The organism is Streptomyces sp. NPDC088794 (assembly GCF_044750545.1).
In the GTDB taxonomy this organism is placed as follows: Bacteria; Actinomycetota; Actinomycetes; order Streptomycetales; family Streptomycetaceae; genus Streptomyces.
The window spans coordinates 228,434-284,933 of sequence record NZ_JBIVKB010000009.1 but is presented as its reverse complement, the minus strand read 5'-3'; the positions used below and the strand labels follow the sequence as shown (position 1 = coordinate 284,933).

General features: G+C 70.0%; 52 protein-coding genes and 1 riboswitch (2 of these 53 cut by a window edge). Of the genes, 32 read left to right on the top strand and 20 right to left on the bottom strand.

Features of this window, described 5'->3' with window-relative positions; translation table 11 throughout:
- From ACIP6U_RS25765 to ACIP6U_RS25755, 3 genes are all read left to right on the top strand, one after another.
- Positions 1–1,248 carry the 3' portion of an ATP-binding cassette domain-containing protein gene (locus tag ACIP6U_RS25765; RefSeq protein ID WP_401722127.1) on the top strand. Its footprint begins 729 nt before the window's first position, so 1,248 of the gene's 1,977 nt are visible here — the last part of the coding sequence; its start codon lies beyond the left edge, outside the window; it ends in the stop codon at positions 1,246–1,248.
- 161 nt (positions 1,249–1,409) lie between these two features.
- Entirely contained in the window at positions 1,410–2,300 is an 891-nt protein-coding gene (locus ACIP6U_RS25760; RefSeq protein WP_401722124.1) for a FadR/GntR family transcriptional regulator, read from the top strand.
- Positions 2,301–2,721: 421 nt separating this feature from the next.
- The gene (locus ACIP6U_RS25755) at positions 2,722–4,266 is read left to right on the top strand and encodes an RNA polymerase sigma factor (protein WP_401722121.1); all 1,545 of its coding nucleotides are present in this window, start codon (positions 2,722–2,724) and stop codon (positions 4,264–4,266) included.
- 99 nt (positions 4,267–4,365) lie between these two features.
- On the opposite strand, the gene ACIP6U_RS25750 is transcribed toward ACIP6U_RS25755, so the two are convergent.
- The 5 genes from ACIP6U_RS25750 to ACIP6U_RS25730 form a co-directional block, all read right to left on the bottom strand.
- Positions 4,366–5,022, bottom strand: a complete 657-nt coding sequence (locus tag ACIP6U_RS25750) for a hypothetical protein (protein WP_401722118.1) — start codon at positions 5,020–5,022, stop codon at positions 4,366–4,368.
- Complete coding sequence (locus ACIP6U_RS25745) at positions 5,019–5,696, bottom strand: hypothetical protein (RefSeq protein WP_401722115.1); 678 nt, start codon at positions 5,694–5,696, stop codon at positions 5,019–5,021. The genes ACIP6U_RS25750 and ACIP6U_RS25745 overlap by 4 nt, the downstream gene beginning before the upstream one ends.
- Positions 5,689–6,003 carry a hypothetical protein gene (locus ACIP6U_RS25740; RefSeq protein ID WP_401722113.1) on the bottom strand — a complete coding sequence of 105 codons (315 nt, stop codon included), beginning with the start codon at positions 6,001–6,003 and terminating at the stop codon, positions 5,689–5,691. Before ACIP6U_RS25740 ends, ACIP6U_RS25745 begins: the two co-directional genes overlap by 8 nt.
- Before the next feature lie 239 nt (positions 6,004–6,242).
- Positions 6,243–7,523: a putative T7SS-secreted protein gene (locus ACIP6U_RS25735; protein ID WP_401722110.1), complete on the bottom strand. Its 1,281-nt coding sequence runs from the start codon at positions 7,521–7,523 to the stop codon at positions 6,243–6,245.
- A gap of 45 nt (positions 7,524–7,568) precedes the next feature.
- A complete protein-coding gene (locus ACIP6U_RS25730; protein WP_401722108.1) occupies positions 7,569–7,868 on the bottom strand; it encodes a hypothetical protein in 300 nt (99 codons plus the stop codon).
- 442 nt (positions 7,869–8,310) lie between these two features.
- Between ACIP6U_RS25730 and ACIP6U_RS25725 the strand changes: the two genes are divergently transcribed.
- A complete protein-coding gene (locus tag ACIP6U_RS25725) occupies positions 8,311–9,186 on the top strand; it encodes a S1 family peptidase (protein ID WP_401722105.1) in 876 nt (291 codons plus the stop codon).
- Between the two features lie 104 nt (positions 9,187–9,290).
- Here the strand turns inward: ACIP6U_RS25725 and ACIP6U_RS25720 are convergent, their stop codons facing one another.
- Positions 9,291–9,521, bottom strand: a complete 231-nt coding sequence (locus ACIP6U_RS25720) for a hypothetical protein (RefSeq protein WP_123997256.1) — start codon at positions 9,519–9,521, stop codon at positions 9,291–9,293.
- A 440-nt stretch (positions 9,522–9,961) separates the two neighbouring features.
- On the opposite strand from ACIP6U_RS25720, the gene ACIP6U_RS25715 reads away from it, so the two are divergent.
- The 6 genes from ACIP6U_RS25715 to ACIP6U_RS25690 all read left to right on the top strand — a co-directional run bounded on the left by ACIP6U_RS25715 (position 9,962) and on the right by ACIP6U_RS25690 (position 17,115).
- A complete protein-coding gene (locus ACIP6U_RS25715; protein WP_401722102.1) occupies positions 9,962–12,082 on the top strand; it encodes a type IIA DNA topoisomerase subunit B in 2,121 nt (706 codons plus the stop codon).
- A gap of 453 nt (positions 12,083–12,535) precedes the next feature.
- Positions 12,536–13,060, top strand: a complete 525-nt coding sequence (locus ACIP6U_RS25710) for a DUF1453 domain-containing protein (RefSeq protein WP_401722099.1) — start codon at positions 12,536–12,538, stop codon at positions 13,058–13,060.
- Positions 13,057–14,208, top strand: a complete 1,152-nt coding sequence (locus ACIP6U_RS25705; RefSeq protein ID WP_401722097.1) for a sensor histidine kinase — start codon at positions 13,057–13,059, stop codon at positions 14,206–14,208. Before ACIP6U_RS25710 ends, ACIP6U_RS25705 begins: the two co-directional genes overlap by 4 nt.
- Positions 14,205–14,891, top strand: coding sequence for a response regulator (locus tag ACIP6U_RS25700; protein WP_401722094.1), 687 nt, complete (start codon positions 14,205–14,207; stop codon positions 14,889–14,891). Before ACIP6U_RS25705 ends, ACIP6U_RS25700 begins: the two co-directional genes overlap by 4 nt.
- A gap of 68 nt (positions 14,892–14,959) precedes the next feature.
- The gene (locus ACIP6U_RS25695) at positions 14,960–15,526 is read left to right on the top strand and encodes a DUF485 domain-containing protein (RefSeq protein ID WP_401722091.1); all 567 of its coding nucleotides are present in this window, start codon (positions 14,960–14,962) and stop codon (positions 15,524–15,526) included.
- Positions 15,523–17,115, top strand: a complete 1,593-nt coding sequence (locus tag ACIP6U_RS25690) for a cation acetate symporter (protein WP_401722088.1) — start codon at positions 15,523–15,525, stop codon at positions 17,113–17,115. Before ACIP6U_RS25695 ends, ACIP6U_RS25690 begins: the two co-directional genes overlap by 4 nt.
- 162 nt (positions 17,116–17,277) lie before the next feature.
- On the opposite strand, the gene ACIP6U_RS25685 is transcribed toward ACIP6U_RS25690, so the two are convergent.
- Positions 17,278–17,970 (bottom strand): response regulator, encoded by a 693-nt coding sequence (locus ACIP6U_RS25685; RefSeq protein ID WP_401722086.1) that lies wholly within the window; start codon positions 17,968–17,970, stop codon positions 17,278–17,280.
- Between the two features lie 161 nt (positions 17,971–18,131).
- On the opposite strand from ACIP6U_RS25685, the gene ACIP6U_RS25680 reads away from it, so the two are divergent.
- From ACIP6U_RS25680 to ACIP6U_RS25670, 3 genes are all read left to right on the top strand, one after another.
- On the top strand, positions 18,132–18,947 hold the full coding sequence (locus ACIP6U_RS25680) for an ABC transporter ATP-binding protein (RefSeq protein WP_401722083.1): 816 nt from the start codon (positions 18,132–18,134) through the stop codon (positions 18,945–18,947).
- Entirely contained in the window at positions 18,937–19,803 is an 867-nt protein-coding gene (locus ACIP6U_RS25675; RefSeq protein ID WP_401722082.1) for an ABC transporter permease, read from the top strand. Before ACIP6U_RS25680 ends, ACIP6U_RS25675 begins: the two co-directional genes overlap by 11 nt.
- 117 nt (positions 19,804–19,920) lie before the next feature.
- Entirely contained in the window at positions 19,921–20,982 is a 1,062-nt protein-coding gene (locus tag ACIP6U_RS25670) for an ABC transporter substrate-binding protein (protein WP_401722079.1), read from the top strand.
- 54 nt (positions 20,983–21,036) lie between these two features.
- On the opposite strand, the gene ACIP6U_RS25665 is transcribed toward ACIP6U_RS25670, so the two are convergent.
- From ACIP6U_RS25665 to ACIP6U_RS25650, 4 genes are all read right to left on the bottom strand, one after another.
- Positions 21,037–21,717, bottom strand: a complete 681-nt coding sequence (locus tag ACIP6U_RS25665) for a response regulator (protein WP_401722076.1) — start codon at positions 21,715–21,717, stop codon at positions 21,037–21,039.
- Entirely contained in the window at positions 21,714–23,378 is a 1,665-nt protein-coding gene (locus ACIP6U_RS25660) for an ATP-binding protein (protein ID WP_401722073.1), read from the bottom strand. Before ACIP6U_RS25660 ends, ACIP6U_RS25665 begins: the two co-directional genes overlap by 4 nt.
- 98 nt (positions 23,379–23,476) lie before the next feature.
- The gene (locus ACIP6U_RS25655; protein ID WP_401722070.1) at positions 23,477–24,424 is read right to left on the bottom strand and encodes a sucrase ferredoxin; all 948 of its coding nucleotides are present in this window, start codon (positions 24,422–24,424) and stop codon (positions 23,477–23,479) included.
- Between the two features lie 53 nt (positions 24,425–24,477).
- Entirely contained in the window at positions 24,478–25,734 is a 1,257-nt protein-coding gene (locus ACIP6U_RS25650) for a citrate synthase (protein ID WP_401722067.1), read from the bottom strand.
- A gap of 109 nt (positions 25,735–25,843) precedes the next feature.
- On the opposite strand from ACIP6U_RS25650, the gene ACIP6U_RS25645 reads away from it, so the two are divergent.
- Together ACIP6U_RS25645 and ACIP6U_RS25640 are read left to right on the top strand one after the other, a co-directional pair.
- Positions 25,844–27,037: a citrate synthase/methylcitrate synthase gene (locus ACIP6U_RS25645; RefSeq protein ID WP_401722064.1), complete on the top strand. Its 1,194-nt coding sequence runs from the start codon at positions 25,844–25,846 to the stop codon at positions 27,035–27,037.
- A 299-nt stretch (positions 27,038–27,336) separates the two neighbouring features.
- Entirely contained in the window at positions 27,337–27,573 is a 237-nt protein-coding gene (locus tag ACIP6U_RS25640; RefSeq protein ID WP_401722062.1) for a hypothetical protein, read from the top strand.
- 85 nt (positions 27,574–27,658) lie between these two features.
- Here ACIP6U_RS25640 and ACIP6U_RS25635 read toward each other — a convergent pair whose 3' ends face one another.
- Positions 27,659–28,165: a DUF6082 family protein gene (locus tag ACIP6U_RS25635; RefSeq protein ID WP_401722059.1), complete on the bottom strand. Its 507-nt coding sequence runs from the start codon at positions 28,163–28,165 to the stop codon at positions 27,659–27,661.
- A gap of 323 nt (positions 28,166–28,488) precedes the next feature.
- On the opposite strand from ACIP6U_RS25635, the gene ACIP6U_RS25630 reads away from it, so the two are divergent.
- A complete protein-coding gene (locus tag ACIP6U_RS25630; RefSeq protein WP_401722056.1) occupies positions 28,489–29,604 on the top strand; it encodes a CobW family GTP-binding protein in 1,116 nt (371 codons plus the stop codon).
- On the opposite strand, the gene ACIP6U_RS25625 is transcribed toward ACIP6U_RS25630, so the two are convergent.
- Positions 29,601–32,057 (bottom strand): DNA topoisomerase (ATP-hydrolyzing) subunit A, encoded by a 2,457-nt coding sequence (locus ACIP6U_RS25625; protein ID WP_401722053.1) that lies wholly within the window; start codon positions 32,055–32,057, stop codon positions 29,601–29,603. The genes ACIP6U_RS25630 and ACIP6U_RS25625 overlap by 4 nt on opposite strands.
- A 311-nt stretch (positions 32,058–32,368) precedes the next feature.
- Here ACIP6U_RS25625 and ACIP6U_RS25620 point away from each other — a divergent pair, with 311 nt between their 5' ends.
- From ACIP6U_RS25620 to ACIP6U_RS25605, 4 genes are all read left to right on the top strand, one after another.
- Positions 32,369–33,772, top strand: coding sequence for a M16 family metallopeptidase (locus ACIP6U_RS25620; RefSeq protein WP_401722358.1), 1,404 nt, complete (start codon positions 32,369–32,371; stop codon positions 33,770–33,772).
- The gene (locus tag ACIP6U_RS25615; RefSeq protein ID WP_401722050.1) at positions 33,769–35,157 is read left to right on the top strand and encodes a M16 family metallopeptidase; all 1,389 of its coding nucleotides are present in this window, start codon (positions 33,769–33,771) and stop codon (positions 35,155–35,157) included. Before ACIP6U_RS25620 ends, ACIP6U_RS25615 begins: the two co-directional genes overlap by 4 nt.
- Before the next feature lie 213 nt (positions 35,158–35,370).
- A riboswitch (cyclic di-AMP (ydaO/yuaA leader) is annotated at positions 35,371–35,531 on the top strand.
- A 13-nt stretch (positions 35,532–35,544) separates the two neighbouring features.
- Entirely contained in the window at positions 35,545–36,321 is a 777-nt protein-coding gene (locus ACIP6U_RS25610; RefSeq protein ID WP_401722047.1) for a M23 family metallopeptidase, read from the top strand.
- A gap of 188 nt (positions 36,322–36,509) precedes the next feature.
- A complete protein-coding gene (locus ACIP6U_RS25605) occupies positions 36,510–37,202 on the top strand; it encodes a GntR family transcriptional regulator (protein ID WP_401722044.1) in 693 nt (230 codons plus the stop codon).
- Positions 37,203–37,362: 160 nt separating this feature from the next.
- Here ACIP6U_RS25605 and ACIP6U_RS25600 read toward each other — a convergent pair whose 3' ends face one another.
- Positions 37,363–37,644 (bottom strand): HPr family phosphocarrier protein, encoded by a 282-nt coding sequence (locus ACIP6U_RS25600; RefSeq protein ID WP_401722041.1) that lies wholly within the window; start codon positions 37,642–37,644, stop codon positions 37,363–37,365.
- A 182-nt stretch (positions 37,645–37,826) separates the two neighbouring features.
- Here ACIP6U_RS25600 and ACIP6U_RS25595 point away from each other — a divergent pair, with 182 nt between their 5' ends.
- The 4 genes from ACIP6U_RS25595 to ACIP6U_RS25580 all read left to right on the top strand — a co-directional run bounded on the left by ACIP6U_RS25595 (position 37,827) and on the right by ACIP6U_RS25580 (position 43,209).
- Positions 37,827–40,664, top strand: a complete 2,838-nt coding sequence (locus ACIP6U_RS25595) for a GNAT family N-acetyltransferase (protein WP_401722038.1) — start codon at positions 37,827–37,829, stop codon at positions 40,662–40,664.
- 64 nt (positions 40,665–40,728) lie between these two features.
- Positions 40,729–41,316 carry a DUF5998 family protein gene (locus ACIP6U_RS25590; RefSeq protein WP_401722035.1) on the top strand — a complete coding sequence of 196 codons (588 nt, stop codon included), beginning with the start codon at positions 40,729–40,731 and terminating at the stop codon, positions 41,314–41,316.
- Positions 41,316–42,509: an alkaline phosphatase family protein gene (locus ACIP6U_RS25585; RefSeq protein ID WP_401722032.1), complete on the top strand. Its 1,194-nt coding sequence runs from the start codon at positions 41,316–41,318 to the stop codon at positions 42,507–42,509. Before ACIP6U_RS25590 ends, ACIP6U_RS25585 begins: the two co-directional genes overlap by 1 nt.
- 52 nt (positions 42,510–42,561) lie before the next feature.
- On the top strand, positions 42,562–43,209 hold the full coding sequence (locus ACIP6U_RS25580) for a thymidine kinase (RefSeq protein ID WP_401722030.1): 648 nt from the start codon (positions 42,562–42,564) through the stop codon (positions 43,207–43,209).
- Here the strand turns inward: ACIP6U_RS25580 and ACIP6U_RS25575 are convergent.
- Positions 43,206–43,598 carry a DUF4352 domain-containing protein gene (locus ACIP6U_RS25575; RefSeq protein WP_401722027.1) on the bottom strand — a complete coding sequence of 131 codons (393 nt, stop codon included), beginning with the start codon at positions 43,596–43,598 and terminating at the stop codon, positions 43,206–43,208. The two genes, ACIP6U_RS25580 and ACIP6U_RS25575, sit on opposite strands and share 4 nt — an antisense overlap.
- 166 nt (positions 43,599–43,764) lie before the next feature.
- Entirely contained in the window at positions 43,765–44,568 is an 804-nt protein-coding gene (locus ACIP6U_RS25570; protein WP_401722024.1) for a VOC family protein, read from the bottom strand.
- A 295-nt stretch (positions 44,569–44,863) separates the two neighbouring features.
- Here ACIP6U_RS25570 and ACIP6U_RS25565 point away from each other — a divergent pair, with 295 nt between their 5' ends.
- Entirely contained in the window at positions 44,864–45,715 is an 852-nt protein-coding gene (locus tag ACIP6U_RS25565; protein WP_401722021.1) for a sulfurtransferase, read from the top strand.
- A gap of 115 nt (positions 45,716–45,830) precedes the next feature.
- Here the strand turns inward: ACIP6U_RS25565 and sepH are convergent, their stop codons facing one another.
- Positions 45,831–46,868, bottom strand: a complete 1,038-nt coding sequence (sepH, locus tag ACIP6U_RS25560; protein WP_401722018.1) for a septation protein SepH — start codon at positions 46,866–46,868, stop codon at positions 45,831–45,833.
- A 508-nt stretch (positions 46,869–47,376) separates the two neighbouring features.
- Between sepH and ACIP6U_RS25555 the strand changes: the two genes are divergently transcribed.
- A complete protein-coding gene (locus tag ACIP6U_RS25555; protein WP_401722015.1) occupies positions 47,377–48,144 on the top strand; it encodes a hypothetical protein in 768 nt (255 codons plus the stop codon).
- Here the strand turns inward: ACIP6U_RS25555 and ACIP6U_RS25550 are convergent.
- Both ACIP6U_RS25550 and ACIP6U_RS25545 read right to left on the bottom strand, forming a co-directional pair.
- Positions 48,068–49,387, bottom strand: a complete 1,320-nt coding sequence (locus ACIP6U_RS25550; RefSeq protein WP_401722012.1) for a D-arabinono-1,4-lactone oxidase — start codon at positions 49,385–49,387, stop codon at positions 48,068–48,070. The genes ACIP6U_RS25555 and ACIP6U_RS25550 overlap by 77 nt on opposite strands.
- Complete coding sequence (locus ACIP6U_RS25545) at positions 49,347–50,594, bottom strand: MFS transporter (RefSeq protein ID WP_401722010.1); 1,248 nt, start codon at positions 50,592–50,594, stop codon at positions 49,347–49,349. The genes ACIP6U_RS25550 and ACIP6U_RS25545 overlap by 41 nt, the downstream gene beginning before the upstream one ends.
- Positions 50,595–50,837: 243 nt before the next feature.
- Here ACIP6U_RS25545 and ACIP6U_RS25540 point away from each other — a divergent pair, with 243 nt between their 5' ends.
- Positions 50,838–51,965, top strand: coding sequence for a ferrochelatase (locus ACIP6U_RS25540; RefSeq protein ID WP_401722007.1), 1,128 nt, complete (start codon positions 50,838–50,840; stop codon positions 51,963–51,965).
- An 8-nt stretch (positions 51,966–51,973) separates the two neighbouring features.
- Positions 51,974–52,789, top strand: a complete 816-nt coding sequence (locus tag ACIP6U_RS25535; RefSeq protein ID WP_401722005.1) for an inositol monophosphatase family protein — start codon at positions 51,974–51,976, stop codon at positions 52,787–52,789.
- A gap of 139 nt (positions 52,790–52,928) precedes the next feature.
- Here ACIP6U_RS25535 and ACIP6U_RS25530 read toward each other — a convergent pair whose 3' ends face one another.
- Complete coding sequence (locus tag ACIP6U_RS25530; RefSeq protein WP_185146023.1) at positions 52,929–53,093, bottom strand: hypothetical protein; 165 nt, start codon at positions 53,091–53,093, stop codon at positions 52,929–52,931.
- A 450-nt stretch (positions 53,094–53,543) separates the two neighbouring features.
- On the opposite strand from ACIP6U_RS25530, the gene ACIP6U_RS25525 reads away from it, so the two are divergent.
- From ACIP6U_RS25525 to ACIP6U_RS25510, 4 genes are all read left to right on the top strand, one after another.
- Positions 53,544–54,197: a response regulator transcription factor gene (locus tag ACIP6U_RS25525; protein WP_003993508.1), complete on the top strand. Its 654-nt coding sequence runs from the start codon at positions 53,544–53,546 to the stop codon at positions 54,195–54,197.
- A gap of 6 nt (positions 54,198–54,203) precedes the next feature.
- Positions 54,204–55,445: a sensor histidine kinase gene (locus ACIP6U_RS25520; RefSeq protein WP_401722002.1), complete on the top strand. Its 1,242-nt coding sequence runs from the start codon at positions 54,204–54,206 to the stop codon at positions 55,443–55,445.
- Positions 55,446–55,839: 394 nt separating this feature from the next.
- Positions 55,840–56,136, top strand: a complete 297-nt coding sequence (locus ACIP6U_RS25515; protein WP_005481602.1) for a DUF4193 domain-containing protein — start codon at positions 55,840–55,842, stop codon at positions 56,134–56,136.
- A gap of 13 nt (positions 56,137–56,149) precedes the next feature.
- Positions 56,150–56,500, top strand: partial view of a hypothetical protein gene (locus ACIP6U_RS25510; protein ID WP_401722000.1) — the 5' end (the start) only. The gene runs 576 nt beyond the window's last position; the window shows 351 of its 927 coding nt (coding positions 1–351); it begins with the start codon at positions 56,150–56,152; the stop codon falls past the right edge of the window.

The following is a 56,500-nucleotide window of genomic DNA, read 5'->3' as shown; positions in this document are numbered from 1 at the left end:
ACCGCGCAACGCTCCGTGGAGGTCGTCCGCGAGGCCGGCAACCGGCTCTCCGTCTACGGCAGTACGTGCGCCGACGTCGGCGAGACAGCGTTCCGCCACAGCATCCTCGTACACCAACTCGCCGACGAGATCGGGGACATGGGCCCGGGAGCGGCGACCAGCGAGTCAGCCGAAGTTGACGCACTCCGCGAACCCGCCGCACCCGGCGCCGAACGGCTGCGCTCCGGCTCGGACGATCCCCGGGATGCGCAGGTCGCACAGGACACCTCTACGGTCAACCATCCGCAAGCTCATCACCCCGACGAGCCGCCCGCATTTCCTCTCGCCGAGACCCCGCTTCTGAATCCCTCGACACCCACACCCGCGCCGAATCCGACGTCAACAACACCCCTCACTCCAACCCCGACCCCCCGCCCCACCCGAGCCCGCACCCTCGACGCCCTGGCCCCCCTCCCGCCCCCCATCTCCGTCCGCCCCGCCCCCAGCCCCCTCCGCCCCCTGCGCTACGAGATCCGTCGTGCCGCCGGAATCGGCACCGGGTTTCTCACGGCAGCCGCCGTGCTCGTCGTGTCCGCTCTCACCGCCGTGCTCCTGGCGCGGATCGGCCACACCCCGCAGTCGCGCCTGCTGGCCGCGTGGCCGAGGGAGTTGCCGCTGCCGCCCGCCGCGCTCGGTGCGGGACTGCTCGGCGCGCTGGCCTTCGGCGACGAGTTCCGTCACCCCGCCCTGGCGGCGGACCGCGGCACCGTGCCCCGACGGCTGGGGCTGCTCGCCGCGAAACTCCTCGTCGCCGCGGCCACCGCGCTGATGCTGGCCTTCCTCACGGTCGGCTGCGACGCCGAAGTGCTCTATCTCGTCTACGGACGGGAGCTCGCACAAGTTCCCGCCGACTGGCTGCCGTTGAGCGCGAGTTGGATCGGGCTCGTGGTGGGCTGTTCGTGGGCCGGAGTGCTGGCCGCCGGGGTCTTCCGGTCCACCACGGCGGGGCTCGCGGCGGTGGTCGCGGTGCCGGTTCTCGTCGTACCGCTCGTACACAAGGCCTTGGCGGGACCGTCTGTACGGATGGCGGCCGGACTTCCGCTGCGGCTGCGCGAGGTGCTCCTGTTGCAGTGGCCCTTCGGTGGAGAGCGCTATCTGTCCGCCATGGCGCGCGTGGTCGGTCAACCCGTGGGCGGCGCACTCACGTTGTCGCTGACCGCGCTGCTCTGCGCGTATCTGCTCACGACCCTGCGCAGCAGGGTTCGATGACGACCGTCCGCGCTCTTCCGACGCACCTTGCGCACAACTCCCCGGGGAAAGCCCATTTCTTTCCGATAAGGCGTCAATTGCGACGGGGTGAGCGATCACCCTTTCGTGTGCTTTTCACCAAAGACCTCAAGGGAGTTGGGGAGAGAGCCGACAAAGGATCCGTGAGTACCCTTGCGCACACCATGATGACCGCCGCCCGCTCCGCAGACTCCGGCCTCGCCGGCCCGGGCGAACTCGACCGCTACCCCTATGCCGAGGCCCCTGTCGCCGACCGGGTCAACACCTCCGTCTGGGACGGCGCGGACCACCAGGAGCTGGGCCGCGTGGGCCGGCGTGCCGCGGGCAGCCGCGGACGCGGGCTGCACGGCCAACTCGTCCAGCAGCTGGGGCAGATGATCGTCTCCGGCGACCTGGGCGCCGACCGCCCACTGGTGCCCGAGGAGATCGGCCAGCGCTTCGAGGTCTCCCGTACCGTCGTCCGCGAGTCGCTTCGCGTCCTCGAGGCCAAGGGCCTGGTCAGCGCCCGGCCGAACGTCGGCACGCGCGTGCGTCCCGTCAGCGACTGGAACCTCCTCGACCCGGACATCATCGAGTGGCGGGCCTTCGGGCCGCAGCGCGACGACCAGCGCCGCGAGCTGAGCGAGCTGCGCTGGACGATCGAGCCGCTGGCCGCCCGCCTCGCCGCCGGGCACGGGCGTGAGGACGTCCAGCAGCGGCTCACCGACATGGTCGAGATCATGGGGCACGCGATGGCGCAGGGCGACGCGCTGACGTTCTCCCGCGCGGACGCCGAATTCCACTCCCTGCTCATCCAGGTCTCCGGGAACCGCATGCTGGAGCACCTCTCCGGGATCGTGTCGGCAGCCCTTCAGGTCTCCGGCAACCCCGTCACGGGGTGTGACCGGCCGACCGAGGCGTCGCTGGCGTACCACGGCCGGATCGCCGACGCGCTCGCCACGGGCGACGGCGGGGGCGCCGAGGCGGCCATGCGTCAGCTGCTGACCGTCCACCCCGAGGTGGAGCGCGTGGTGCCGGCGCCGCGCGAGCACTGACCGCGGTCCGAGGGCGGCGCGGCCGGGGGATGCCTCCCCCTCCTGGGCATCGCTCGGCCGTCGAACCGTCTTCCGTCGGACCCCGCGCGATCCCTGGATCCCGCGGGGTCCGACGGTGCGACACGGTCGTCCGAGTGTCGCGGAAGCCCCGATCGGGGGCATACGTGACCTCCTCTGCCCGTGTCTGACCGTTTTTGAGTGCTTACGGGGTGTGACTCGGGCCACGCAGATTGGGCGTAACGCTCGCGGGAACAGCACGATGACCTAAGAGGTGACTGCCGAGGAGGGAATACGGACGCCGTTCCAGGCGCTGTGTATCTCCCCGGCCCGCGCCGTCGGCCCAATCCCCAAGCCGGTGGTCGGCTCCTGTCCGTCATGGACGGGGCCGGAAGCCGTTTTCCAACGTTCCGAGAGGTTGTTCGTGTCGGCCAGCACATCCCGTACGCTCCCGCCGGAGATCGCCGAGTCCGTCTCTGTCATGGCTCTCATTGAGCGGGGAAAGGCTGAGGGGCAGATCGCCGGCGACGATGTGCGTCGGGCCTTCGAAGCTGACCAGATTCCGGCCACTCAGTGGAAGAACGTACTGCGCAGCCTCAACCAGATCCTCGAGGAAGAGGGTGTGGCGCTGATGGTCAGTGCCGCGGAGCCCAAGCGCACACGAAAGAGCGTCGCAGCGAAGAGTCCGGCCAAGCGCACCGCCACCAAGACGGTCGCGGCGAAGACGGCGACCGCCAAGAAGGCCACCGCCACCGCCACGCCGGCGGCGCCCGTCGCGGACCCGTCCGTCGAGGACGACTCCGCCCCCAAGGCCGCTGCCAAGAAGACGACCGCCAAGAAGACGACGGCGGCCGCGAAGAAGACCGTCGCCAAGAAGGCAGCACCCGCGGCGGCGAAGAAGACCGGTGCCAAGAAGGACGACGCCGAGGCCACCGAAGAGGAAGCACTCGAGGAGACGCCGAAGACCGGCGACGAGCCCGAGGGCGCCGAGAGCGCGGGCTTCGTGCTCTCCGACGAGGACGAGGACGACGCGCCGGCGCAGCAGGTCGCCGCCGCTGGTGCCACCGCCGACCCGGTCAAGGACTACCTCAAGCAGATCGGCAAGGTCCCGCTGCTCAACGCCGAGCAGGAGGTCGAGCTCGCCAAGCGCATCGAGGCCGGTCTGTTCGCCGAGGACAAGCTGGCCAACGCCGACAAGCTCGCCCCCAAGCTCAAGCGCGAGCTGGAGATCATCGCCGAGGACGGCCGCCGCGCCAAGAACCACCTCCTGGAGGCCAACCTCCGCCTGGTGGTCTCCCTGGCCAAGCGCTACACCGGCCGCGGCATGCTCTTCCTGGACCTCATCCAGGAGGGCAACCTCGGTCTGATCCGCGCGGTCGAGAAGTTCGACTACACCAAGGGCTACAAGTTCTCCACGTACGCCACCTGGTGGATCCGTCAGGCGATCACCCGCGCGATGGCCGACCAGGCCCGCACCATCCGTATCCCGGTGCACATGGTCGAGGTCATCAACAAGCTCGCGCGCGTGCAGCGCCAGATGCTCCAGGACCTGGGCCGCGAGCCCACCCCGGAGGAGCTGGCCAAGGAACTCGACATGACCCCCGAGAAGGTCATCGAGGTCCAGAAGTACGGCCGCGAGCCCATCTCCCTCCACACCCCTCTGGGTGAGGACGGCGACAGCGAGTTCGGCGACCTCATCGAGGACTCCGAGGCCGTCGTCCCGGCCGACGCGGTCAGCTTCACGCTCCTCCAGGAGCAGCTGCACTCCGTCCTGGACACCCTCTCGGAGCGCGAGGCGGGCGTCGTCTCCATGCGCTTCGGTCTCACCGACGGCCAGCCGAAGACCCTCGACGAGATCGGCAAGGTCTACGGCGTCACGCGCGAGCGCATCCGCCAGATCGAGTCCAAGACGATGTCGAAACTGCGCCACCCGTCGCGCTCGCAGGTGCTGCGCGACTACCTCGACTAGGCGAATCCTCTGGTCGATTCTTCGAGAGTGCCCCCACCCGGTGGTTTCCGGGCCGGGGGCGCTTTCGCGTGTGAGCACGCAGCTGCTGGTCCAGATATCTCATTGGTCTGGCAGTACGGATTCGTCCTCCGCTTCGATATCCCACACCGCCACGCTCACCTGGTGTGCCAGCTCTTCGATGTCCTGGGCTGCCCGGATGACCCGCGCGGTGTCGTCGGTGGCCGTCCACAGCACCACGTCGGCGCCGACCTCCTCGTCACGCCAGGCGTAGCGAAGGGCGGCGACCACCTCGGGGGCGTTGTCCTGCCGCAGATAGCGGAATGCCCGCAGCCCCTCGCCGCACAGTTCAGTACGGAAGGTCTCGACGACCGGCGGTTCTACGGCGTCCGGATCCTCCGCTCCGACGAGGGAGCGCAACGTCTCCGCGCGGTCACCCTGGGCGGGCTTGACCATGGTGAACACCTGGAGCGGCATGCTCGTCGGTTCCCACATGCGCAGCAGTACGCGCGTGTCGAAGGGTTCCGGAGCGAAGGCTTCCGCGAAGCGTCGCAGCGTACCCGAGAGGAACGAGATACCCGCCTCCCCTGGATTCCGCTCGTACGACCGCCAGAACAACTCGGCGCACCGGCTCGCCCAGACACCGATGTCCTGCCACTCCTCGGTGTCCCAGCGGGGCGGGAGCTCCAGCCAGCGGCTCGGGTTGTAGTTGATGTCGAGACTGAATTCGTGCTCGAGCTCGACCTGTGGATCTGTCATGTCCAGCTCCATCGAAAGGTCGTCATCAACGCGTCGAACCACTCGACCAACGCTTGAGACAGTTCGTCCTGGGGATTCCCGGCGCCGATCGTGGAGAACGCAACCACGAGCCACTGGCCGGGATCGGCGGGTACTGCCACGAGGTACTCCACCCTGCGGCTCGCGAGTTCGGCACCGCGCGCCGGATCTGCCGAAACAACGCGCTCTCGGCGGACCGCGAGGGCTCCGTCGACCTCACCGCTGCTGAGATCGACATCCGAGGTATCCGTCGGGCTTTCTCCGGCGAGCAACTGCACGGCGATCTCGGCCGGGACAGATGTAGAGGTCGCGCCGCCGCCGGCAGGGGAGCGCACTGGAAGGCGTGCTAGGGAAACCGTGAACGACGCCCCGAGATTCACCTCAACCGCCAGCTTCATGGGCAGGTACAGCTCCAGTGCATCGGCCTTGCGCGCCTCGGCAACCGCCGCCAGCAGTCTGCGTTCCAATTCCAGTCGGAGCGGCGCCAACTTGTCACGCGGCACGCCGGCCGGCGGGCGTGCGAAAGCGGAGGTGACGACGGAACGTACGGAGGCCTCTGGGTGTCTCTGTCGAAGCGGGATCTGCACCCAGTCCTCCGGGAGGACGTGATAGCCAGACAGAGGGGGAGAGGCGGGTTCGATGGTGCTGTCACCCATGACCGCCGGCCCGCCGGTTGGTGTACCAAATGCCTGCGTGTACCGCAGCTCCGAGCCCGACGCCGGGCCACAGCTGCCAGTAGGCGCCCAGCGCGGCGCCGAGGAAGGCCATGAGGAAGTAGAGGCCGCTGAGGACTCGCAGGTCGAATTCCAGCGTGTCGCTCTGCTTCCTGATTTCCGGTTTCCAGAACCGGATCAGCACCAGCAGGGGACTGAGCGCGGCGGCGTCCAGGGCCCAGGTGGGCACGGGAAGATCAACCCCCGCTGTTTTCCGTCCCTGCAACGCGACGATGAACCAGAGGGTCATGACGAGGGCGATCGCGAGTAGCACATAGCGCACACGGGCCGCCAGTCTGCGGAACTTCGCCGCTTCCGGATCGGCTGCGGGGGCTGGGGAGTCGGCTGTACCGAATCGGAAACCGCCCTCCGCGCCGGCGGGGGAACCCTCCCGGATGTCGGCGGTCCGACCCCGTAGCTGAGCCCGACGTACCTGCCGGGTGCGTGTGCTCCTGGAGGGACCTGTCTTTCGCTTCTCCGGTTCGGGCCTCACCATTGCGATCCGATCCCCGCTCCAGGCGCCGTCAAGTGTCCCTTGGCATTCACGTAGGTGCTGGACCACGCGTCCCCGGCCCGCCCGCCGAGGTCGAGGGCCGTACTCGATATCCAGTAGGACTGCGCGATCCCCTTCTGGCGCGCCGCCTCCGAGGCCATGTCGCTCAGCCGCGGGCTGTCAGGGTATCGGGCGCTCATGCGCTCGATGTCCTTGACCTGCTGGGCCATGCGCTTGTCGCCCAGAGCTTTGTACGTGTCCGTCTGGGTGGCAACTGGCAGGGCCTCATTCTGGGTCCGGGCACCGGCTGCCCGCCCTTGTTGGTTGTCCGCGAGTCTGCGCAGCCGACCCAGGCGCCCACTGCCCCGCCCGGTGACGGCGCGATTCATTCTGGCCGCTCGCTTCGCCTGCTCTTCCGCGAGGCCCTTCGCGAGAACTCGCCCTTCCGTCTGCAGCGACTTGATCGCCTTGGCCGCCTTGATGCCGTTCTTGGCCATCTTGAACGCCGCGATGTCGGTGATCACATCGAACCAAGAGCCGTTGCCTGTCATCGCCATCAGGAGGTGTATGCCGAAGACGATTCCAGTCAGGATCCCGGCCACCACGCCGAGGGCCGGGAAGAAGATCGCGGCGATCGCCAGCAGGGTGCAGGCATTGCTCAACCAGTCCGCCAGCGTCCCCAACCAGTCGGCATCACTCACCAATGCCTTGAGGTCGTTCCACCAGCTGTCCTCCATGTCGTCGTCGATCGACGAACGGATCTTGCCCGCGTAGTGGTCCGCGCGCTCGCGGTAGAAGGACACCGCCGAGTTCAGCTTCCGGTGGGCCCCTTCCAGGTCTTCCTTGGCTCGTGTGACGACCGGATTGTCGGATGCCGTGTCCTTGTTGGACTTGGCGGAGCTCTCCTTTGTGTTGTCGTTCGGTTTTTGGGCGTCGATGACGCGTTGAGCGTCTTTGGCGTCATCCAGAGCCCGGTCGGCCTTCTTCTGGGCGGTGTCCATGTCATCCGCCCACCTGTTGAGGTGCCCTTTCACCTTGCGGTAGCGGTCCTCGGCCAGGTCAAGCCTGCGCCCGAGGCCACGCGCCTTGTCGCCCAGCTCGTCGGCGTACTTGCCCTTGAGGCCGTCGCAGTCGGCGATCGCCTGCATGGCGGCGGCCTGCGTACGCAATTTCTCGGCCACCTTCTTCATGTGTGTGACCTCGCGTCGGATGCCTTCCGGATCGCCCGGAACGGGATCGACTTCTGCGAGCGGCGCCCAGTCAGCCGGCCGCGCCATGGATGCTCCCCCTGAGAAATGCCATCGGTCTGTGTGTCCGAGGAGTTACTTCTTCTTGCCCTTGGTGGCGTTGGTCAGGTTGTCGTCGAGTTCCTTGAAGGCGTCGCTGGTCGTCTTGACCATTTTCCCGACTTCCTCGATCTCCTTGACCAGCCGCTCGCGGTTCTTGTCCCAGTTGTCCACGAAGTCGCTCATGGCGCTCTGGATGCCACCGTCGCCGAGCAGGGACATGACGTCCTTCTTCCAGTCCTCCAGCCCTTTGAACTCGCGGCGGATCTGTGCGAGTTGCTTGGCGCTCGTGGACAACAGGTCGTGGTTGACCTGTAGATCCGATCCCTTCGGCATCTTGTTCCCCGTGTTCGTCGCTCGGCGGTTGACTGCCGGGATCTCCTGGACCGCGACAGCGGTCGGCGCAGTGCCTAAGGGCAGGGTGGGGCGGCGGTTCACGGAGGGCTCCCGGTGGGGCGAGGGTTCTCGCGAGTGTGCCAACGCTATCGATCGGACCTCCCGTGACACCAGACGGCTTTACGTCAACCGGGACCGTCTAGCCGGGCAAATCGGGAGAGAAGTTGCCGCGGGCAGAGGTGTCGCAACGTCGCTCTTCCGTAGTGCAACGATGTCTGTGAAGTGCCTGACGGTAGTAGGGCCGGGTCATCGGGGAGGCGGCTGTTCGCCTACTTGCGACACGAGGGCGGGCCGGGCCTTCGCGCGCCGTCGCGCGGGTGCGGCGCACGGTGGGCTGGATCACTCTGGGTGTCTCGTGACCATCCCAGAGTGAGGAACGTGCATGCGCCGTCCTTTTGTCCGGGCCCTCGCCCGGCCGTTGGTCCTTGCGGCCGCGGCGACCGCAATACCACTGCTGTCGGCGGCTCCGGTGGCCGCCGACGACATCGTCGTAGGAGGGTTCCCGGTCGACATCTCCGAGAGTCCGTGGACGGTGGCACTGTCCAGCCGTGACCGGTTCGGGGGTACCCGCGCGGGGCAGTTCTGCGGCGGAGTGGCGGTCGGTCCCACGACTGTGCTGACCGCGGCCCACTGTCTCGGCGACGACGTGCTCGGGGCGCCGCCGAACAGAGCGCGTGACCTCAAGGTCATCACCGGTCGTACGGATCTGCTGTCGAACCAGGGGCGGGAGATCGCGGTGCGCGACACCTGGGTGAATCCGGACTACGACAGCGGCAGCAACGCGGGGGACTTCGCCGTGCTCACCCTCGCCGAGTCCCTTCCCCGGAGTTCGGTGGTCGGGATGGCGGCGGACGGCGATTCCGCCTACGCGCCGGGTACGAGTGCCGTCGTCTACGGATGGGGCGATCTCACGGGTGGCGGCGACTACGCGCGCAGTCTGCGGGCCGCACGCGTGCACGTGCTGCCGGACGCCCAGTGCGAGCGGGCCTATCCAGGCAGTTCGGACGGGGCCTACGCGGCCGACACCATGCTGTGCGCCGGTGAGACGGCGGGCGGCCGTGACGCCTGTCAGGGGGACAGCGGAGGGCCGCTCGTCGCCCAGGGGAAGCTCATCGGACTGGTGTCCTGGGGGAGCGGCTGCGGCCATGCGGGCAGTCCTGGCGTCTACACGCGTGTGTCTGCCGCCGTAAGGGCCTTGGAAGGGGTGGGAGGGGCCGCCGGGTCAACGGGCCCCGGGCGGGCCGCTGACGGCGGCTGAGGGCTTTCTCGCCAAAGAGCGCGGGCGGCGTGGCCCCTGTTAAAGGGGCCACGCCGCCCGTCGACCGGCTTGCGCCGGAGCTGGCTCGTCGTTGACGCGAGTTGTCAGCGCTCTTCTTCGTTGGAGGTTGCCGGCACAGCCGTCAGCCGCTCCGTCTCGTCCTGTATCTCAGCGGCGATCTTCTTGAGTTCCGGCTCGAACTTGCGTCCGTGGTGGGCGCAGAAGAGCAGTTCACCGCCGCTGAGCAGGACCACGCGTACGTACGCCTGGGCGCCGCAGCGGTCGCAGCGGTCAGCGGCCGTCAGCGGGCTCGCGGGGGTCAGAACAGTAGTCACGTCGCCTCTTCTCTAGCTCGACGAGCTGTCGTACCAGGGTCAACATCCAACCAGCCCCAAAACGTTCCCGCTCGGGGCTTTCCCTCGAAAAAATCTTTCGAGGCCGGCTGTCTGCTGCCGGTTGGCGGCGAATGTGCCGTATTGCGTGTCTCTGTGTCTTACGGGTTCGCGCGGTCTGTCAATGTCTGTCCTCCCGGCTGGGTTGCCGGTTGTTCTTGAGGACGTGCCCGGAGCCTAAATGGTTCATGCCCCGAAGGGAACGTGATATGTACTTCACTCCATCGAGGGATCGAACACTCATGCGACTCTGGACTAGTGTGAACTCAGACGAGGGTGGCGTTACAACGGCTCTACCAGGCCTGGGTACCCTCTTGGCGGCGACCGAAGCCGCGCCCTTACCCCAAAGGGCCCCACTTGAAATTCAGCGAGGAGCGAACCGCGTGACCGCCGAGACGTCCGTGCCGTCCACAGCGCTGCTGGCAGCAGACCGGGACGGTTCCAACTACACCGCGCGGCACCTGCTCGTCCTCGAAGGACTCGAGGCCGTGCGCAAGCGCCCGGGCATGTACATCGGCTCCACCGACAGCCGTGGTCTGCTGCACTGTCTGTGGGAGATCATCGACAACGCGGTGGACGAGGCCCTCGGGGGCTACGGCGACCACATCGACGTGATCCTCCACGACGACGGCTCCGTCGAGGTGCGGGACAACGGTCGGGGCATCCCGGTCGACGTCGAGCCCAAGACCGGTCTGTCCGGCGTCGAGGTCGTCATGACCAAGCTGCACGCCGGCGGCAAGTTCGGCGGTGGCTCGTACGCCGCCTCCGGCGGTCTGCACGGCGTCGGCGCATCCGTGGTGAACGCGCTGTCCGCCAGGCTGGACGTGGAGGTGGACCGCAGCGGCCACACCCACGCCATCAGCTTCCGTCGCGGTGTGCCCGGCGCCTTCGCCGGCAACGGCCCCGACGCCAAGTTCGAGGCCGCCAGCGGACTGCGCAAGACCAAGAAGGTGCCCAAGAATCGGACCGGCACGCGCGTGCGCTACTGGGCCGACCGCCAGATCTTCCTGAAGGACGCCAAGGTCTCCCTGGACACGCTGCACCAGCGCGCCCGCCAGACCGCCTTCCTGGTGCCCGGCCTGACCATCGTCGTCCGCGACGAACTCGGTCTCGGCGAGGGCGGCAGCAAGGGCGAGGAGTCCTTCCGCTTCGACGGCGGCATCAGCGAGTTCTGCGAGTACCTGGCCACCGACAAGCCCGTCAACGACGTGCTGCGCCTCACCGGCCAGGGCACCTTCAAGGAAACCGTCCCGGTCCTCGACGACCACGGCCAGATGACGCCCACCGAGGTCACGCGTGAGCTCGGCGTGGACATCGCGCTGCGCTGGGGGACGGGCTACGACACCACGCTCCGGTCGTTCGTCAACATCATCGCCACGCCCAAGGGCGGCACCCACGTCGCGGGCTTCGAGCAGGCGATCACGAAGACGATGAACGAGGTGCTGCGCGCCAAGAAGCTGCTGCGTGTGGCCGAGGACGACATCGTCAAGGACGACGCCCTCGAAGGTCTCACCGCCGTCGTGACCGTCCGACTCGCCGAGCCGCAGTTCGAGGGGCAGACCAAGGAGGTGCTCGGCACCTCGGCGGCCCGCCGGATCGTGACCACCGTCGTCTCCAAGGAGCTCAGGGACTTCCTGACCACCACCAAGCGTGACGCGGCCGCACAGGCCCGGGTCGTCATGGAGAAGGCGGTCGCCGCTGCACGCACGCGTATCGCGGCCCGCCAGCACAAGGACGCGCAGCGTCGCAAGACGGCTCTGGAGTCCTCGTCCCTGCCCGCCAAGCTTGCGGACTGCCGCAGCGACGACGTGGACCGCAGCGAGCTGTTCATCGTCGAGGGAGACTCCGCGCTCGGCACCGCGAAGCTCGCCCGGAACTCCGAGTTCCAGGCGCTGCTGCCGATCCGCGGCAAGATCCTCAACGTCCAGAAGTCGTCCGTGACCGACATGCTCAAGAACGCCGAGTGCGGCGCGATCATCCAGGTCATAGGAGCCGGCTCGGGCCGTACCTTCGACATCGACGCGGCCCGCTACGGCAAGATCATCATGATGACCGACGCCGATGTCGACGGCTCCCACATCCGCACCCTGCTGCTGACGCTGTTCCACCGCTACATGCGGCCCATGGTCGAGGCGGGCCGGGTCTTCGCCGCGGTGCCGCCGCTGCACCGTATCGAGCTCGTCCAGCCGAAGAAGGGCCAGGATAAGTACGTCTACACCTACTCGGACCGCGAGCTGCGCGACAAGCTCCTGGAGTTCCAGAGCAAGGGCGTCCGGCACAAGGACTCCATCCAGCGCTACAAGGGTCTCGGCGAGATGGATGCCGACCAGCTGGCCGAGACGACGATGGACCCCCGCCACCGCACCCTGCGCCGGATCAACCTCTCCGACCTGGACTCCGCCGAGACGGTCTTCGACCTGCTGATGGGCAACGACGTGGCCCCGCGCAAGGAGTTCATCTCCAGCTCGGCGGCGACGCTGGACCGGTCACGCATCGACGCGTAGCCGCTGCGCTGGGCTTTGGCGGGGAGAGGGTCGGCGTCGGGCCGGGACTGGTCGGCATCGGGTCGGCAGAGGTGGGGTGACTCGGCGTCACCTCACCCTCACTCTCACCCTCGCTGGAAGCCGGCGGCTGCGGTCGGGGTGAGGGCGGTCTGGCGCGGCCGAGGCGTTGTCGCTGACCAGTAGCAGCGCTGCGGTTTGCGCAGGGCTCCGGCGCCCGGCTGGTCCGGGATTGCGGCGATGCCAGCGGGGCGCACCTGCGACTGTCCCCTTGCGGCCTTGCGGCCTTGCGGCCTTGCGGCAGCTTGGGCTCCACCCGTGGGTGGAGCCGGCCGGGGTCGAGGATCCACCTGCGATCCACCCCGGCTCCGATCTGCCGGCCCGTGGATTTCCGTAGCTTCGAAGACGTCGGCGGCGCTCGCTGCCGGAATCGTCTTCTCGCTCACGGAGGCACTGATGTCCGGGCTGGTCAACACGCTGGTGATCGTGGCCGTCGTCTGTCTCGTGATCGTGCGGCAGTTCCGCGCACAGCAGGTCGGCGCAGGGAGGCGCTGGTGGCTGGTGCCGGTGGTGCTGGCCATCGTGGCGCTGCGCGAACCCGGCATAGTCGACGCCCACCACCGCACGGAATCGCTCGCCCTGCTCTCCGTCGAGCTGCTCGTGGGCCTCGCCACCGGAGCCGGCTGGGCCTGGACCACCCGCATATGGGCGGAGCCGGACGGTGCCGTGTGGAGCAAGAGCACCAAGGCGAGCGTGACCGTCTGGGTCATCGGTATCGCCCTGCGCGTCGGCCTCTTCGCGCTGGGCGCCGCCCTCGGAGTGCACCAGAACAGCTCTGCTCTGCTCCTCGCCCTCTCGGCGACCCTTCTGGTCCGCTCCGGGATCCTGATCTGGCGGGCCCAGTCGTTCGCCCCGACGACGAGTGTGGCCACGGCGTACGGTGACCGCATGGTCCGGCCCGCGCGGAAGGAGCGCGTGTGACACGGAACTCCTGGTCGAGCTGGCCCTCGCCGGAGGCTCTCGGGCGCAACGGGCTCTCCCGGCCCAGGCGACTGCTCGCCTGGGTCGTGCGGGGGCTCGTCCTCGGCATCCTGCTGTGGGGCGCGTTCACCAGCAGCCATGAGCACGGCTGGGCCGTGGCCGCGGGCGTCGGAGTGGTGGTCGTCGCGGCCGGGCTGGCCTGGCTCCTGTACCGGACGACTCTCCAGCACAGGATGGTGCCGTCTCTGGTGGCGCTCTCGCTGTTGCAGGGTGTCGGAGTCGTCGCCCAGGCTTCCGGCTTCCGGACGCTCGGTCTCGTCCTGTGGTGCGGCTGCGCGGTCGCCGGCCTGGAGCGGCTGCCCCTGAGGGTGGGAGTGCCGGCCGCGGGACTGGCGCTGACCCTCTACGGGGTCATCAACAACGACAACCATCTGACGACGGTCGTCACGTGCGTCGGTCTCGGTCTCGCCGGCTACACCCTGCGGCTGGACGCCGAGGCCCGGGGCAACGCCCAGCGGCTGCTCGCTCAGGAGCGGGCCGCCCGGGCTGCGGAGGCCGAGTCGGCGGCACTGGGGGAGCGGGCTCGGATCGCACGGGAGATCCACGACGTACTGGCGCACAGCCTCTCGGCGCAGCTGGTGCACCTGGAGGCGGCGCGGTTGCTGATCGAGCGGGGAGCCGACCGGGAGCAGATCCTCGACCGGGTCGTGGCCGCCAGGGGCATGGCCCGTGACGGTCTCGAAGAGACACGGCAGGCGTTGTCCGCGCTGCGTGGCGAGATGACGCCGCTGGAGGACTTCCTGGGGCAGCTCGTGGGGGTGACGGCCGGGGCCGAGGTCACCATTACGGGTGAGCGCAGGCCACTGCCGGCCGAGGCGTCGCAGGCGGTCCGCAGAGTCGCGCAGGAGGCCCTGACGAACGTCCGCAAGCACGCGCCGGGGGCCAAAGTGCGGGTCCGGCTCGACTACGGGGCGCACCAAGTGACGCTGGACGTGAAGGACTTCGGCGGTTCGCCGGGTGAACTCGCGGGCGCGGGCAGCGGATACGGTCTGCTGGGCATGCGCGAGCGTGCCGAGCTGCTGGGCGGCTCGCTGCGGGCGGAGCCGGACGAGGAGGGGTTCGTGGTGACGCTGAAGGTGCCCGTATGACGGAAGGGGCGGAGAAGCGGGTCGCGCGGGTGGTGGTCGCGGACGATCAGACCGTCGTCCGTGAGGGCATCGTGATGCTGCTGGGCCTGCTGCCAGGGATCGAGGTCGTCGGAGCCGCGGGGGACGGGGACGAGGCGGTGAAGCTCGTCGCCGAACTCGCCCCGGACGTGGTGCTGATGGACCTGCGCATGCCGCGCTGCGACGGGGTGGAGGCGACCCGGCGCATCCGTGCGGAGCACCCCGGGACGCAGGTCGTGGTGCTCACGACGTTCGCGGACGACGAGTCCCTGTTCCCGGCGCTGCGTGCGGGAGCGCGCGGCTATCTCACCAAGGACGCCGGAGGCGACGAGATCGTCCGGGCGGTGCACAACGTGCTGTCCGGGGACGCGGGGCTGTCGCCGAGCATCCAACGGCGGCTGCTGGAGCGGCTCTCCGAGCCCGAGCCGCAGCCGGTCGAGGGGCCCGGCGAGCCGCCGGACGGGCTCACCGCGCGGGAGACCGAGGTGCTGGTGCTGATCGCGGATGGTCTCAGCAACCAGGAGATCGCCCGCCGGCTGCACGTGTCCACGGCGACCGTGAAGACCCACATCAACAACCTGTTCGCCAAGACGGGCCTCAAGGACCGAGCCCAGGCGGTGCGTTACGCGTACGGCAAAGGGCTTGTGCGGCCACCAGCGGGTTAGTCACCTGATGGGGTGAAGCCGGTGGCGAAGAAGAGTCAGGGATCTTCCCGTTCTGTCCATGCTTGGGCATGCAGTCAAGCAACGGTCGTCCCCGCGGAGGCGGGGGTGGTCCCGAGAGTTCGGCCGGGCACCACGAGGGCAGTGCCCCGGCACCAGCACCCGAAGCGGTGAGGTACGACGACCCGTGGTACGACGCGCTGGCCTCCGGCTGGGGCGAGTCGGCCGGTGTCGGCGCACCGGAGCCGGTGCCCGCTCCCGCGGTCGTGGCGCAGCGCAGGACGGGCACGGAGGAACGGATCGCCGCGGCCGACGTCTACCTCGAGGTACAGCGCAGCGCGGCCTTCCAGGAGGTGCGCAGCCGGTACCGGAGGTTCGTCGTGCCGGGCTTCGCCGCCTTCTTCGCCTGGTACGTGGGGTACGTGGTGACCGCGACGACCGCGCCGGGGCTGATGGCGCGGCCGGTGGCGGGAGCGGTGAACGTGGCGATGATCGCGGGGCTCGGACAGTTCCTGACCACCTTCCTGCTCGCCTGGGCCTACGCCCGCCACGCGCGGCTGCGCAGAGACCGTGCCGCGCTCGAACTGCGCTGGGACACCCAGGAACTGACCCGCGGCGTCCGGGGTGGTAGGTCGTGACGGGCAATCACCAGACACTGGCGTTGCTCCTGTTCAGCGCGTTCGTCGCCGTCACCCTGGCGATCACGACGTGGGTGAGCCGCAACAGGCGTGGTTCCGCGGAGGAGTTCTACGCGGGCGGGCGGCTGTTCTCGCCCATGGAAAATGGTTTTGCCATCGCGGGCGACTACATGTCGGCCGCTTCCTTCCTGGGCGTCACGGGGCTCATCGCGCTGTTCGGCTACGACGGGCTCCTGTACGTGGTCGGCTTCCTCGTGGCCTGGCTGGTGGTGCTGTTCCTCGTCGCCGAACTGGTGCGCAACTGCGGGCGTTTCACGCTGGCGGACGTCATCGCGGCGCGGATGAGCGAGCGGCCGGTCCGGATCGCGTCGGGAACTTCCTCGGTCACCGTGTCCGTTCTGTACCTGGTGGCGCAGATGGTGGGCGCGGGCAGCCTGGTCTCGCTGCTGCTCGGCGGGACGAGCGCGGCGGCGCGCGCGTGGACCGTGATCGGCGTCGGCGCGCTCATGGTGATCTATGTGTCGTTGGGAGGGATGCGGGCCACCACCTGGATCCAGATCGTCAAGGCGGTACTGCTGCTCAGCGGTACGGTCGCGCTGACCGTGCTGGTGCTGCTGCGGTTCCACGGCGACTTCGACCGACTGCTGCTGACGGCGGCCGAGCGCAGCGGGCACGGAAACGCGTTCCTGGTACCGGGGCTGAAGTACGGCGGGGACTGGACGGCCCGCTTCGATTTCATCAGCCTCGGCCTCGCGCTGGTGCTGGGCACGGCCGGTCTGCCGCACATCCTGTCCCGCTTCTACACCGTGCCGACGGCCAAGGCGGCGCGCCGGTCGGTGCTCTGGGCGATCGGACTGATCGGCGGCTTCTACCTGATGACGATCGTCCTCGGCTTCGGCGCGGCGGCGATCGTGGGACCTGATGCGGTACGTGGATCGAACGCGGCCGGCAACACGGCGGTCCCCCTGCTGGCGCTCGATCTGGGCGGCGGCGCCAACTCGACAGGCGGAACGGTTCTCTTCGCGATCGTGGCCGCCATCGCCTTCGCCACGATCCTCGCGGTGGTCGCCGGCATCACGCTCGCCTCCTCCGCGTCCGTGGCCCACGATCTGTACGCGTCCCTGCGGCGCAAGCACGCCAAGCCGTGCAGCGAGGTGGCCGTGGCGCGGGTCGCTGCCGCGGGTATCGGCGTCGTGGCGATCGCCCTCGGCCTGCTCGCCCGCGACCTCAACGTCGCCTTCCTGGTGGGCCTCGCCTTCGCCGTCGCCGCCTCCGCGAATCTCCCGGTGCTGCTCTACTCCCTGTTCTGGCGCGGCTTCACCACACGCGGCGCCGTGTGGGCCGTATACGGCGGTCTCGTCCCGTCACTCCTGCTCGTGCTGCTGTCGCCGGTGGTGTCCGGCAGTCCCGAATCCCTGTTCCCCGGCGTCGACTTCCAGTACTTCCCCCTGCAGAACCCCGGCCTGGTCTCGATCCCGCTCGGCTTCCTCGCCGGCTGGCTGGGCACGGTCACCTCGGCCGAGGTCCCGGACGAGGCCAAGCACGCGGAGACGGAGGTGCGGTCGCTGACGGGTGCGGGGGCCGTTTGAGCAGGTCGGGTGAAGGGCGCTTCGGTTCGGCGCCGCCGGCTTCTCTGCCGGAAGCGATCGCGGCAGGCCGGCCACTTGTCCGCGGCTCCGTCGTGGCTTGTCGCGCAGTTCCCCGCGCCCCTTCAGGACGCTGCCGAACCCTCGGCCGATTCGGACCGTGGGCTATGGCGCCACCCACGCGTACAGGTGCTCCGGGCGGCCCGTGTCGCCGTATTTGAGGGTGAGGCGGAGGCGGCCGGCCTGTTCGAGGTGGCGGAGGTAGCGCTGGGCCGTGGAGCGGCTCAGGCCGGTCTCGGCGGCGACCTCGTGGGCCGAGAGGGGGCGGACGGCGTGGTGGAGGACGCGGCAGATCAGGTCGGTCGTCGGCTCCGAGTGGCCGCTGGGCAGGCCGGGCGACGACGGCACCGGTGAGGTGCGCAGGGCGCCGAAGATGCGGTCGACCTGCTCCTGACCGGCCACGCCCCGGCCGCCGACGCGGTCGACGGTGCGGCGCAGGGCGGCGTACGAGTCGAGGCGGGTGCGCAGGGCGGCGAAGGTGAACGGCTTGACCAGATAGTGCAGGGCGCCCAGGCGCATAGCGGCCTGCACGGTCGTCACGTCACCGGCCGCGGTGATCATGATGACGTCGGTGCCGTGCCCCTGTTCCCGCATGCGGTGGACGAGTTCGAGGCCCGTCTGGTCGGGGAGATAGTGGTCGAGAAGGACCAGGTCGATGGTCCCTCGCTGCACGCTGGCCAGGGCCTGGGCGGCACTGTGTGCGCGGGCGGCTACCCGGAAACCGGGAACCTTTCCCACGTACTTGGCGTTGATCTCGGCAACGCGGAAGTCGTCGTCCACGACCAGGACGTCAATCATCGGGCCTCTTTCTGTCAAGGCCAGGCGGGCGTTAAGCCCATGTTTCGGCTCCGCTGTTGTAGCGCGAGCAAAACGAGCACAACAGGCCACAGGAAGCAAAAGAACGGCATGTGCCCACAAGGCTGATGTTGTGGTCCGCGCCACACCTACCGTCCCGGGCCATGAGCCCAGACACCAGCCCCGCCATCGAGCTGCGGGGCGCGAGCAAGACGTTCCGGACCCCGTCAGGGGGACTGCACACGGCCGTCAACGGCCTCGATCTCACGGTCGGGCGTGGCGAGTTCGTGGCGGTTGTCGGCCCCACGGGCTGCGGCAAGTCGACCACGTTGACCCTGGTCAGCGGGTTGGAGGAGCCCACCGAAGGCGAGGTGCTCGTCGCCGGGGAGCCGGTGCGCGGCGTCGGTGACAAGGTCGGCTTCGTCTTCCAGCAGGACGCCACCTTCCCCTGGCGCACGGTCCTCTCCAACGTCATGGCAGGACCGCGTTTTCGCGGAGTGCCCAAGGCGGAGGCGAAGGAGAGGGCCCGCGAATGGCTGGCCCGGGTCGGGCTCAGCGCGTTCGAGGACCGCTATCCCCACCAGCTCTCCGGCGGTATGCGCAAGCGCGTCGCGCTCGCCGCGACCTTCGTCAACGACCCCGAGATCCTGCTGATGGACGAGCCGTTCTCGGCGCTCGACGTGCAGACCAGGGCCCTGATGTCGGACGAACTGCTGGAGCTGTGGGAGGGCACCCGCGCCTCCGTCGTCTTCGTCACCCACGACCTGGAGGAGTCCATCGCGCTGGCCGACAAGGTCGTCGTGATGACCGCCGGACCCGCCACCGTCAAGCAGGTCTACGACATCGACCTGCCACGCCCCCGCAAGGTCGAGTCGGTGCGTCTGGAGTCGCGGTTCATCGAGATCTACCGCGAGATCTGGGAGTCCCTCGGCGAAGAGGTCCGCATCACCCGCGAGAGGGGTGCCGCTCATGTCGCCTGACATTCTCAGCACGCCGGTGGTCGACACGGTGAAGACGTCGCCCGACCGCGCGCACTCACGCGCGCGTGCCGCCCGTAGACGCAAGATCGTCGTCGCGGTTTTCCGGGCGCTGCTCCTGGTCGCCGTCCTCGGCCTGTGGGAACTGCTCGCCCGGACCAAGGCCATCGATCCGTTCAACTTCTCGATGCCCTCGAAGATCTGGGACCAGATCTACACCTGGCTGATGCACGGCACCGCACTCGGATCCCTGGGCGAACAGATCTGGTACACGCTCTACGAGGCACTGCTCGGCTGGGTCATCGGTGTGGCCGCCGGTGTCGTGTGCGGTATCGCTCTGGGGCGGATCACCTTCCTCGCCGATGTCCTTGGTCCATACATCAAGGTGCTCAACTCGATCCCCAGGATCGTCCTCGCGCCCATCTTCGTGATCTGGTTCGGCCTCGGGCCCGCCTCCAAGGTCGCCTCTGCCGTCGTCCTGGTGTTCTTCCCGGTGTTCTTCAACGCCTTCCAGGGCGCCCGCGAGGTCGACCGCAACCTGGTCGCCAACGCCCGCATCCTCGGCGCGAGCGACCGCAGGGTGACGCTCCAGGTCGTCATCCCGTCCGCCACCTCGTGGATCTTCACCAGCCTCCATGTGAGCTTCGGCTTCGCCCTCATCGGCGCCATCGTCGGCGAGTACATCGGCGCCACCAAGGGCATCGGCCTGCTCGTCGCACAGTCGCAGGGCACCTTCAACGCGGCCGGTGTGTACGCCGCGATGGTCATCCTCGCCGTCGTCGCCCTCGTCGCCGAAGGGCTGCTCACCTTCGCCGAGCGCCGCATCTTCCGCTGGAAGCCGACCGGCTCGGACAGCTGACCCGCGCCCGCCCCGCTGTTCCCGGCACGCCCTGCCGCCCCAGCGGCCCGCCCCGCAGCACGCCTCTCCCCGTGGCTGCCTCCCTCGCACCGCCCCCTCACAAGGACGTGAACCCTCATGCGCACACCCGCCAGATACGCCGCCCTGGCCGCTGCCGGCCTGCTCGCCCTCTCCTCCCTCACCGCCTGCGCCGACGACGCCTCCAGTACCGCCTCCACCGGCTCCGGGAGCAAGGGAGACGGCAAGGGCACGAAGGTCAAGATCATGGTCGGCGGCCTCGACAAGGTCATCTACCTGCCCGCGATGCTCACCCAGCGGCTCGGCTACTTCGACGCCGAGGGCCTCGACGTAGAGCTGCTGAGCGAGCCGGCCGGCGTGCAGGCCGAGACCGCGCTCGTCTCCGGCCAGGTGCAGGGGGCCGTCGGCTTCTACGACCACACCCTCGACCTGCAGACCAAGGGCAAAGCCGTCGAGTCCGTCGTGCAGTTCTCGCACGCGCCCGGCGAGGTCGAGATCGTCTCCAACAAGGCGGCGGACGACATCACTTCGCCCAAGGACTTCAAGGGAAAGAAGCTCGGCGTCACCGGTCTCGGCTCCTCGACCGACTTCCTCAGCAAGTACCTCGCCGTCAAGAACGGCGTGAAGGTCAGCGACTTCACCCCGGTCGCCGTCGGTGCGGGGCCGACCTTCATCGCGGCGCTCCAACAGGGCTCCATCGACGCCGGCATGACGACCGACCCGACCGTCGCCACGATCCTGGACAAGAAGGTCGGCAAGGTCCTCATCGACATGCGGACGCCCGAGGGGTCCCAGGAGGCGCTCGGCGGGCCGTACCCGTCGTCAAGTCTGTACATGCAGACGGACTGGGTGAACGGCCACAAGGACACGGTCCAGAAGATGGTCAACGCATTCGTCAAGACGCTCAAGTGGATGTCCACACACAGCGCCTCCCAGATCGCCGACAAGATGCCCGCCGACTACTCGCAGGGCAACAGCGTCCTGTACGCGAAGGCCATCCAGAGCACGCTGCCCATGTTCACCGACGACGGCGTGATGCCCGACAACGGCCCGGAGACCGTCGAGAAGGTCCTCAAGGCGTTCAACCCGAACATCAAGAACGCCAAGGTGGATCTCGCGAAGACATTCACTACGGAGTTCGTGGAGAAAGCAGCGGGCTGACATCCGTATCTATGGGGGGCACGGTCCCTTCCCCCGCCCCCACCCGACCGTGCCCTAGGCGCGGGCCGCCCACACGTAACGGTGTTCCGGGCGGCCCGCGTCGCCGTACTTGAGCGTGAGCCTGGCCCGTCCCGTGCGCTCCAGGAGCTTCAGATAGCGCTGGGCGGTCTGCCGGCTCACCCCGGTCCGGTCGGCGATCTCCTGGGCGGACAGCGGCCCTTCGGCGTTCATCAGGGATCGGCGCACCAGCTCCGCCGTGTTCGGGGAGTGCCCTTTGGGCAGCCCCGGCTCCGAAGGGGCCGACAGCGCACCGAAGATGCGGTCCACCTCGGCCTGTTCCGCCTCGCCACCGCCGTCGAGCGTGCGGCGCAGTTCCGCGTACGCCTCCAGCTTGGCCCGCAGGCCCGCGAAGGCGAACGGCTTGACCAGGTACTGCAGCGCGCCGTGCCGCATCGCCGCCTGCACGGTCGTCACGTCCCGGGCCGCCGTCACCATGATCACGTCGGTCTGGTGGCCGCGCCGGCGCATCTCCTGGACGACCGCCAGACCCGTCTCGTCGGGCAGGTAGTGGTCCATGAGGACCAGGTCCAGCCGAGGCAGCGCCTCCATCTGGCGCAGGGCCTCGGCCGCGCTGTGCGCCTCGCCGGCGACGCGGAAGCCCGGCACCTTCTCGACGTAGGCCGCGTTGACCTGCGCGACCCTGGTGTCGTCGTCCACGACCAGGACATCGATCATCGCGACTCCTCCTCGGCGGACGTGTCCGCGGTTGCCGTCAGGGCCGGTTCCGGCTCGGCGAGCGCCTCCGGCAGGACGACGGTGAACTCCGCGCCGCCGCCGTCCGCCGCGCCCACCGTCGCGCTACCGCCCTGCCGTTCGGCGAGCCTGCGCACCATGGAGAGTCCGATCCCGCGCCTGCGGTGCGCGGGCGGCTCCTTCGTGGACCACCCGTCGGTGAAGATCAACTCGTGGTTCTCGGCCGGGATCCCGGGCCCCGTGTCGCGCACCCGGAGCACGGCGGTACGTCCCTCCGCGCGCAATTCGACCTCCACGCGTGCGTGCGGAGTGGCCGCGACGGCGTCGAGCGCGTTGTCCACCAGGTTGCCGACGATCGTGACCAGACCCCTGGGGTCGATCAGCCGGTCGGGCAGCCGGGTCCGGTCGGAGACCCAGAGGGCGACGCCCCGCTCGGCCGCGACGGTCGCCTTGCCGACCAACAGGGCGGCCAGCAGCGGGTCGTGGATCTTCTCGGTGACCTGCTCGGCGGTGGTCCGGTGGTCGCCGACCACCTCACCGACGAACTCCACGGCGTCGTCGAACATCTCCAGTTCGAGCAGCCCAAGGAGCGTGTGCATGCGGTTGGCGTGTTCGTGGTCCTGCGCGCGCAGGGCGTCGATCAGACCGAGCGTCGAGTCGAGCTCCCGGCCGAGCTGCTCCAACTCGGTGCGGTCGCGCAGGGTGGCGACGGCGCCGCCGTCGTCGGTGGGCATCCGGTTGGCGACCAGGACGCGCTGACCGCGCACGGTGAGCAGGTCGGTGCCGGTCACCCGGCCGGCCAGGATGTCGGCCGTACGCCCGGCGCCGAGAGCCTCGTCGGGGGGTTGGCCGATGGCTTGATCGTCGATGCCCAGGAGGCGGTGTGCCTCGTCGTTCAGGAGTCGTATGCGGCCGGTGCGGTCCAGGGCGACGACGCCCTCCCGGATGCCGTGGAGCATCGCCTCGCGCTCCGCCAGCAGCCCCGAGATGTCGGAGAAGGCCAGGTCGCGGGTCTGCCGCTGGACCCGTCGGGAGACGAGCCAGGCGGCCAGCGCGCCGACGGCCAGGGCACCCCCGGCGTAGGCGAGCAGTCCCGGTATGGCGCTGAGCAGCCGGGCGCGCACGCTGTCGTAGGCGATGCCGACCGAGACGGCTCCGATGATCCGGCCGTCGGCGGCGCGCAGGGGCACCTTGCCGCGCGCCGAGCGGCCCAGGGTGCCGCTGTCGATCTCCATGACCTGCTGACCGGCCAGCGCCTGACTGGGGTCGGTCGAGACGGTCCTGCCGATCTGCTTGGTGTCCGTGTGCGACCAGCGCACCCAGCGCCAGTCCAGCACCACGATGTACTCGGCGTTGGTGGCCTTGCGGATCCGCTCCGCCTCCGTCTGGACCGGTCCGTCGACGGTGGGGGCGGTGTTCTGCACGTCCTCCGCGATCTGCGGCTGCTCCGCGGTCGTCTGCGCGATGGCCAGCGCGCGGTGCATCGCCTCGTTGTCGAGCTGGTCGCTCAGCGGCGCGAGAAACAGCCCGGTCGCCAGCACCGCGACCCCCGCGGCGATCGCCACCTGCATCAGCAGCACCTGCGAGAACACCCGCTTCGGCAGACCGAGGCGCAGGCGTCGTGCGGGGGGCGTGGGGCTCATACCCACGACGGTACGTGGACGCGTGCGGACTGCCGTAGGGGGATGTGGTGTGGATCTCTTGATCAATACGTGCGGCGACGGACTCGTCCGGACCGGCGTCAGCCCGCGAGCGCCGTCGCTGCCGCCGTCGTCTCGCGCACCGCCACCACGTCCATCCGCGCGGGCGAGCCGAGAACCGACGTGCCGCAGGTCTCCGGCCGCGGCGGCAGGGACGCGCCCTGGGCCACCACCACCCGCCAGCGCCGCCCGTCCGTGTGCGCGACGGTCACCTCCCAGCGCGGCGCCGCGCCCTCCGTCCGCACGATGCTCAACACGTCCGCCGCGTCCTCGCGCGCGGCCCGGCGCACGGCCAGTTCCGCCGCCTGACCGGGTCGTTCCCAGGCGGAGCACCCGCGGCACCCCTCCGTGACGATCCGTCCCTCCTGGGCGCTGTGCAGGATCTCCTTGACGGCATGGGCCTCCGCGCGGCCGTACGCGTACCCGTACGGCAGCACGAGCAGGGTCGGCGAGAAGCGATGACCACCCAGATGGGTGACCTCCCACACGCCTTCCACCCCAGAGGCGGCGAGCTCGGCGGCCAGCGGACGGCCGAGCAGGGCGCAGCAGCGGTCGCGCTTGCCGTTGGTGCAGACGAGCGCGAGCGGATCACCCGTGTGCGGCCGGCCGTCGAGCATGGAGTCGAAGGTGCGGTGCTCGCCCCGGCCGAGGGCGGCGAAGTCGAGGTCCAGCAGCTCCCGCGGATCGCGGGTCGTGGCGGAGTGCAGCCAGGTGCCGCCGGGCACCGTGTGGGCCGCGTACACCTGCCGCTCCGAAGGCGTGCCGCAGTCCGCGTGCCGTCCCGGCCGGCGGATGAGCGCGACGCGTACGCCCGTGCCGTGGGCGGCCGCCTCCAGCGCACGGCCCACCGCCGGATCCAGGTGGCTCGATGTGAGCGCCTTGGCGCCCCATGGGCCGGGCTGTTCCAGCAGCAGCCAGGTGCTCGCGGTCGCGGCGGTGCCCGAAATGGGCTCGTCGAGATCCCGGGAGACTGTTGAGCACGTACTCACAGAGGTGAGCCTAACCTGACTTGAGCCAGGGCGACTTCCGGCCTGCCCGTGGGTTACTCCGGCAGGGGCTGGGGCGGTTTCGGACCGACGTAGTGGCCGCTGGGGCGCATCCGCAGCGGGCGTTCGCCGTACTCCTCCAGGGCGTGCGCGATCCAGCCCGCCGTACGGGCCACGGCGAAGATCGTCTCGCCTGCCGTGGCGGGCATTCCTGCGGACGCGGTGAGCACGGCGAGGGCCAGGTCGACGTTGGCGTGCAGCGGGGTGTGGCGGGCGGTGACGGTCACGATGTCGCGGGCTGCGGCGAGGGCGGGCGCGGCCTTGGGGATGTCTTCCAGGAGGCCGAACAGGACACGCGCGCGTGGATCCTCGCCGGGGTAGAGCCGGTGCCCGAGTCCCGGGATACGGCGGCCGGCCCGCAGTTCGTCGGCGATCACGGGGGCGGCGTCACCCTGGTCGAGGACGTCGAGGAGCAGCCGGTGGGCGAGCCCGCTGGCAGCTCCGTGCAGGGGGCCTTCGAGTACGCCGAGCCCGGCGGAGACGGCCGCGTAGGCGTGCGCGCGGGCCGACGCGGCGACCCGCACGGCGAGGGTCGAGGCGGCGAGGTCGTGGTCGACCAGCAGGGCGAGCGCGGTGTCCAGCGCCCGCAGGGAGGCCTCGTCGGGGTCCCGCCCGCTCAGCCGCGCCCAGAGGCGGTCGGCCAGCGGGCCCGTGTCACGGTGGCCGCGCCGGGCTGGCGGGAGGGCCGTGACGAGCGTCGGGATGAGGGTGCGCGCAGTGCCCAGCACGGCGTCCTCGGAGAGGTCGAAACGCAGCGGGTCCGCGGTCGCGGCGGCGATCGCCGCGACCCTCAACCGGTCGGTGGGGCCCGCGTGTTCGGGCAGCGCGTCGACGGCACGGCGGGCCACGGCGACGGCGGCGTCGGGTGCCGTGAACTCGACTCCGGGGTGCAGTCGGCCCGTCCACAGCCACTCCGCGACCTCTTCGTAGGAGTGGCGCGTGGCCATCAGCGTGGCGTCGACGCCACGGAAGTAGTACCGGTCCGCCTCGATCAGTGTGATGCGGGTCCGCACGGCCAGCTCGCCCCCGGAGCCCGAACTCCCGGCGCTCTCCCGCCTGTTGCGCCGGGCGAGCGCCTCCACCTCCTTGGCGTCGAAGGTGCTGCCCCGGCCGCCGGGCACACGTCGGCTGCTGAGCTGACCGCGGCTCACGTACGCGTACACGGTCTCGGATTTCACGCCCAGCACTTCGGCGGCTTCCTTGGTGGTCAGCCGCCGTTCGGCGGGACCGAAGGCGGGCTCTTGATCGCGCATGGGGTCACCGTATCGGCACAAGGACACATGGATTGAACACATTGACTGAATCAATATTGACAGGAATTCAGTCAAGCATGGACAGTCGAATCAAGTCCAGGGAGGAATCATGTCCGTCAACAGGTCAGCAGCCACCCCCGTCGTCCCCATCAAGCCCGTCGCGCCCATCAACGTGCCGAGGGGACTCGCCGGCGTCGTCGTCGCCGACACCGAGATCGGGGACGTCCGAGGACTCGAAGGCTTCTACCACTACCGCCAGTACTCGGCCGTCGACCTCGCGAAGACCCGCGGCTTCGAGGACGTCTGGCACCTCTTCGTCCACGGTGAACTCCCGGACGCGGCACGGCAGGCCGCCTTCGCCGCCGAGACCGCGGCCCTGCGCCGGCTCCCCGACGAGGTGCGCGCGGCGCTGCCCGCCATCGCGGCGGCGAGCGGCCGGTCCGGCCCGCTGGCCGGTATGCGCACCGCGCTGTCCCTGCTCGGCGCGGCGAAGGGCTTCCGACCGGTGTACGACATCGACGCCGACGAGCGCCGCCGGGACGCCGTCGTCGCTGCGGCGGCCGTACCGACGCTGCTCACGGCGCTGCACCGGCTGGGTCGGGGGCTCGACCCGGTGGAGCCGCGTGACGATCTTCCATATGCGGCCAACTACCTCTACATGCTGACGGGTTCGGAGCCGGATCCGGAGCGGGCCAGGGCGATCGAGCAATACTTGATCTCAACCATTGATCACGGATTCAATGCGTCAACCTTCACGGCACGGGTCATCGCGTCGACGGGCGCGGACGTGGCCGCGTGTCTCGTCGGGGCTGTCGGGGCGCTCTCCGGGCCGTTGCACGGCGGTGCGCCCAGCCGTGCGCTGGACACCCTGGACGCGATCGGCACCCCCAACCGGATCGACGGGTGGATCCGCGAACGCGTCCTCGCCGGCGACCGCATCATGGGCTTCGGGCACCCCGTCTACCGCACCGAGGATCCCCGTTCGCGCATGCTCCGTGAGCTGGCCGAGAGCTTCGGCGGGCCACGGGTCGAGTTCGCCGTACAGGTCGAACGGCAGGTCGAGGCGATCCTTGCGGAGCTGAAGCCGGGCCGGGAGCTCCACACCAATGTCGAGTTCTACGCCGGCGTGGTCATGGAACTCTGCGGCCTGCCCCGCGAGATGTTCACCCCGACGTTCGCGGCGGCCCGGGTGGTCGGCTGGAGCGCGAACGTCCTGGAACAGGCGGCGGACTCGAAGATCATCCGGCCGGTGGCGCGGTATGTGGGGCCGGGGGCGCCGGTGGCGGTGCCGGCGATGGTCTGATCGGTACCGTGTTGTTCCCGGCGGCAGACGTCCTGCCGCGGAAGGGCCGTCCCGCGAGAAGAGGCCGTCCTGGGCCGAAGCTCTCTCGGTCAAGCCGGTCGTCGAAATTTCACTCACTCGCAGAGGGATATAGGTCCCAACACATGCACCGGAGTGGATATCTTGGCCTGGCCCGCTCCGGGTGCTCCGGCGACCACCCTCGCGCGCCGAGAGCGCACTCCGACGCACTACCGACGAACCACCGCGGATGTTTTCGGAGGGCCGTCCATACCCTCTGAACCACAAGGCGGTACACCTCCGTGAAGATCGTGCGACGTGTCGGGGTCTCCCCTCGGGAGCGTGGCAGTACCACAGGGCAGACATGCCCCGACATCTTCGAACTCAGCAACGGCGACTTCGCCGTGATAGGGCGAGAAGCGACCGAGGAACTCGATCACGAGCTCCCGACGGATGCCGCACGAGCGGACTACGAGCGCATCGTGGTCATCACACGCGAGACGCTCGTCCGGGCCAAACGTGACATCCCTGACGCCTGACACGTCCTCAGCCGCACAGCTGTAGTCGCAATGCCGTAGTCGTACTGCCCTCCGGGGCCCGGTCGCACGAAGCCGGGCCCCGTGCTCATGCCGACTCGTCGGGCGGATCGCCCACGACCCACCACTCGTCGGTGTCGGCGTCGTCGAGTTCCTGGATCAGATCGTCCGTCATGCGCCCCAGGGCGAACTCCTCCGACTCCGCGGGCAGGCTCTTGCGGTGATGGCGGGTCGCCTCCCAGTACTCCCGGAACACCTTGTTCTGGCACATCACCCGCAGATGTCCGTACAACTCCGACTGGGACAGGGCGCCGATTCGGTAGAAGTGCAGGTTGTTCACGTAGAGCGCGTTGGCGAAGAGGAACTGTCGCTGCTTCTCGGGCGAGATCTGCGACTCGTACGTGTTGAGCACTTCGGCCAGGGCCGGATCGTCCATGGCCTTGCAGAGCAGGTCGAAGGAGAGCCGGTGCTGCTCTGTCAGGGCGTCCCTCTTGCGGCGTCGTGAGCCTGGTGTGTTGACGGAATCGAGGGCGGCTGTGAAGGTCTCCTTCACAGCCGAAACGATCCTTCGTGCACCCGTACTCTGTGTGGCCATGTCAACCCCCGGTTCAGGCGGCCGTTCCGCCGGTCGTCGGGTTGCGGGTCGACGGATGGGGACCGGCGAGCGGTGGGCGGCGCTTGCCGTCTCCCAGAGTGCCGAGCGGCTCTGATCGGCGGGGGAGGCGGAGAGGAGGCGCACGGAGGGAAGCGAGGGTCGCACGAACCGGCGCCTTCCCCAACGTCTGCCCCGCAAGTGCTGCTAACAATCGTTCACTTCGTAGTGATTGTTCCGGCTCGTATCCTGGGTCCGCAGTCAATTTTCGTACGCGCGCCGGGACCACGATCCGGCGTGCGCACAGGCGTGAGAGAGGTACGACGGTGAGCCGCAGCCCGCAGCAGATCCCGGTCCTCGTCCTGGCCGGCTTCCTCGGTTCGGGCAAGACCACCCTGCTCAACCACCTCCTCCACCGCAGCGGCGGCAGCCGGATCGGCGCGATCGTCAACGACTTCGGGGCCATCGAGATCGACGCCATGGCCGTGGCCGGCGCGCTCGGCGACTCCACCGTCTCCCTCGGAAACGGCTGCCTGTGCTGCGCCGTGGACGTCAGCGAACTCGATCAGTACCTCGACCGGCTCGCCCGCCCCTCCGCCGGCATCGACGTCATCGTCATCGAGGCCAGCGGACTCGCCGAGCCCCAGGAACTCGTCCGCATGGTCCTCGCCAGCGAGCTTCCGGGAATCGTGTACGGGGGCCTCGTCGAGGTCGTCGACGCGGCCGAGTTCGACGACACGCGCGCGAAGCACCCCGAGATCGACCGGCATCTCGCCCTCGCCGACCTCGTGGTGGTCAACAAGCTCGACCGCGCGCCCGACGGCGACGGCGTCCTCGGGCTCGTCCGGTCCCTCGTGGACCACGCCGCCGTCGTCCCCGCCTCCTACGGCCGCGTCGACCCCGAGCTCCTCTTCGACTGCCGGCCGAACGAGGAACGCATCGGGCAACTCTCCTTCGACGACCTGCACGCGCGCGGGGAGCACGGCGGGCACGATGCGGACGACCACGCCGGTCATCTCCACACCGCGTACGACAGCCTCTCCGTCAGCTCCGAAGTCCCCATGGACCCGCGCCGGTTGATGGCGTTCCTCGACAGCCGGCCCGAGGGGCTGTACCGCATCAAGGGGTACGTCGACTTCGGCGCCCACGACGCCCTCAACCGGTACGCCGTGCACGCCGTCGGGCCGTTCCTGCGCTTCTACCCCGAGCCCTGGCCCGCGGGCGACGCACCACGCCTCAGCCAGCTCGTCCTGATCGGCTCCGGCATCGACGAGGCCGCCCTGCGCAAGGAGGTGGAGGCCTGTACGAGCGACGCCCCGCACACCGCCGACGAGCACGGTATGTGGGGCGTTCTGCGCTACGTACAGGAACCGGAGGACGTACAGGATCTGGGAGAGGACCTCGTAGAGCCCTCCAGGACCCGTCCTGACCGGACCTGCTAGACCGGTCCCGCCACCACCGCCACCGTCTTCGCGAGCGACACGCCCGAGCCGTCGCGGCGCGGGTCGACCTCGGGGAGGTCGGCCGGTGTGCCGTTCTTCTGGGCGGCCTTGGCGGGGTTGGGGCCCGCCCAGGCCAGAGAGAGGCAGTCCTCGCCCTTGAGGAACCGCTGGCAGCGGACGCCTCCGGTGGCGCGGCCCTTGCGCGGGTACTGGTCGAACGGGGTCAGCTTGGCCGTCGTCTGGACGGAGTCGTCGAGCGTGCCGCGCGAGCCCGCGACCGTGAAGACGATCGCGTCCGCGGCCGGGTCCACGGCAGTGAACGAGATGACTTTCGTGCCGTCCGTGAGCTTGATGCCCGCCATGCCACCCGCGGGGCGGCCCTGGGGCCGGACGTGCGCGGCCTGGAAGCGCAGCAGTTGGGCGTCGTCCGTGATGAAGACCAGGTCCTCCTCGCCGGTGCGCAGCTCGACCGCGCCGACGATGCGGTCGCCGTCCTTGAGCGTGATGACCTCCAACTCCTCCTTGTTCGTGGGGTAGTCGGGGACCACGCGCTTGACCACGCCCTGCGCGGTGCCGAGCGCCAGACCGGGGGAGGACTCGTCGAGCGTGGTCAGGCAGACCACCGACTCGTCGCCCTCCAGGGAGACGAACTCCGTCAGGAGCGCCCCGCCGGACAGGTTCGGCGCCGCCGCAGTCTCCGGGAGCTGGGGAAGGTCGACCACGTTGATCCGCAGCAGGCGGCCGCTCGACGTGACCGCGCCGATCTCCCCGCGCGCGGTGGCCGGCACCGCCGAGATGATCACGTCGTGCTTGGTGCGTCTGTCGTCGGCGTCCTCAGGGAAGGGCTCGCCGTTCGCCGTACGGGCCAGCAGGCCTGTCGAGGAGAGCAGTACCCGGCACGGGTCGTCGGCGACCTGGAGCGGGACGGTGGCCGCGGGCGTGCCCGAGGACTCCAGCAGGACCGTACGCCGCTCGGTGCCGAACTTCTTGGCCACCGCGGCCAGTTCGGTGGAGACCAGCTTGCGCAGCTCCGTGTCCGAGTCCAGGATCCGGGTCAGCTCCGCGATCTCCGCGATGAGGCGCTCCTTCTCCGACTCCAGCTCGATGCGGTCGAACCGGGTGAGACGGCGCAGCGGGGTGTCCAGGATGTACTGCGTCTGGATCTCCGACAGCGAGAAGCGCTCCATCAGGCGCTCCTTCGCCTGCGCGGAGTTGTCGCTGGAGCGGATCAGCCGGATGACCTCGTCGATGTCGACGAGAGCCGTCAGGAGGCCCTCCACCAGGTGCAGTCGGTCGCGGCGCTTGGTGCGCCGGAACTCGCTGCGGCGCCGTACGACCTCGAAGCGGTGGTCGAGATAGACCTCGAGGAGCTCCTTGAGACCCAGGGTGAGGGGCTGACCGTCCACCAGCGCCACGTTGTTGATGCCGAAGGACTCCTCCATCGGCGTCAGCTTGTAGAGCTGCTCCAGGACGGCCTCCGGCACGAAGCCGTTCTTGATCTCGATGACCAGGCGCAGGCCGTGGGCGCGGTCGGTGAGGTCCTTGACGTCGGCGATGCCCTGGATCTTCTTCTGGCCGACCAGGTCCTTGATCTTGGCGATCACCTTCTCCGGGCCGACGGTGAAGGGCAGTTCGGTGACGATCAGGCCCTTGCGACGGGCGGTCACGGTGTCGATCTCGACCGTGGCGCGGATCTTGAAGGTGCCGCGGCCGGTCTCGTACGCGTCCCGGACGCCGGAGAGGCCGACGATGCGGCCGCCGGTGGGCAGGTCGGGGCCGGGGACGTGCTTCATCAGGGTGTCCAGATCCGCGTTCGGGTAGCGGATCAGGTGGCGGGCGGCCGAGATGACCTCGGCGAGGTTGTGCGGCGGCATGTTCGTCGCCATGCCGACGGCGATGCCCGACGAGCCGTTCACCAGCAGGTTCGGGAAGGCGGCCGGCAGGGCGACCGGTTCGCGCTCCTGGCCGTCGTAGTTGGGGGTGAAGTCGACCGTGTCCTCGTCGATCGACTCCGTCATCAGGCTGGTGGCCTCGGCCTGCCGGCACTCCGTGTACCTCATGGCGGCCGGCGGGTCGTCGTTGCCGAGCGAGCCGAAGTTGCCGTGGCCGTCGACGAGCGGCACACGCATGGAGAACGGCTGGGCCATGCGCACCAGGGCGTCGTAGATCGACGCGTCGCCGTGCGGGTGCAGCTTGCCCATGACCTCGCCGACCACGCGCGCGCACTTCACGTAGCCGCGGTCGGGGCGCAGTCCCATCTCGTTCATCTGGTAGACGATGCGGCGGTGCACCGGCTTGAGACCGTCCCGGGCGTCCGGCAGGGCTCGGGAGTAGATGACCGAGTACGCGTACTCGAGGAAGGAGCCCTGCATTTCGTCGACGACGTCGATGTCGAGGATCTTCTCCTCGTACGAGTCGTCGGGCGGCGGGGTCTTCGTACTACGGCGGGCCATCGCTGCCGGCTCCTCTTTTCTGGTAGCTCGCCTACGGGTCGCTCACGTGGGTGCCGCGCCCCTCCGGCTCACTCTTGCTGAAGCGTGAACGGTATCTGACGCGACCATTGTGGACCGCGGCACTGACAACGCGGACGAGGACCCGACATCGACCCTTGTGCCCGGCGTGCCCGCAGGCTACGCGATCCGCTCTGGGCGTACGTCCACCGGGAACTTCGCCGCCCGTCCGCACGCTTGCATACAGTGGCAGGACCGGTGGGAAAACCCCGGTTTCCACCGCAGCATTCGCGATCGAAGGGACGTACATGCCCATGGGTCACACGGCCACGGACCAGGCAGACACCGGCGGCCTGACAGCGACCGAGCACCGCCTGGCCAACGGCCTGCGCGTGGTGCTCTCGGAGGACCACCTGACCCCGGTCGCGGCGGTGTGCCTCTGGTACGACGTCGGCTCGCGCCACGAAGTCAAGGGGCGCACGGGTCTTGCTCACCTTTTCGAGCACCTCATGTTCCAGGGCTCGAAGCAGGTCAAGGGCAACGGACACTTCGAACTGGTGCAGGGCGCGGGTGGTTCGCTCAACGGCACCACCAGCTTCGAGCGCACCAACTACTTCGAGACCATGCCCACCCACCAGTTGGAGCTCGCCCTCTGGCTGGAGGCGGACCGCATGGGCTCCCTGCTCGCCGCCCTGGACGAGGAGTCCATGGAGAACCAGCGGGACGTGGTGAAGAACGAGCGCAGGCAGCGCTACGACAACGTCCCCTACGGCACGGCGTTCGAGAAGCTGACCGCCCTCTCCTACCCGGAGGGTCACCCCTACCACCACACCCCGATCGGCTCGATGGCCGACCTGGACGCGGCCACCCTGGAGGACGCGCGCGCGTTCTTCCGCACGTACTACGCGCCCAACAACGCCGTCCTGTCGGTCGTCGGCGACATCGACCCGGAGCAGACGCTCGCCTGGATCGAGCGGTACTTCGGGTCCATCCCGACGCACGACGGCAAGCCCGTCCCGCGCGACGGCGCGCTGCCCGAGATCATCGGCGAGGAGCTGCGCGAGGTCATCGAGGAGGAGGTGCCGGCGCGCGCCCTGATGGCGGCGTACCGGCTGCCCGAGGACGGCACGCGCGCGAGCGACGCGGCCGACCTCGCGCTCACCATTCTCGGCGGCGGCGAGTCCTCCCGCCTCTACAACCGCCTTGTGCGGCGCGACCGTACGGCCGTCGCGGCCGGCTTCGGTCTGCTGCGGCTGGCCGGCGCGCCCTCCCTGGGGTGGCTGGACGTGAAGACGTCCGGCGACTACGAGGTGCCGGTCATCGAGACCGCCATCGACGAGGAGCTCGCCCGGTTCGCCGAGGAGGGCCCCACGGCCGAGGAAATGGAGCGCGCCCAGGCCCAGTTGGAGCGCGAGTGGCTGGACCGGCTCGGCACGGTCGCGGGCCGCGCCGACGAACTGTGCCGGTACGCCGTCCTGTTCGGCGACCCGCAGCTGGCCCTGACCGCCGTGCAGCGCGTCCTGGAGGTGACCCCGGAAGAGGTCCAGGAGATCGCCAAGGCCCGACTGCGCCCCGACAACCGATCGGTGCTCGTCTACGAGCCCGTCGCCGCCGAGCACGCCGAGCACGCCGAGCACGCCGAGCACGCCGAGCACGCCGAGCACGCCGAGCACGCCGAGTCCGCCGAGCCCACCGAGAACGAGGAGGCGGCCAAGTGACCGAGCTCGCCGCGATGGAATTCCACCCGCAGCCCCCGGCCGGCGAGGCCAGGCCGTGGGCGTTCCCGGCCCCCGAGCGCGGGACGCTCGACAACGGCCTGACCGTCCTGCGCTGCCAGCGTCCCGGCCAGCAGGTCGTCGCCGTGGAGGTTCTCCTGGCGGCGCCCCTGGAGGCCGAACCGGCCGGCCTGGACGGCGTCGGCACGATCATGGCGCGGGCCTTCTCCGAGGGCACCGACAAGCACTCCGCCGAGGAGTTCGCGGCCGAACTGGAGCGCTGCGGCGCGACGCTCGACGCGCACGCCGACCACCCCGGCGTCCGGATCAGCCTCGAAGTGCCCGCCTCGCGCCTGACCAAGGCCCTCGGTCTGCTGGCCGACGCCCTCAGGGCGCCCGCGTTCGCGGACAGCGAGATCGAGCGCCTGGTCACCAACCGCCTCGACGAGATCCCGCACGAGCTGGCCAACCCCTCCCGGCGTGCGGCGAAGGAGCTCTCCAAGGAGCTCTTCCCGGCCGGCTCGCGCATGTCGCGCCCGCGCCAGGGCACCCAGGAGACCGTCGAGAACATCGACTCGGCGGCCGTACGCGCCTTCTACGAGAAGCACGTCCGTCCCGCGACCGCGACCGCCGTGGTCGTCGGTGACCTCACCGGCATCGACCTCGACGAGCTGCTGGGCGACACCCTCGGCTCCTGGACCGGCTCCTCGGCCGAGCCGCGTCCCGTGCCGCCGGTGACCGCCGACGACACCGGGCGCGTGATCATCGTGGACCGCCCGGGCGCCGTGCAGACGCAGCTGCTCATCGGCCGCGTCGGCCCCGACCGGCACGACCGCGTGTGGCCCGCGCAGGTGCTCGGCACCTACTGCCTGGGCGGCACCCTCACCTCCCGCCTCGACCGCGTCCTGCGCGAGGAGAAGGGCTACACCTACGGCGTTCGGGCGTTCGGGCAGGTCCTGCGGTCCGCCCCGGACGGCACCGGGGCCGCGATGCTCGCCATCAGCGGCTCCTTCGACACCCCGAACACCGGCCCGGCGCTGCAGGACCTGTGGACGGTGCTGCGCACGCTCGCCGAGGGCGGTCTGACCGATGCCGAGCGCGATGTCGCCGTGCAGAACCTGGTGGGCGTGGCGCCGCTGAAGTACGAGACCGCGGCGGCCGTCGCGAGCACGCTGGCCGACCAGGTCGAGCAGAACCTGCCCGACGACTACCAGGCGACGCTGTACCGGCAGCTCGCCGCGACCGGCACCGTGGAGGCCACCGCGGCCGCCGTGAGCGCCTTCCCGGTGGACCGTCTGGTGACCGTCCTGGTCGGTGACGCGGCGCAGATCAAGGAGCCCGTGGAGGCTCTCGGGATCGGCGAAGTCACCGTCGTCCCGGCCGAGTAGGGCCGGGCGGAGGCGGAGCGGGCGCCACGCGCGCGCAGGGGCCCTGGTGACGGATGCGTCACCAGGGCCCCCGTATGTCCGAATTGAGGGAGAGGTTGCCTGTCTGCCCTGTGGCATGCGCTACAAAAGCCGTGATCCGTTTGGGGATTGAAAGTTGTCCCGTTTAGCGTCATCCGGGCTGTCCGTCAGGCACCGCGCCGCATCCGCGGCACCGGACAGTCATCGCCGAGTCCCCGTCCGGCGCGAGCCAGGGGAGCCGGGGACCCAATGTCCCTGGGGTGAATCGGACGCCCGCGCGCTGCGCGAGGGGGTCCGTAGGAGACCTTCCTGCTCCGAACCCGTCAGCTAACCCGGTAGGCGAGAAGGAAGGAAAGGACCACCCAGTACATGGCGTTCACCTGCGCCACCGGGAAGCACCGTCGTCCCAGCCGCATGAAGCGCACCACCGCCCGCGCGGCGGGCGTCGCGGCACTCGCCACCACCGGCGTCGTCGGCACCCTGGCAGCTCCGGCACTCGCCGCGGACAACTCCGCCGAGAGCGCCGTCGAGCAGACCGGTTTCACCCCCGTCATCACCATCGGCGACACGATCGCCGCCAAGATCGACGCCCAGGCCGACGCCCAGAAGGAGGCGGCCGAGGAGGCCGCCCTCAAGAAGGCGGCGGCGGAGGCGGCACGCAAGAAGGCCGCCGCGCGGGCCAAGGAGGAACGCGAGGCGAAGGAGCGCGCCGCCCGGGCCGCCGAGCGCAAGCGCCTCAACACCTTCGTCGCGCCGATCTCGAACTCGTACGTCTCGACGGGTTACAAGAGCGGCGGCTCGCTGTGGTCCTCCGGCAGCCACACCGGCATCGACTTCCACGCGGCCAGCGGCACGACCGTCCACGCGGTCGGCTCCGGCACGGTCGTGGAGACCGGCTGGGGCGGCTCCTACGGCAACCAGATAGTGATCAAGATGAACGACGGGACCTACACCCAGTACGGTCACCTGTCGTCCATCGGGGTCTCGGTGGGCCAGACGGTCACCCCGGGCCGGCAGATAGGCCTCTCCGGCGCGACCGGCAACGTCACCGGTCCGCATCTCCACTTCGAGGCCCGCACGACCCCCGAGTACGGATCGGACATCGACCCCGTCGCCTACCTTCGTTCGCATGGCGTGAACGTCTGACGACGGACCGCGAGATCTTCTTCAGCCCCGGCTCTCCGAGCCGGGGCTTTCGGTCTTTCTGTCCGCTCTCTGTCCAAAAAATATCCATCGATTCCGGTCCCCCGTCGGAAATTCCAGCCGATTGCAATAGAGTCACTGAACACACGTCAACCGGCGACGTTTCACGGGGATTAAGACGGAGGTCGGACATGCGTATTCCGGCGCACTCGGTGTGCACGGCCATCCGGGACGACATCGTCGCCGGTGTCTACGAGCGCGGCGGCCGGCTCACCGAGGAACTGCTGGCGCGACGCTACGGCGTCTCGCGCGTCCCCGTCCGTGAGGCCCTGCGCACGCTGGAGGCGGAGGGCTTCGTGGTGACCCGGCGGCACGCGGGCGCGTGCGTCGCGGAACCGACCGAGCAGGAGGCCGCCGACCTGCTGGAGATGCGCATGCTGCTGGAGCCGCTCGGAGCCTCCAGGGCCGCCCAGCGGCGCACGGAGGCCCACCTCAAGGTGCTGCGCGGCCTGGTCAGGCTGGGCCAGGAGCGGGCCAGGAGGGGCAACAGTGAGGATCTGCGCTCCCTGGGGGGCTGGTTCCACGAGACGCTCGCCCAGGCCTCCGGCAGCCACGCGCTGACCTCGACGCTGACCCAGCTGCGTCACAAGATCGCCTGGATGTACGCCGTGGAGGCGCCGGCCAACCCCGTGGAGTCCTGGGCGGAGCACGGCGCGATCGTCGACGCCGTGGCGCGCGGGGACGCCGAGCGCGCGCGGGCGATCACCGCCCTGCACACCGAGCACTCGACGGGCGCGCACCGGCTGCGCTTCGGCACCGGGGAGCGCGCGGAGCGTGTGAGGAACTCGCAACATCCCGTAAACATGTCGGGTGTGCGGCATTAACACGGGCGCCGTATACAAAGAGAAGGTAATTCCAGGGGGATTATTTCTGCTGCCCGAACTCGGGAAATTCGAAGGGCTCGCCCGGTAATTCGGGCGAGCCCTTCGGAGTTGTGGGACGGTGTCGTCGAAGTGACGCGTGCCGTATCCCTCAATTCGATTTTCAGACGGTCTCGGGAAGCTCCTCGAGCCCCTCGGCGACCAGCTTCGCCAGCCGGTCGAGCGCGGCGTCCGCGCCCTCGGCCCCGGAAGCGAGGACGATCTCCTCGCCGCCCTGGGCGCCCAGGCCCAGAACCGCGAGCATGGAGGCCGCGTTGACGGGGTTGCCGTCGGACTTGGCGATCGTCACCGGGACGCCTGTGGCCGTGGCGGCTCGGACGAAGATGGAAGCGGGGCGGGCGTGGAGGCCCTCGGCCCAGCCGACGTTGACGCGGCGCTCAGCCATGTGATGCTGCCCTTCAGTGTCTCAGGTTGTCTAGACCATGTTGTCTAGACCAGTTTTCCATAGCGTGCCGTCGGGCCGCGGCCTCGGCCCGACGCACACCCTTCCACCGTCCCCGGCGGACAGGCGTGTTCCCCACAGACTGCCTCGCGCCGTTGTCATACGCGAGCCGTACGCTGGGGCCCATGCAGACCTCGTCGGACCGGCACGAGTACCCCGCCCACTGGGAAGCCGACGTCGTGCTGCGCGACGGTGGCACCGCGCGCGTCCGCCCCATCACCGTCGACGACGCGGACCGCCTGGTCAGCTTCTACGAGCAGGTGTCGGACGAGTCGAAGTACTACCGCTTCTTCGCGCCCTACCCGCGGCTGTCCGCGAAGGACGTCCACCGCTTCACGCACCACGACTTTGTGGACCGGGTGGGGCTCGCGGCCACGATCGGCGGCGAGTTCATCGCCACCGTACGCTATGACCGCATTGGTCCCGAGGGCACGCCCGCGTCCGCTCCGGCCGACGAGGCCGAGGTCGCCTTCCTCGTCCAGGACGCCCACCAAGGACGCGGTGTCGCCTCCGCGCTCCTCGAACACATCGCCGCCGTCGCCCGCGAGCGCGGCATCCGCCGCTTCGCCGCCGAGGTGCTGCCCGCCAACAACAAGATGATCAAAGTCTTCATGGACGCCGGCTACACCCAGAAGCGCAGCTTCGAGGACGGTGTCGTCCGCCTGGAGTTCGACCTGGAGCCCACCGACCGCTCGCTCGCGGTCCAACGCGCGCGTGAACAGCGCGCCGAGGCACGGTCGGTGCGACGGCTGCTGGTGCCCGGCTCGGTCGCCGTCATCGGCGCCGGCCGCACGCCCGGGGGAGTGGGACGCAGCATCCTCGACAACATCAAGGACGCCGGGTACACCGGGCGGCTGTACGCGGTGAACAAGGCCTTCCCCGACGACCTCAAGGAGCTCGACGGGATCGCCGCCCACCGCTCGGTGCGGGACATCGACGGACCCGTCGACCTCGCGGTCGTCGCCGTGCCGGCCGACCACGTCCCCGAGATCGTCACCGAGTGCGGCGAACACGGCGTACAGGGACTGGTCGTCGTCTCCGCCGGATACGCCGAGAGCGGTCCCGAGGGACGCGACCGCCAGCGCGAACTCGTCCGCCACGCGCGCACGTACGGCATGCGCATCATCGGACCGAACGCCTTCGGGGTCATCAACACCGCGCAGGAGGTACGGCTCAACGCCTCCCTCGCCCCCGAGCTGCCCCGCCCCGGCCGCATCGGCCTGTTCGCCCAGTCCGGTGCCATCGGCATCGCCCTCCTCTCCCGCCTGCACCGACGCGGCGGCGGCGTCACCGGGGTCACCGGCGTCTCCACCTTCGTCTCGGCGGGCAACCGCGCGGACGTGTCCGGCAACGACGTCCTCCAGTACTGGTACGACGACCCGGACACCGACGTCGTCCTCATGTACCTGGAGTCGATCGGCAACCCGCGCAAGTTCACCCGCCTCGCCCGGCGCACCGCCGCCGCCAAGCCGCTGGTCGTCGTCCAGAGCGCCGGCTCCGCCCCCCAGGGCCACGCCGTCCAGGCGACCCGGCTGCCGCACGCCACGGTGACCACGCTGCTCCGGCAGGCCGGCGTGATCCGCGTCGACACCATCACCGACCTCGTCGACAGCGGACTGCTGCTCGCCCGCCAACCCCTGCCGGCCGGACCCCGAGTGGCGATCCTCGGCAACTCCGAGTCGCTGGGGCTGCTGACCTACGACGCCTGTCTCTCCGAGGGACTGCGGCCGCTGCGGCCGCTGGACCTGACCACCGGGGCGACGGCCGGCGACTTCCACGCGGCGCTGCTGCGCGCGCTCGGCGACGACGCGTGCGACGCGGTCGTCGTCACCGCGATACCCGCCATCGGCGAGACCTCGGTCGCCGACGCCGAACTGGCCGAGGCGCTGCGCTCCGCCGCCGAACAGGTCCCCGGCAAGCCGGTGCTCGTCGTGCACGTCGAGCTCGGCGGCCTCGCCGAGGCGCTGTCGGCTGCCGTCGCCACCGCGCCCCAGGCCGAGACCAAGCCCTCCGGCGCCCGCCGGCTCCGCCCCTCGCAGCAACTGCCCCCGCCCGTACAGGCGTCGGAGACCGCGGCCCCCGACGCGCCCGCCGCCCGCCTCATCCCGGCCTACCCCGCCGCCGAGCGCGCCGTCCGCGCCCTGGGCGAGGCCGTGAAGTACGCGCAGTGGCGCCGCGAGGCCGCCGAGCCAGGCAAGGTGCCCGAGTCCATCGACGCGGACATCGACGAGAAGGGTGCGGCCCGCCTGATCGACGGGATGCTCGCGCGCGGGCAGGGCCTCACCCTCGGTACCGAGGAGACCTGCGAGCTGCTCGGGCGGTACGGGATCCCCGTACGCAGGGCCCTCCCCGCGTTCACCCCGGACGACGCCGTCCGGGCCGCCGGGACCGTCGGCTACCCGGTCGCCCTCAAGGCCACCGCCCCCCACCTCAGGCACCGCGCCGACCTGGGCGGCGTCCGTCTGGACTTGGCGGACGAGGAGCAACTGCGGCGGGCGTACGCCGAGTTGACCGAGCTGTTCGGGAAGCCGGAGGAGCTGCGCCCGGTGGTGCAGGGGATGGCGCCGCGCGGGGTCGACACCGTCGTACGGGCCGTCATCGACCCGGCGGCCGGAGCCGTGCTGTCGTTCGGGCTCGCCGGAGCCGCCTCGCAGCTGCTCGACGACATGGCGCATCGGCTGATCCCGGTCACCGACCGGGAGGCGACCTCCATGGTGCGGTCGATCCGGACCGCACCGCTCCTGTTCGGCTGGCGCGGCTCCACCCCGGTCGACACGCCTGCACTGGAGGAACTGCTGCTGCGCGTGTCCCGGCTCGTCGACGATCACCCCGAGGTCGTCGCGGTCACCCTGGAGCCCGTCGTCGTCGCACCCCGTGGCCTGAGCGTTCTCGGCGCCTCCGTCCGGCTGGCCCCGGCACCGGCCCGCGACGACCTCGGCCCGCGCACGCTTCCCGTCTACTGAGACGGTCACGGAGACGGCCGTGACCGGTGCCTCGTAGTCAGTCCACCCCCGTAGGATGGACATCATGGCCAAGACCAGTACGACGACCCAGGGGCTGCGAGCGGCGATCGAGCGCAGCGGCTACTACCCGGCCCTCGTGGCCGAGGCGGTGGAGGCCGCCCTGGGTGGCGAGCCCATCCGGTCGTACCTGGTCCACCAGGAGACGACGTTCGACCAGAACGAGGTGCGGCGGCATGTGACGGTGCTCGTCCTCACCGCCAACCGCTTCATCGTCAGCCACACCGACGAGCAGGCCGCCGACAGCACCTCCCCGACGCCGTACGCGACGACGTCCACCGAGTCCGTGAAGCTCAGCCGGATCTCGTCGGTCGTGCTCAGCCGCGTGGTCGCCAACCCGGAGCAGTACACGCCGGGCACGCTGCCGCGCGAGGTCGTCCTCACCATCGGCTGGGGCGCGGTCGCCCGCATCGACCTGGAGCCCGCCGCCTGCGGCGACCCCAACTGCGAGGCGGACCACGGCTATACGGGGAACTCGACGGCGGACGACCTCAGCCTGCGGGTCAGCGAGGCCGGGGACGGCCCGGACACGGTGCGGCAGTCCCTGGCCTTCGCGCAGTCGCTCTCCGAGGCGACCGCGGACGTCACCCGCTGATGGCGCAGTCCACCTCCTGGGACGCGTACCCGGAACCACTCGCCGTCGACTCCGCCCCGCTGCCCGAGTACGGCAGCGGCTCCCTCGCCGACCTGCTGCCCACCCTCGCCGCGGGCATGTCCGTACCGGGCACCACCGCCGCGATCACCGAGCTGACCCCCGCCGACCGGAACTGCGTGTTCCTGATCGACGGCCTCGGCTGGGAGCAGCTGAAGGCGCACCCCGACGAGGCGCCCTTCCTCACCTCGCTGCTCGGCAGCTCGCGCGGCGGCACCGGCCGCCCCCTGACCACCGGCTACCCGGCGACCACCGCGACCTCCCTCGCCTCCGTCGGCACCGGCCTGCCGCCCGGCGCGCACGGCCTGCCCGGCTACACCGTGCGCAATCCGGCGACCGGCCAGCTGATGAACCAGCTGCGCTGGCAGCCGTGGACCTCGCCGGGCGACTGGCAGCCGTACCCCACGATCTTCCAGCTCGCCGACGCCGCGGGCGTGCACGCCGCCCAGGTCTCCTCGCCCACCTTCCAGAACACCCCGCTGACCAAGGTCGCGCTCAGCGGCGGAACGTTTCACGGGCGGCTGACCGGCGAGGACCGCATGGACCTCGCGGCCGAGCAACTGGCCGCCGGCGACCGCGCCCTGGTCTACACGTACTATGCCGAACTCGACGGCGCGGGCCACCGCTTCGGCGTCGCCTCCGACACCTGGCGCGGTCAGCTCATGTACGTGGACCGGCTGGTCCAGCGCCTCGCCGAGCAACTCCCGCCGCGCAGCGCGCTGTACGTCACCGCCGACCACGGCATGGTCGACGTGCCCTTCGACGAGGACCACCGCATCGACTTCGACGCGGACTGGGAACTGCGCGCCGGGGTCGCCCTGCTGGGCGGCGAGGGCCGCGCGCGGCACGTGTACGCGGTGCCGGGCGCCGCGAGCGACGTCGTCACCTGCTGGCGCGAGGTGCTGGGCGAGCAGTTCTGGGTGGCGTCGCGGGACGAGGCGATCGCGGCGGGCTGGTTCGGGCCGAAGATCGACGAGCGGGTGTACGACCGCCTCGGCGACGTGATCGCCGCCGCGCGGGACGACGTCCTGATCATCGCCTCCGAGCGGGAGCCCAAGGAGTCGGCGATGGTCGGCAACCACGGCTCGATGACCCCCGCCGAACAACTGATCCCACTCCTGGAAGTACGCTCCTGACGGCGATCCACCCTGTCCCCCTGCCTGCCCGCCGAAAGGTGCTCAACCCCCCATGCCCGAGCTGGTGTTCTTCTCCGGAACGATGGACTGCGGGAAGTCGACCCTGGCGCTCCAGATCGAGCACAACCGCTCGGCGCGCGGGCTGGCCGGGATGATCTTCACCCGAGACGACCGCGCGGGCGAGGGCAAACTCTCCTCCCGCCTGGGCCTGGTCACGGACGCGGTGGAGGTCGAAGACGGCCAGGACTTGTACGCCTACCTCGTCGACCATCTCTCCCAGGGCGGCCGCGCGGACTACGTGATCGCCGACGAGGCACAGTTCCTGGTACCCGAACAGATCGACCAACTCGCCAGCGTGGTCGACGACCTCGGCCTCGACGTCTACGCCTTCGGCATCACCACGGACTTCCGCTCGAATCTCTTCCCCGGCTCCCAACGCCTCGTCGAACTCGCCGACCGCGTAGAGGTCCTCCAGGTCGAGGCCCTCTGCTGGTGCGGAGCCCGCGCCACCCACAACGCCCGCACGATAGGCGGCGAGATGGTAGTAGAGGGCGCCCAAGTGGTCGTAGGCGACGTCAACCAATCCGAAGCCATCGGCTACGAGGTCCTCTGCCGCCGCCACCACCGCCGCCGCATGACATCGGCGACGACGAGAGCGGCGGCCCTGTCACCGGACGTACTGCCGGTGTCGTCCTCCTAAGGGACGGTCCATTCACCGACGTCGTCGGAGAACCCGCTGTTCATGGCGAACTGGACGGTGACGACACGGGACCCGTCGGCCACCTCGAAGGTGATGAAGCCCAAGGCCGACTTGCCGGGCCTGATGGTGACGCTGCCGGGGAACTCCGGGCCGGCCGTCGTATTGGCGATGGTCGCCGTGAAGCGCTGCCCCGCCTTGTCGATCACGGTGGCTCCGTTGGATGGGGAGTCCTTGTAGACCGCGGTGCCCGTGTTCTTGAGCCGGAACTGCACTGACACGTAGTGCTGTCCAGCTGAGGGTTTGAAGTAGTCGGCCGGCCGCGCCGGATCGACGACCTTGCGCACGGTGACGTCGAGCGTCTCGCCCGAATCGGTCCCCGAGAGACTCAAGGTGTCTCCGACCCCCGGGTCGGCCCCGGGCGCCAACGCCAGCGCCGGAACCGCCAACAGACACGTCAGCAACGGTGCGGTACGACCTCGCATCGCTCCTCCCGATGTGTGGAGCAGCAGATACCTCCATGCTCCGCCCACATCGGGCCCCTGGCGAGCCGAGGACTCAGCGTGGGATCTGGATCAAGGCGAAGCGGGCGCCCTCCGGGTCGGCGACCGTGGCGACTCGGCCGTAGGGGCTGTCCGTGGGGGGTTTGAGGACGTGGCCGCCCAGGTCCTGGAGGCGGGTGGCCGAGGCGTCCGTGTCGGCTACCTCGAAGTACGTCATCCAGTGCGGGCCGCGGTCGCGGGGGAGGGCGTTGCCGACGCCGTGGATGCCGGCGACCGGGTGGGCCGCGAGGTTGAGGGTGACGTAGTCGAAGTCGGTGGCGGCGGCCGGCTGGGTTTCGTAGCCGAAGACCGTCTCGTAGAACTTGGTCACGCTCTCCGACTCGGCGGTGACGAGCTCGTTCCACGCGGGGGTGCCGGGGACGCCCGTGATGGCGGTGCCGAGGTGGGCCGCCGCCTGCCAGATGCCGAAGACCGCGCCCGCGGGGTCCGAGCCGATCGCGAGGCGGCCCGCCTCGGCCGCGTCCAGGGGGCCGACCCCGATCGTGCCGCCGCACAGCCGGACCGTCTCGGCGGTCACGTCCACGTCGTCCGAGGCGAGGTAGGGCGTCCAGGCGATCGGCAGATGGCGGTCGGGCGGCAGTTGGCCGATGCCGGCCACCTCGTAGCCGTCCAGCAGCGCACGCGCGTAGGGGCCCAGTTGGTGCGGGCCCGGCCGGAACTCCCAGCCGAACAGCGCGCCGTAGAACTCCTGGGTCGCGTCCATCCCGTGCACCATCAGGCTCACCCAGCAGGGTGTGCCGGGCGCCCGCAGATCGTGCGCTTCGCCGTTCGGGCCGGCCGACCCCCGTGCCTCGGTCATCGTCACTCTCTCCTCGACCCCTCGCGGTGGCCGTTCGCTTCCGCTCTCCGGATACCCCGAGCCGATGCTCGCACCACCCGTACCGTCGCGCGCCCCGGGCGCGCCGTACCTCGGACCCCGTGCCCGGAGGATGCCCGACACGCGGTTTCTCGCCCGTTTCCGTGCGATTGCCGAAGGATGTCGATCAGCTGTACAGCATGTGCCCGAACACATACGCCTCGTGATCAGGTCTGCCCGGCGGAGCAGACTAGTCGGACATCGACGGCGCGGCCACCCCGTGCGCAAGGATGGGGCCATGAACGCCATCATCTCCGCATCCGAACTCACGAGCGACCTGGCCGGGCAGCGGCCGCCCGTCGTGCTCGACGTCCGCTGGCAGCTGAGCGTGGCCAAGGCGGCAGGTGAGCCGCCCTTCGACGGCCGCGCCGCGTACGCGGCCGGCCATATTCCGGGCGCTGTCTACGTCGACCTCGACTCGGAGCTGGCCTCCGCCCCCGGCGACCGCGGCCGGCACCCGCTGCCCGACCCGGAGATCTTCGGCGCCGCGATGCGCCGGGCGGGCGTGTCCGCCGGGACGCCGGTGGTCGTGTACGACGGCGGACAGGGCTGGGCGGCCGCCCGGGCATGGTGGTTGCTGCGCTGGACGGGTCACCCGGACGTGCGGGTCCTCGACGGCGGGTTGCCGTCCTGGGAGGGGCCGCTGGAGACGTCCGTGCCGACCCCGGCCCCGGGCGACTTCGTCCCCGCGCCCGGTGCCTCCGGTCTCCTCGACGCGGACGAGGCCGCGGCGCTGGCCCGGTCCGGGGTGCTGTTCGACGCCCGCGCGGGGGAGCGGTACCGCGGCGAGGTCGAGCCGATCGACCGGGTGGGCGGCCACATCCCGGGAGCCGTCTCCGCGCCCACCAACGAGAACGTGGCGGCCGACGGCCGCTTCCTGCCCGCCGAGGAACTCGCCGACCGCTTCAAGGCCCTTGGCGCGAGCGACGGTTCACCGGTCGGCGTCTACTGCGGCTCGGGCGTCTCGGGCGCGCACGAGGTGCTGGCCCTCGCGGTGGCGGGCATTCCGGCCGCGCTGTACGTGGGCTCGTGGTCGGAGTGGTCCGCCGACCCGTCCCGGCCGGTCGCCGTCGGCCCCGACCCGCGGTAGCCCGGGGAGACGGATCCCGGGGCGCACCAAGAAGCGGATCCCGGGGGCGTACGAAGAAGAGGGCCGCACCCAACTGGCGCGGCCCTCACCCTCGTACCAACTCGTGCCGTTCCCGCTACTCCTGCTTCTTGCGGCGTGTCCCGAACACGATCTCGTCCCAGCTCGGGACCGCCGCGCGGCGGCCCGGGCGGACGCCGTCGGCCTCGGCCTGGCGGTCGGTCGCGCCGACGAGACGGTCGCGGTGGGCGCCGACCGAACGGGGCATCAGGACGTCCGCGTAGGCGGAACCGGCCGAGGCCGCGGGGGCCGGGGGTTCCTCCTCCGCGGGTTCGGCGGCGGGCTCCTCCACGGGAGGCTCCGGCGCCGGGCGCTCCGGGACGACCAGGTCGCCGCGGAAGCTCGGTACCGCCTCCAACAGGCTGGTCAGCGAGTCCCGTTCGCTCGCCGCGCCGTCCTCGTCGGACTCGACCGGCGGCGCCGGCAGGCTCGGCCGCTCGAGAGCGCGGTCCAGCGGACGGTCGCGCGGCAGGCGGGCGATACGCGGCACGAACGGAAAGCTGGGCTCCGCCGCGGCGAGGTCCTCGGACTCGCCGATCAGCGAGCGCGCCTCCTCGTCGACGGCCTGGACGAGCCGCCGGGGCGGGTCGTAGGTCCAGCTCGCCGAGTGCGGTTCACCCGCGACCAGGTAGACCAGCAGGACTTCCCAGGTGCCGTCGTCGCGGCGCCAGGAGTCCCACTGCACGGTGTCCTTGTCGGCACCGCGCAGGGTCAGCCGTTCCTGGACGGCTTCGCCGAGTTGGGGTCCGGCCGCGTTCTCACCGGGCCTGCGGACAGGGGTCTTGCGAGCCCGCTCGGCCATGAACGCGCGCTCCGCGAGGACGGGGCCCTCGAAACGCCGTACACGGTCGACGGGGATGCCTGCGAGCTGGGCGACTTCTTCCGCGCTGGCACCGGCACGTATACGCGCCTGGATGTCGCGAGGACGGAGGTGGCTTTCGACTTCGATCTCGATCTGACCGAGGCGGGGACGATCGCCGCGGACAGCGGCACGGAGCCGCTCATCGATCGGAAGCGTGTACTCCGTTGAGTCGGCAGCCTTCAGCACCAGCCGTGTGCCGTCATTCGAGACGGCCACGACACGCAGTTCGGGCATGGGGACCTCCCGGGTGGTGCCTGCCGACGTCACGTGCGTCGCTGCTTCCGCTAGTCGAGTGTGGCCTGCCCGGGTGCAGCCTGCCACAACCTTGCCGAGTTGCCCGGCGTGTCGGGCACAGGCCCTGGAACGCCGTTATGGCACGGTTACCTATTCGCAACGCTAAGTGACCAACTCCGTCACCCTGTGCAACAAGCCCCCTCCGGGCGGTCCAGTGAGGCCGCGGACATCCTGGCGGGAGGCCGGGCCCAGGGCTCGCAACAGTACTCCATTTGGGCCACGTGCGTGGATTGGGACGCGGTCCAACTTCTCGCGAGAGGTGCGAGTTGGCCGCCCGTCACGCGGTTTCGGGATCTTGAAAGTGGCGTACTTCACGTAAACCCCCGAAACGGAACTATCGGTTTCGTCTGTACGTCCCTTTCTCGTGCAGTTGGTCGATCGCGGTCGATCAACGTTGATCAAGCAGTAAAAGTCGATCAAGTACGGGAAAGGCAGGCAAGGAACCGGTATGCGTGAAAGGTCGGACGCCGATGTCGTCGAGGTCGCGGAACCAACGGGCGCGGACGTCGCCGAAGTCAAGAAGAAGCGGCTCGACCTGAGCGTCCCTCAAGTCGCGGGCAGCGCCGTGGCCGCCGTGGTGGCGGCCAAACTCGCCTCGTACTTCGGGGTCTACGGCACGATCGTGGGCGCCGGTCTCGTCAGCGTCGTCGCGACCTGTGGAGGCTCGGTCTTCCAGCACTTCTTCAGCCGCACCGGCGAGCAGCTCCGGGAGGCCACCGTCAGGGACCGGCTCGGGGAACCGCCGCCCGCTCCCGGCGAGTTCACGGAGGGCACGGTCTACCGCGCGCGGGTGAGCAGTTGGAAGCGGCCGGTGGTCGCGGCCGCCCTGGTCTTCGGGGTCACCCTGACCGGCATCACCACCTACGAGCTGGTGTCCGGCAACAGCTTCAGCGGCGGCGGGGGCACCACCGTCAGCGACGCCGTCACCGGCCACGACCCCTCGACCTCGAAGTCCCGTGACGACTCGCCCGGTTCATCCACGACCTCGCCGACGCCGTCCGCCACGCCCGACGCCGGCACCCCTTCGGGTTCGAGCGGCACCTCTTCGGACGGGAGCGGCGGTACGACGGCCGACCCGACGCCGACGCCCAGTGCCTCGGACGGCGGCGACACCCCGACCCCGACGCCCAGCGCGTCCGCTACGACCCCAACACCCGCCGCAAGTAGTCGTTCTGGAAGCGCCGATCCGGATCAAGACGGTCCCGCAGCGCAGTGAACTCGCCGAAGCGGGGGTAGACCCCGGCGAAGTACTCGGCGTCCCGGGTGTTCACCTTGCCCCAGTGCGGCCGGCCCTCGTGCGCGGTGAAGATGCGCTCGGCCTCGGTGAAGTACGCCTGGTAGGGCGTGCCCCGGAACATGTGCACGGCGATGTAGGCGCTGTCCCGGCCGGAGGCGGTGGACAGGGTGATGTCGTCGGCCGGGGCGGTGCGGACCTCGACCGGGTAACTGATCCTGAACTTCGAACGGTCGACCATCGCCTTGAGTTCCCGCAGCGTCTCCACCAGCGCGGCGCGCGGGATGGCGTACTCCATCTCGACGAACCGCACCCGACGGGTCGAGGTGAAGACCTTGTAAGGGATGTCCGTGTACGTCCGTGAGGACCAGGCCCGGGTGGAGATCTGGGCGATGGTCGGAACCGTCGAGGGCACCGCGCGGCCGAGCATGTTGGCCACCTGCCACAGGCCGTTGGCCACGAACTCGTCGTCGAACCAGCCCGCCAGCGGCTTCACCGGCTGCTCCGGGCCCGCGCTGCGGTTGTTGCGCTTGGTGTTGGTGGACGTCGTGTGCGGGAACCAGTAGAACTCGAAGTGCTCGTTCTCGGCCCAGAGTTCGTCGAAGCGGCCGGTGACCTCGTCGAAGGGCATCGGTTCCTCGCGGGCCGCGAGCAGGAAGACGGGCTCCACGGCGAAGGTGATCGCGGTGACGATCCCGAGGGCGCCGAGGCCGATGCGGGCCGCCGCGAAGACGTCCGCGTTCTCCTTCTCGGAGCAGGTCAATACCGAACCGTCCGCCGTGACCAGCTCAAGTCCCCTGATCTGGGCGGCGATCGAGCCCGACTCGCGGCCGCTGCCGTGGGTGCCGGTGCTGGTGGCGCCGGAGACCGTCTGCTCCATGATGTCGCCCATGTTCGTGAGCGACAGACCCTCGCGCGCGAGAGCCACGTTGAGTCTCTTGAGCGGGGTGCCCGCCTCGACCGTGACCGTCATGGCATCGCGATCAATGTTGCGGATGCCGGTCAACAGTTGAGGGCGGATCAACACACCGTCGGTGGCGGCGATCGAGGTGAAGGAGTGCCCGCTGCCGACGGCCTTCACCGTCAGTCCGTCCTCGGCGGCCTGCCGCACGGCCGCCGTCAGTTCCTCGACCGAGGCCGGCGTGACCTCCCGCGCGGGGCGGGCCGTGACCGTACCGCCCCAGTTACGCCACGTGCCGTTCTTCGCGCTCGCTGTGGTGCTCAACAACGGTGCCTCCCCGACCCGGTGCCGGTCTGCTGAGCCGGCGGTACCCGAGGAAACCGACCGCGACCGCGACGGCCCCGGCGACCACCGGAACCCCGTACCCCGCACGCGCGCCGGCCGCGTCGATCACCCAGCCGGCGACGGAGGAGCCGAGCGCGACCCCGACCGCCAGGCCGGTGCTCACCCAGGTCATGCCTTCGGTGAGCTTCGCGCGAGGTACGTGCTCTTCTATGAGGGACATCGTCGTGATCATCGTGGGTGCGATGGACAGGCCCGCAAGGAACAGCGCCACGGCCAGAAGCGGCAAGTTTCCGACCAGTAGGAGGGGGATCATACTCACGGCCATCGCGCATATGCCCAGCAGCCACCTGCGCGCGGGCGCTCCCCGGAAGCGCAGCAGCCCGAACACGACGCCCGCGGAGCAGGAGCCCGCCGCGTACAGGGCGAGCACCACGCTGGCGGCGCCCTTGTGACCCTGCTCCTCGGCGAACGCGACGGTGACCACGTCGACCGCCCCGAAGATCGCTCCGGTCGCCACGAACGTGGCCACCAGCACCTGGAGACCGGCCGCGCGCAGTGCCGAGCCGCCGCTGTCGGCGCCGCGCACGCGCGGGTGCGGCTCGGGCTCGGTGGCGCGCTGCGCGGTCAGCCAGAAGACGCCGAGCGCCAGGAAGCAGGCGGCGAGCAGCGGACCGGCCTCCGGGAACCAGGCCGTGGACAGCCCGATGGAGATGATCGGCCCGAAGATGAAGCACACCTCGTCGACGACGGACTCGAAGGAGTACGCGGTGTGCAGCTGCGGGGTGCCCCGGTACACGGCCGCCCAGCGCGCGCGGACCATCGCGCCGAGGCTCGGCACCGAGCCGATGCCGGCGGCGCACACGAACAGCGTCCAGTCCGGCCACTCGAAGTGCGCGGCGAACAGCAGCCCGGCCGAGGCGACGAGCGCCGCCAGGGTCGCGGGGCGCAGCACCCGCCGCTGCCCGTGCTGGTCCACGAGCCGGGAGATCTGCGGCCCGATCGCGGCGGCGGACAGCGCGATGGTGGCCGACAGGGCGCCCGCGAGCCCGTACCTCCCGGTGAGCTGGGAGATCATCGTGACCACGCCGATGCCCATCATGGACAGCGGCATCCGGCCGAGGAGGCCCGCGGCGGCGAACCCCTTGGAGCCGGGGGCGGCGAACAGAGCGCGGTAGGGGCTGGGCACGGGGTCTCCGGAGGGTACGGCCACGCGCGCGTACGGGGCGGCTCGGGCACGGCGTGGACGAAAGTGGCTCGTAAGGCGCCGATGCCGGCTCCGTAAGGTGCCAACACGGCTGATACAGCTTACGAGTAAGGTCACCCTAATGCACCCGGTGTGCGGCCCGGAATCGGCGTCGTCGCCCGACCCGCCCCCGTCGTCCCCCTGGCCGCTGCCGGGTTGTCGGAGCGGGGTGGCAGGATCGATGTCATGCCAGACGTGCTCGATGCCACCCCCTACGACGCCCTCCTCCTGCTCTCGTTCGGCGGCCCAGAAGGACCGGACGAGGTGGTTCCGTTCCTGGAGAACGTGACGCGGGGGCGCGGCATCCCCACCGAACGCCTCAAGGAAGTCGGGCAGCACTACTTCCTGTTCGGCGGGGTCAGCCCGATCAACGACCAGAACCGCGCCCTGCTGGACGTCCTGCGCAAGGACTTCGCGGAGCACGGCCTGGACCTGCCGGTCTACTGGGGCAACCGGAACTGGGCCCCGTACCTGACGGACACCCTGCGCGAGATGGTCGCCGACGGCCGCCGCCGGATCCTGGTCCTGACCACCAGCGCCTACGCCTCGTACTCGGGCTGCCGTCAGTACCGCGAGAACCTCGCCGACTCGCTGGCCGCCCTTCAGGCCGAGGGAGTGCCCCTGCCGAAGATCGACAAGCTCCGGCACTACTTCAACCACGAGGGCTTCCTGGAGCCCATGATCGAGGGCGTCCTGCGCTCCCTGGCCGACCTCCCCGAGGACGTCCGCGACGGCGCGCACCTCGCCTTCTCGACCCACTCGATCCCCACGGCCGCCGCCGACACCTCCGGCCCGGCCGAGGGCCACGGCGACGGCGGCGCGTACGTCGCACAGCACCTGGACGTGGCCCGGCAGATCGTCGACGCGCTCCGCGACCGCACCGGCGTCGAGCACCCCTGGCAGCTCGTCTACCAGTCGCGCTCCGGTGCCCCGCACATCCCGTGGCTGGAGCCCGACATCTGCGACCACCTGGAGGAGCGCCACGCGGCCGGCGTCCCCGCGGTGGTCGTCGCGCCCATCGGCTTCGTCTCCGACCACATGGAGGTCCTCTACGACCTCGACACGGAGGCCGAGGCCAAGGCCGAGGAGCTGGGTCTGCCGATGCGCCGCTCGGCGACCGTCGGGGCCGACCCGCGGTTCGCCGCCGCGGTCCGCGACCTGGTCCTGGAGCGGGCGGCCGTGGAGCGCGGCCAGGAGGTCACGCCGTGCGCCCTGGGCGCCCTCGGCCCGAGCCACAACCTCTGCCCGGCCGGCTGCTGCCCCGCCCGCGCCCCCCGCCCCGCAGCCGCGGGTGCCGACAGCCCGTACGCATGAGGAGCCCCGTGACCGACGCCCCGCATCAGGAACTGCTGGAGCTGGCCCTGGAGGCCGCCCGCCGCGCCGGAGCGCTGCTGAGGGACGGCCGCCCGGCCGACCTGGCGGTGGCCGCCACCAAGTCCAGTCCCATCGACGTCGTCACCGAGATGGACATCGCCGCGGAGAAGCTGATCACCGACCTGATCTCCGCGCACCGCCCCGACGACGGCTTCCTCGGTGAGGAGGGCGCCTCCAGCGAGGGCACGAGCGGCGTCCGCTGGGTGATCGACCCGCTCGACGGCACGGTCAACTACCTGTACGGGCTGCCCACTTGGGCCGTGTCCATCGCGGCCGAGCAGGACGGCGAGACGGTCGTGGGTGTCGTGGCGGCCCCGATGCGCGGCGAGACGTACCACGCGGTCCGCGGCACCGGAGCGTGGGCCCGCGGCGCCTGGGAGGGCGAACGCGGGCTGGCCTGCCGCCCGGCGCCGCCCCTGGAACAGGCGCTGGTCTCCACGGGCTTCAACTACGTCACCGAGGTCCGCGCCCACCAGGCCGAGGTCGCCCGGCGCCTGATCCCGCTCCTCCGTGACATCCGTCGCACCGGTTCGGCGGCCGTCGACCTGTGCGACGTGGCCGCCGGCCGGCTGGACGGCTACTACGAACGCGGCCTGAACGCCTGGGACTACGGTGCCGGCGACCTGATCGCCCGGGAAGCGGGCGCCCTGACCGGCGGACGCCCCGGAGAGCGCCCGTCACCGACCTTGACGATCGCGGCGACCCCGGGAGTCTTCGAGCCCCTCCAGCGCCTCCTGGAGGACTTCGGCGCCTGGCACGACTGAGGGCGCGTGAACAAAAGCGCGTGAACAAAAGGGGCAGGGTCCGGCGCTGTGAACGAGGCTGTGATCAAAAGGGCAGGGCCCGACGCTGGATTCGCCGGGCCCTGCCTTTTCCTGCGGTATGCCTACAAGCGATCAGACGCTAAGCGCCGACCTCCACACCGTGCTCGGCGGCGAGGCGGCGCAGGTCGTCGAGTTCGCCCTGCTCCACCTCGACGAGGAAGTCGTCGCCCTCGTTGCGAGCCCGCGTCAGGTCGGACTCGGTCGTCCTTATGCGCTGCAGAAGTCCTGCGGTGAATGCGTCCATGCTGCGCCCCCTCGTCCTGGGTCGTGGGTCGATGGCACGGGGGTGTGCCGTTCGGAAGGGGCGATCACGTCTCCAACAGGTGCCCGGCACAGCCCGCGCCGGGCGGCGACGGTGCCGGACACCCACGTCCACTCTGCGGAAAGCGGATTGCGCCGTGCCGCATGGTGTTGCGGCACTAGCAGAGCGTGATCGCGGGGTATGAACGGTCCTCCCCGCGCTTCCTTCCACGGAAACCTCAACCGGCCGAGAAAATCCGGCATTCCCGAGTCTCACAACTGTCTTTCATCCACCGCTCACCCCTCCCTCACCCGCCGCCCTCCTGCCACCCGGCCGCCTTACAGCCGACTTATGGCCGAAAAGGGCAGGATGGAGGCACACAGTCATGGAGAACTCCGCCCACGCCTGCCCTCAGGGGCGCTACGCGGGTGGACATCAGGAAGGACAAGCGACGTGCGCGTACTCGTCGTCGAGGACGAGCAACTGCTCGCCGATGCGGTGGCCACCGGACTGCGCCGAGAGGCCATGGCCGTGGACGTCGTGTACGACGGCGCGGCCGCCCTGGAGCGCATCGGTGTCAACGACTACGACGTGGTCGTCCTGGACCGCGACCTCCCGCTCGTGCACGGCGACGACGTCTGCCGCAAGATCGTCGAGCTCGGTATGCCCACGCGCGTGCTGATGCTCACGGCCTCCGGCGACGTCAGCGACCGGGTCGAGGGTCTGGAGATCGGCGCCGACGACTACCTCCCCAAGCCCTTCGCGTTCAGCGAACTCATCGCACGCGTGCGTGCCCTGGGCCGGCGCACCAGCGTCCCGCTGCCGCCGGTCCTGGAGCGCGCCGGGATCAAGCTCGACCCCAACCGCCGCGAGGTCTTCCGCGACGGCAAGGAGGTGCAGCTCGCGCCCAAGGAGTTCGCCGTCCTGGAGGTGCTGATGCGCTCCGAGGGCGCCGTCGTCTCCGCGGAGCAGCTCCTGGAGAAGGCCTGGGACGAGAACACGGACCCGTTCACCAACGTGGTGCGCGTGACCGTCATGACCCTGCGCCGCAAGCTGGGCGAGCCGCCCGTCATCGTCACCGTGCCCGGCTCCGGCTACCGGATCTGATAGCCCATGGCCGCAACACCCGCTCTCCCCACGGCACCCCCCAAGCCCACCTGGGACCCCCGCAAGCCCGAGCCGCCCTTCCCCTGGCTGCGCCCGACCATCCGCATACGGCTGACGCTGCTGTACGGCGGCATGTTCCTGATCGCCGGCATCCTGCTGCTGTCGATCATCTACCTGCTCGCCGCCCAGGCCCTGCACGAGGGCAGCGGCCAGTCGTTCACGGTGCGCGGAACCAACATCGGCATCACGAGCAGCACCTGCCCCCAACTCAACCAGGCGACCAGCAACAGCGAGATCAACTCGATCCTGGAGTCGTGCGACGCGGTCAAGCGCCAGCACGCCCTGGACGACCTGTTGAGCCGCTCGCTGCTGGCGCTGCTCGGCCTCGCCGTGATCGCCTTCGCGTTCGGCTACGCGATGGCCGGCCGGGTCCTGTCGCCGCTCGGCCGGATCACCCGCACCGCCCGCGCGGTGGCCGGCTCGGATCTGTCCCGCCGGATCGAGCTGGACGGCCCGGACGACGAGCTCAAGGAACTGGCCGACACCTTCGACGACATGCTGGAGCGGCTCCAGCGGGCCTTCACCGCCCAGCAGCGCTTCGTGGGCAACGCCTCGCACGAGCTGCGCACCCCGCTCGCGATCAACCGCACGCTCCTGGAGGTGCACCTGTCGGACCCTGGTGCCCCCGTGGAGCTCCAGCAGCTGGGCAAGACGCTGCTGGCGACCAACGAGCGCAGCGAGCAGCTCGTGGAGGGCCTGCTGCTGCTCGCCCGCAGCGACAACCAGATCGTCGAGCGCAAGCCGGTGGACCTCGCCGAGGTCGCCGGGCAGGCCGTCGACCAGGTGCTCTCGGAGGCCGACGCCAGGGGCGTGGCGATCCGCGGCGAGCAGAAACCCGCGGTGGTCCAGGGCAACGGCGTGCTCCTGGAGCGGATCGCGCTGAACCTCGTACAGAACGCGGTGCGGTACAACGTGCCGAAGGACGGCTGGGTCGAGGTCACCACCGAGGTCCAGCACGGCCAGGCGGTCCTGGTCGTGTCGAACACGGGCCCCGTCGTGCCGGCGTACGAGATCGACAACCTTTTCGAGCCCTTCCGGCGGTTGCGCACGGAGCGGACGGGCAGTGACAAGGGGGTCGGGCTCGGGCTGTCGATCGCGCGGTCGGTGGCCCGGGCGCACGGTGGCCACATCTCGGCACAGCCGCGTGAGGGGGGTGGGCTCGTGATGCGGGTCACCCTTCCCATCTGAGAACATGTCGCCGACACGCGGGGATGTTCGCTTTGCGCGGAATTTTCTGGGCATCGAATCGACGAACCCGTGTGTGATCGATCACAAGGGCGAATTTCCGGCCATCTACTCTCAGTGATCACAGGACCTGCCGGAAAGCCGGGATAATCCGGGTTTTTAGGGGTCTTGATCACGGGAAGTACACGGTGAGACGCCTTTGAAGTGCGGCATTGGGACCGTGTACGGTCCGCATCGCCATCCAAGCCGATCACTCGTGAGGAGTCCGGTTGGGTGTCGATTGAGTAACAGACCTTGATGTGAGGCAAAATCTCCGCCTCAGGTCGGGCACAAGTCCGGCCTCTCACGCGTTACGTGCGCTGGAGACACCGATAGACACCCAGAGGGGGAGAGCGACATGGCAACGGATTACGACACCCCACGCAAGACCGACGACGACGTTGATTCGGACAGCCTTGAAGAGCTCAAGGCCAGGAGGAACGACAAGTCGACCTCCGCGGTCGACGTCGACGAGTTCGAGGCCGCAGAAGGCCTGGAACTGCCCGGAGCGGACCTCTCGAACGAGGAGCTGGCCGTCCGGGTGCTGCCGAAGCAGCAGGACGAGTTCACTTGCATGAGCTGCTTCCTGGTGCACCACCGCAGCCAGCTGGCCAGGGAGAAGAACGGCCAGCCGATCTGCCGCGACTGCGACTGAGGCGGGGTCGGCCGTGACTGGCTCGACCCCTCCTCGGAAGCGCCGCTTCCCCCTGCCGGGAGCGGACAAGGGGCCGAAGGACGGCCCGCACGGCGCGCGTGAAGACGAGCGGGGCTCATCCGGTACGAAAGGATCTGCAGGATCGGCCTCGCTCGAACCGGCGGCTGACCGGGGTGACCTCCCGGTACCGACGGAGCAGGAAAGCGCGCCCGTCGCACGGCGACGGGCCGCGGTGATCCGGGACAAGGCCAGGGAAGGCGTCCGCAAGAGCGGCAGCCGCGCCAGGGCGGGACTGGCGTACCTTGCCGACCGGATCATCGAGAGCGCCCCGAGGATCCCCGTACGGGACCTCGCGACGCTCCGC

Coding starts and splice junctions, on each gene's coding strand:
- ACIP6U_RS25685 (WP_401722086.1), bottom strand. CDS start 17,970: ATGATTGACGTCCTGGTCGTGGACGACGACTTCCGCGTTGCCGAGATC.
- sepH (WP_401722018.1), bottom strand. CDS start 46,868: ATGCCCGAACTGCGTGTCGTGGCCGTCTCGAATGACGGCACACGGCTG.
- ACIP6U_RS25680 (WP_401722083.1), top strand. CDS start 18,132: ATGAGCCCAGACACCAGCCCCGCCATCGAGCTGCGGGGCGCGAGCAAG.
- ACIP6U_RS25600 (WP_401722041.1), bottom strand. CDS start 37,644: ATGGCTGAGCGCCGCGTCAACGTCGGCTGGGCCGAGGGCCTCCACGCC.
- ACIP6U_RS25605 (WP_401722044.1), top strand. CDS start 36,510: ATGCGTATTCCGGCGCACTCGGTGTGCACGGCCATCCGGGACGACATC.
- ACIP6U_RS25725 (WP_401722105.1), top strand. CDS start 8,311: ATGCGCCGTCCTTTTGTCCGGGCCCTCGCCCGGCCGTTGGTCCTTGCG.
- ACIP6U_RS25540 (WP_401722007.1), top strand. CDS start 50,838: ATGCCAGACGTGCTCGATGCCACCCCCTACGACGCCCTCCTCCTGCTC.
- ACIP6U_RS25730 (WP_401722108.1), bottom strand. CDS start 7,868: ATGCCGAAGGGATCGGATCTACAGGTCAACCACGACCTGTTGTCCACG.
- ACIP6U_RS25645 (WP_401722064.1), top strand. CDS start 25,844: ATGTCCGTCAACAGGTCAGCAGCCACCCCCGTCGTCCCCATCAAGCCC.
- ACIP6U_RS25745 (WP_401722115.1), bottom strand. CDS start 5,696: ATGGGTGACAGCACCATCGAACCCGCCTCTCCCCCTCTGTCTGGCTAT.
- ACIP6U_RS25610 (WP_401722047.1), top strand. CDS start 35,545: ATGGCGTTCACCTGCGCCACCGGGAAGCACCGTCGTCCCAGCCGCATG.
- ACIP6U_RS25650 (WP_401722067.1), bottom strand. CDS start 25,734: ATGCGCGATCAAGAGCCCGCCTTCGGTCCCGCCGAACGGCGGCTGACC.
- ACIP6U_RS25635 (WP_401722059.1), bottom strand. CDS start 28,165: ATGGCCACACAGAGTACGGGTGCACGAAGGATCGTTTCGGCTGTGAAG.
- ACIP6U_RS25735 (WP_401722110.1), bottom strand. CDS start 7,523: ATGGCGCGGCCGGCTGACTGGGCGCCGCTCGCAGAAGTCGATCCCGTT.
- ACIP6U_RS25625 (WP_401722053.1), bottom strand. CDS start 32,057: ATGGCCCGCCGTAGTACGAAGACCCCGCCGCCCGACGACTCGTACGAG.
- ACIP6U_RS25520 (WP_401722002.1), top strand. CDS start 54,204: ATGGCCGCAACACCCGCTCTCCCCACGGCACCCCCCAAGCCCACCTGG.
- ACIP6U_RS25665 (WP_401722076.1), bottom strand. CDS start 21,717: ATGATCGATGTCCTGGTCGTGGACGACGACACCAGGGTCGCGCAGGTC.
- ACIP6U_RS25515 (WP_005481602.1), top strand. CDS start 55,840: ATGGCAACGGATTACGACACCCCACGCAAGACCGACGACGACGTTGAT.
- ACIP6U_RS25580 (WP_401722030.1), top strand. CDS start 42,562: ATGCCCGAGCTGGTGTTCTTCTCCGGAACGATGGACTGCGGGAAGTCG.
- ACIP6U_RS25620 (WP_401722358.1), top strand. CDS start 32,369: ATGGGTCACACGGCCACGGACCAGGCAGACACCGGCGGCCTGACAGCG.
- ACIP6U_RS25750 (WP_401722118.1), bottom strand. CDS start 5,022: ATGACAGATCCACAGGTCGAGCTCGAGCACGAATTCAGTCTCGACATC.
- ACIP6U_RS25695 (WP_401722091.1), top strand. CDS start 14,960: ATGCAGTCAAGCAACGGTCGTCCCCGCGGAGGCGGGGGTGGTCCCGAG.
- ACIP6U_RS25660 (WP_401722073.1), bottom strand. CDS start 23,378: ATGAGCCCCACGCCCCCCGCACGACGCCTGCGCCTCGGTCTGCCGAAG.
- ACIP6U_RS25555 (WP_401722015.1), top strand. CDS start 47,377: ATGCGTGAAAGGTCGGACGCCGATGTCGTCGAGGTCGCGGAACCAACG.
- ACIP6U_RS25740 (WP_401722113.1), bottom strand. CDS start 6,003: ATGACCCTCTGGTTCATCGTCGCGTTGCAGGGACGGAAAACAGCGGGG.
- ACIP6U_RS25585 (WP_401722032.1), top strand. CDS start 41,316: ATGGCGCAGTCCACCTCCTGGGACGCGTACCCGGAACCACTCGCCGTC.
- ACIP6U_RS25700 (WP_401722094.1), top strand. CDS start 14,205: ATGACGGAAGGGGCGGAGAAGCGGGTCGCGCGGGTGGTGGTCGCGGAC.
- ACIP6U_RS25530 (WP_185146023.1), bottom strand. CDS start 53,093: ATGGACGCATTCACCGCAGGACTTCTGCAGCGCATAAGGACGACCGAG.
- ACIP6U_RS25565 (WP_401722021.1), top strand. CDS start 44,864: ATGAACGCCATCATCTCCGCATCCGAACTCACGAGCGACCTGGCCGGG.
- ACIP6U_RS25570 (WP_401722024.1), bottom strand. CDS start 44,568: ATGACCGAGGCACGGGGGTCGGCCGGCCCGAACGGCGAAGCGCACGAT.
- ACIP6U_RS25670 (WP_401722079.1), top strand. CDS start 19,921: ATGCGCACACCCGCCAGATACGCCGCCCTGGCCGCTGCCGGCCTGCTC.
- ACIP6U_RS25595 (WP_401722038.1), top strand. CDS start 37,827: ATGCAGACCTCGTCGGACCGGCACGAGTACCCCGCCCACTGGGAAGCC.
- ACIP6U_RS25675 (WP_401722082.1), top strand. CDS start 18,937: ATGTCGCCTGACATTCTCAGCACGCCGGTGGTCGACACGGTGAAGACG.
- ACIP6U_RS25590 (WP_401722035.1), top strand. CDS start 40,729: ATGGCCAAGACCAGTACGACGACCCAGGGGCTGCGAGCGGCGATCGAG.
- ACIP6U_RS25710 (WP_401722099.1), top strand. CDS start 12,536: ATGTCCGGGCTGGTCAACACGCTGGTGATCGTGGCCGTCGTCTGTCTC.